At 58.6% G+C, this 57,671-nt stretch carries 47 protein-coding genes (2 of these 47 running past the window's edge); 21 read left to right on the top strand and 26 right to left on the bottom strand.

Annotated features, from left to right (window positions below):
• The 4 genes from BLQ12_RS19745 to BLQ12_RS19735 form a co-directional block, all read right to left on the bottom strand.
• On the bottom strand, window positions 1-627 hold the start of the coding sequence (locus BLQ12_RS19745) for an ATP-dependent helicase (RefSeq protein WP_092213302.1). The gene continues 1,233 nt to the left of window position 1, outside the view; 627 of the gene's 1,860 nt are visible here — the first part of the coding sequence; it begins with the start codon at window positions 625-627; its stop codon lies beyond the left edge, outside the window.
• A 317-nt stretch (window positions 628-944) separates the two neighbouring features.
• Window positions 945-1,070 (bottom strand): hypothetical protein, encoded by a 126-nt coding sequence (locus BLQ12_RS28225; RefSeq protein ID WP_264294127.1) that lies wholly within the window; start codon window positions 1,068-1,070, stop codon window positions 945-947.
• 177 nt (window positions 1,071-1,247) lie between these two features.
• Complete coding sequence (locus BLQ12_RS19740) at window positions 1,248-5,972, bottom strand: cache domain-containing protein (RefSeq protein ID WP_175469956.1); 4,725 nt, start codon at window positions 5,970-5,972, stop codon at window positions 1,248-1,250.
• A gap of 1,033 nt (window positions 5,973-7,005) precedes the next feature.
• Window positions 7,006-7,485, bottom strand: a complete 480-nt coding sequence (locus BLQ12_RS19735) for a hypothetical protein (RefSeq protein WP_092213298.1) — start codon at window positions 7,483-7,485, stop codon at window positions 7,006-7,008.
• Between the two features lie 656 nt (window positions 7,486-8,141).
• Between BLQ12_RS19735 and BLQ12_RS19730 the strand changes: the two genes are divergently transcribed.
• From BLQ12_RS19730 to BLQ12_RS19710, 5 genes are all read left to right on the top strand, one after another.
• The gene (locus BLQ12_RS19730) at window positions 8,142-8,588 is read left to right on the top strand and encodes a hypothetical protein (protein ID WP_092213297.1); all 447 of its coding nucleotides are present in this window, start codon (window positions 8,142-8,144) and stop codon (window positions 8,586-8,588) included.
• Between the two features lie 81 nt (window positions 8,589-8,669).
• Window positions 8,670-10,037 (top strand): TolC family protein, encoded by a 1,368-nt coding sequence (locus BLQ12_RS19725; RefSeq protein WP_175469955.1) that lies wholly within the window; start codon window positions 8,670-8,672, stop codon window positions 10,035-10,037.
• A 3-nt stretch (window positions 10,038-10,040) separates the two neighbouring features.
• The gene (locus BLQ12_RS19720) at window positions 10,041-11,504 is read left to right on the top strand and encodes an efflux RND transporter periplasmic adaptor subunit (protein WP_092213293.1); all 1,464 of its coding nucleotides are present in this window, start codon (window positions 10,041-10,043) and stop codon (window positions 11,502-11,504) included.
• A 161-nt stretch (window positions 11,505-11,665) separates the two neighbouring features.
• A complete protein-coding gene (locus tag BLQ12_RS19715; protein ID WP_092213291.1) occupies window positions 11,666-15,163 on the top strand; it encodes an efflux RND transporter permease subunit in 3,498 nt (1,165 codons plus the stop codon).
• 98 nt (window positions 15,164-15,261) lie between these two features.
• The gene (locus BLQ12_RS19710) at window positions 15,262-15,768 is read left to right on the top strand and encodes a hypothetical protein (RefSeq protein WP_092213289.1); all 507 of its coding nucleotides are present in this window, start codon (window positions 15,262-15,264) and stop codon (window positions 15,766-15,768) included.
• Window positions 15,769-16,040: 272 nt separating this feature from the next.
• Here BLQ12_RS19710 and BLQ12_RS19705 read toward each other — a convergent pair whose 3' ends face one another.
• From BLQ12_RS19705 to BLQ12_RS19660, 10 genes are all read right to left on the bottom strand, one after another.
• Entirely contained in the window at window positions 16,041-17,075 is a 1,035-nt protein-coding gene (locus tag BLQ12_RS19705) for a KamA family radical SAM protein (protein WP_092213287.1), read from the bottom strand.
• 202 nt (window positions 17,076-17,277) lie between these two features.
• Window positions 17,278-19,116 (bottom strand): UbiD family decarboxylase, encoded by a 1,839-nt coding sequence (locus BLQ12_RS19700; RefSeq protein WP_092213285.1) that lies wholly within the window; start codon window positions 19,114-19,116, stop codon window positions 17,278-17,280.
• A gap of 345 nt (window positions 19,117-19,461) precedes the next feature.
• Complete coding sequence (locus tag BLQ12_RS19695; RefSeq protein ID WP_175469954.1) at window positions 19,462-19,953, bottom strand: PNPOx family protein; 492 nt, start codon at window positions 19,951-19,953, stop codon at window positions 19,462-19,464.
• A 306-nt stretch (window positions 19,954-20,259) separates the two neighbouring features.
• On the bottom strand, window positions 20,260-20,844 hold the full coding sequence (locus tag BLQ12_RS19690; protein WP_092213281.1) for a UbiX family flavin prenyltransferase: 585 nt from the start codon (window positions 20,842-20,844) through the stop codon (window positions 20,260-20,262).
• A 1-nt stretch (window position 20,845) separates the two neighbouring features.
• Window positions 20,846-21,766, bottom strand: coding sequence for a UbiA-like polyprenyltransferase (locus BLQ12_RS19685; protein WP_226860065.1), 921 nt, complete (start codon window positions 21,764-21,766; stop codon window positions 20,846-20,848).
• Window positions 21,750-22,778: an AmmeMemoRadiSam system radical SAM enzyme gene (gene amrS / locus BLQ12_RS19680; protein WP_092213279.1), complete on the bottom strand. Its 1,029-nt coding sequence runs from the start codon at window positions 22,776-22,778 to the stop codon at window positions 21,750-21,752. Before amrS ends, BLQ12_RS19685 begins: the two co-directional genes overlap by 17 nt.
• Before the next feature lie 26 nt (window positions 22,779-22,804).
• Window positions 22,805-23,515 (bottom strand): class I SAM-dependent methyltransferase, encoded by a 711-nt coding sequence (locus BLQ12_RS19675; RefSeq protein WP_175469953.1) that lies wholly within the window; start codon window positions 23,513-23,515, stop codon window positions 22,805-22,807.
• Between the two features lie 139 nt (window positions 23,516-23,654).
• Window positions 23,655-24,089: an ATP-binding protein gene (locus BLQ12_RS19670; protein ID WP_092213275.1), complete on the bottom strand. Its 435-nt coding sequence runs from the start codon at window positions 24,087-24,089 to the stop codon at window positions 23,655-23,657.
• A gap of 5 nt (window positions 24,090-24,094) precedes the next feature.
• Window positions 24,095-25,210 (bottom strand): response regulator, encoded by a 1,116-nt coding sequence (locus tag BLQ12_RS19665; protein ID WP_092213273.1) that lies wholly within the window; start codon window positions 25,208-25,210, stop codon window positions 24,095-24,097.
• A 44-nt stretch (window positions 25,211-25,254) separates the two neighbouring features.
• A complete protein-coding gene (locus BLQ12_RS19660) occupies window positions 25,255-25,581 on the bottom strand; it encodes an Hpt domain-containing protein (protein ID WP_092213271.1) in 327 nt (108 codons plus the stop codon).
• Between the two features lie 294 nt (window positions 25,582-25,875).
• Here BLQ12_RS19660 and BLQ12_RS19655 point away from each other — a divergent pair, with 294 nt between their 5' ends.
• The 3 genes from BLQ12_RS19655 to ahcY are packed head-to-tail and all read left to right on the top strand — an operon-like array spanning window position 25,876 to window position 28,619.
• Window positions 25,876-26,823, top strand: a complete 948-nt coding sequence (locus BLQ12_RS19655; protein WP_092213270.1) for an ArsR/SmtB family transcription factor — start codon at window positions 25,876-25,878, stop codon at window positions 26,821-26,823.
• A gap of 35 nt (window positions 26,824-26,858) precedes the next feature.
• Window positions 26,859-27,182 carry a hypothetical protein gene (locus tag BLQ12_RS27105; RefSeq protein WP_139164046.1) on the top strand — a complete coding sequence of 108 codons (324 nt, stop codon included), beginning with the start codon at window positions 26,859-26,861 and terminating at the stop codon, window positions 27,180-27,182.
• 12 nt (window positions 27,183-27,194) lie between these two features.
• Window positions 27,195-28,619 carry an adenosylhomocysteinase gene (gene ahcY, locus BLQ12_RS19650; RefSeq protein WP_092213268.1) on the top strand — a complete coding sequence of 475 codons (1,425 nt, stop codon included), beginning with the start codon at window positions 27,195-27,197 and terminating at the stop codon, window positions 28,617-28,619.
• Between the two features lie 401 nt (window positions 28,620-29,020).
• On the opposite strand, the gene tkt is transcribed toward ahcY, so the two are convergent.
• A complete protein-coding gene (gene tkt / locus BLQ12_RS19645; RefSeq protein WP_092213266.1) occupies window positions 29,021-31,036 on the bottom strand; it encodes a transketolase in 2,016 nt (671 codons plus the stop codon).
• Between the two features lie 264 nt (window positions 31,037-31,300).
• On the bottom strand, window positions 31,301-32,173 hold the full coding sequence (locus BLQ12_RS19640; protein ID WP_092213264.1) for a radical SAM protein: 873 nt from the start codon (window positions 32,171-32,173) through the stop codon (window positions 31,301-31,303).
• A gap of 463 nt (window positions 32,174-32,636) precedes the next feature.
• On the opposite strand from BLQ12_RS19640, the gene htpG reads away from it, so the two are divergent.
• The 10 genes from htpG (at window position 32,637) to BLQ12_RS19590 (ending at window position 43,854) form a co-directional block, all read left to right on the top strand.
• Complete coding sequence (gene htpG, locus BLQ12_RS19635) at window positions 32,637-34,553, top strand: molecular chaperone HtpG (protein WP_092213262.1); 1,917 nt, start codon at window positions 32,637-32,639, stop codon at window positions 34,551-34,553.
• Between the two features lie 218 nt (window positions 34,554-34,771).
• A complete protein-coding gene (locus tag BLQ12_RS19630) occupies window positions 34,772-35,449 on the top strand; it encodes a transcriptional repressor (RefSeq protein WP_226860064.1) in 678 nt (225 codons plus the stop codon).
• An 89-nt stretch (window positions 35,450-35,538) separates the two neighbouring features.
• On the top strand, window positions 35,539-35,982 hold the full coding sequence (locus tag BLQ12_RS19625) for an SH3 domain-containing protein (RefSeq protein ID WP_092213258.1): 444 nt from the start codon (window positions 35,539-35,541) through the stop codon (window positions 35,980-35,982).
• A 66-nt stretch (window positions 35,983-36,048) separates the two neighbouring features.
• Window positions 36,049-37,047 (top strand): adenosine kinase, encoded by a 999-nt coding sequence (locus BLQ12_RS19620; protein ID WP_092213256.1) that lies wholly within the window; start codon window positions 36,049-36,051, stop codon window positions 37,045-37,047.
• A 45-nt stretch (window positions 37,048-37,092) separates the two neighbouring features.
• Entirely contained in the window at window positions 37,093-37,776 is a 684-nt protein-coding gene (locus BLQ12_RS19615) for a tetratricopeptide repeat protein (RefSeq protein ID WP_092213254.1), read from the top strand.
• Window positions 37,777-38,518: 742 nt separating this feature from the next.
• Complete coding sequence (gene pilM, locus BLQ12_RS19610; protein WP_092213252.1) at window positions 38,519-39,586, top strand: type IV pilus biogenesis protein PilM; 1,068 nt, start codon at window positions 38,519-38,521, stop codon at window positions 39,584-39,586.
• Between the two features lie 59 nt (window positions 39,587-39,645).
• On the top strand, window positions 39,646-40,170 hold the full coding sequence (locus BLQ12_RS19605; RefSeq protein WP_175469952.1) for a PilN domain-containing protein: 525 nt from the start codon (window positions 39,646-39,648) through the stop codon (window positions 40,168-40,170).
• Complete coding sequence (locus BLQ12_RS19600) at window positions 40,167-40,775, top strand: type IV pilus inner membrane component PilO (RefSeq protein WP_092213248.1); 609 nt, start codon at window positions 40,167-40,169, stop codon at window positions 40,773-40,775. The genes BLQ12_RS19605 and BLQ12_RS19600 overlap by 4 nt, the downstream gene beginning before the upstream one ends.
• A gap of 24 nt (window positions 40,776-40,799) precedes the next feature.
• The gene (locus BLQ12_RS19595; RefSeq protein WP_092213246.1) at window positions 40,800-41,483 is read left to right on the top strand and encodes a pilus assembly protein PilP; all 684 of its coding nucleotides are present in this window, start codon (window positions 40,800-40,802) and stop codon (window positions 41,481-41,483) included.
• Between the two features lies 1 nt (window position 41,484).
• A complete protein-coding gene (locus BLQ12_RS19590) occupies window positions 41,485-43,854 on the top strand; it encodes a type IV pilus secretin PilQ (RefSeq protein ID WP_092213244.1) in 2,370 nt (789 codons plus the stop codon).
• Window positions 43,855-44,413: 559 nt separating this feature from the next.
• On the opposite strand, the gene BLQ12_RS19585 is transcribed toward BLQ12_RS19590, so the two are convergent.
• From BLQ12_RS19585 to serS, 4 genes are all read right to left on the bottom strand, one after another.
• On the bottom strand, window positions 44,414-45,169 hold the full coding sequence (locus BLQ12_RS19585) for a tetratricopeptide repeat protein (RefSeq protein ID WP_175469951.1): 756 nt from the start codon (window positions 45,167-45,169) through the stop codon (window positions 44,414-44,416).
• A gap of 210 nt (window positions 45,170-45,379) precedes the next feature.
• Window positions 45,380-47,131: a LysM peptidoglycan-binding domain-containing protein gene (locus BLQ12_RS19580; RefSeq protein WP_092213240.1), complete on the bottom strand. Its 1,752-nt coding sequence runs from the start codon at window positions 47,129-47,131 to the stop codon at window positions 45,380-45,382.
• Window positions 47,132-47,256: 125 nt separating this feature from the next.
• A complete protein-coding gene (gene thrC, locus BLQ12_RS19575; protein ID WP_092213238.1) occupies window positions 47,257-48,762 on the bottom strand; it encodes a threonine synthase in 1,506 nt (501 codons plus the stop codon).
• Window positions 48,759-50,033 (bottom strand): serine--tRNA ligase, encoded by a 1,275-nt coding sequence (gene serS, locus BLQ12_RS19570; protein ID WP_092213236.1) that lies wholly within the window; start codon window positions 50,031-50,033, stop codon window positions 48,759-48,761. The genes thrC and serS overlap by 4 nt, the downstream gene beginning before the upstream one ends.
• Window positions 50,034-50,342: 309 nt before the next feature.
• Here serS and BLQ12_RS19565 point away from each other — a divergent pair, with 309 nt between their 5' ends.
• Window positions 50,343-50,930: a 5-formyltetrahydrofolate cyclo-ligase gene (locus BLQ12_RS19565; protein WP_092213234.1), complete on the top strand. Its 588-nt coding sequence runs from the start codon at window positions 50,343-50,345 to the stop codon at window positions 50,928-50,930.
• A 27-nt stretch (window positions 50,931-50,957) separates the two neighbouring features.
• On the opposite strand, the gene BLQ12_RS19560 is transcribed toward BLQ12_RS19565, so the two are convergent.
• The gene (locus BLQ12_RS19560; protein WP_092213355.1) at window positions 50,958-51,917 is read right to left on the bottom strand and encodes a potassium channel family protein; all 960 of its coding nucleotides are present in this window, start codon (window positions 51,915-51,917) and stop codon (window positions 50,958-50,960) included.
• Between the two features lie 335 nt (window positions 51,918-52,252).
• On the opposite strand from BLQ12_RS19560, the gene BLQ12_RS19555 reads away from it, so the two are divergent.
• The gene (locus tag BLQ12_RS19555; RefSeq protein ID WP_404825989.1) at window positions 52,253-52,915 is read left to right on the top strand and encodes a protein-L-isoaspartate(D-aspartate) O-methyltransferase; all 663 of its coding nucleotides are present in this window, start codon (window positions 52,253-52,255) and stop codon (window positions 52,913-52,915) included.
• Between the two features lie 6 nt (window positions 52,916-52,921).
• Entirely contained in the window at window positions 52,922-53,509 is a 588-nt protein-coding gene (locus BLQ12_RS19550; RefSeq protein ID WP_092213232.1) for a YqaA family protein, read from the top strand.
• Between the two features lie 416 nt (window positions 53,510-53,925).
• Here the strand turns inward: BLQ12_RS19550 and BLQ12_RS19545 are convergent, their stop codons facing one another.
• The 5 genes from BLQ12_RS19545 to BLQ12_RS19525 all read right to left on the bottom strand — a co-directional run.
• A complete protein-coding gene (locus BLQ12_RS19545; protein WP_092213230.1) occupies window positions 53,926-54,816 on the bottom strand; it encodes a selenium metabolism-associated LysR family transcriptional regulator in 891 nt (296 codons plus the stop codon).
• 5 nt (window positions 54,817-54,821) lie between these two features.
• Window positions 54,822-55,319, bottom strand: a complete 498-nt coding sequence (gene coaD / locus BLQ12_RS19540) for a pantetheine-phosphate adenylyltransferase (protein WP_092213228.1) — start codon at window positions 55,317-55,319, stop codon at window positions 54,822-54,824.
• Window positions 55,320-55,584: 265 nt separating this feature from the next.
• Window positions 55,585-56,133: a 16S rRNA (guanine(966)-N(2))-methyltransferase RsmD gene (gene rsmD, locus BLQ12_RS19535; RefSeq protein ID WP_092213226.1), complete on the bottom strand. Its 549-nt coding sequence runs from the start codon at window positions 56,131-56,133 to the stop codon at window positions 55,585-55,587.
• 19 nt (window positions 56,134-56,152) lie between these two features.
• Window positions 56,153-57,502, bottom strand: coding sequence for a sigma-54-dependent transcriptional regulator (locus BLQ12_RS19530; protein WP_092213224.1), 1,350 nt, complete (start codon window positions 57,500-57,502; stop codon window positions 56,153-56,155).
• Between the two features lie 45 nt (window positions 57,503-57,547).
• Window positions 57,548-57,671, bottom strand: partial view of an ATP-binding protein gene (locus BLQ12_RS19525; RefSeq protein WP_226860062.1) — the end only. The gene runs 2,183 nt beyond the window's last position; only the last 124 of its 2,307 coding nucleotides appear in the window; its start codon lies beyond the right edge, outside the window; it ends in the stop codon at window positions 57,548-57,550.

Here is a 57,671-nt window from a genome sequence, read left to right as displayed (position 1 = left end):
CAGGATGTGCTGGAACTTTTCCCGGTATTCGGCCTGGACCTCGGGGTGGTCCCGCAGGAGGTCCCGTGTGAGGCAGAGGATGTTGTCGAAGTCCAGGGCATTTTTCTCTTTCAGGATGCGCTCGTATTCCCGGTAGATCCCCTCGGTGCGGCTTCGGGTGATCAGGGGCAGGGCATCCAGGTACTTATTTACGTTGCCCGAGTTCTTGGCACGTGAAATCTCCGACAGGATGGCCGGGGCGTGTTTTTTGTCGATGTTCTGGGCCAGGGCGATCTCCTTGATGGTCTTCTGCTGGTGGTAGCTGCTGAAGATCTCAAGGGGCATGCGGTAGCCCAGTTTGGTGCAGTGCTTTTTTAATATGGTGTAGCAGGCGCTGTGGTAGGTGCGCACCCAGGGAAAGTCGGTGTCCAGGCAACCGGTCATCTGCATGAGACGGGTCTTCATCTCCCCTGCGGCTTTGTTGGTGAAGGTGATGGCCAGGATGCGCCGGGAGTCCACGTTCCGCTCCATGAGCCGCGCAAACCGCGCCGTGAGGGTTCGTGTTTTTCCCGAGCCGGCACCGGCCACAACCAGGGCGGGGGAGCCGAGGTGTTCCACGGCGGCCGCCTGTTGCTGAGATAATTTCATGTATATGCACTCCGTGAGAACGGTTGAAGGGGATTTCAAGGCAGCGAAAGAGAGCCGTGGGGCATGGGAAGTCCCCTGTACCTTCTCACGCCCAAGGTAACAGGCCGATGTGACATGTCATCGCCGGGGTGGCCGCGCCTTGCGTCTGTACACGCTGATTTTACCGAGTCCCTCAGGGCTCCGGCGGCCCAAGACAGAACCGGCCCCTTTGGAATTCAAGGGGCCGGCTAAGGTGCCAAGACGATACGACAATGCGCCTGGGGGATCAACCCCAAAATGGGGCCGGGGGGCCGAAAGGGGGGCGTGACAACGCGTCTTCAGGGGATCAGGCGGCAGCCCCTGCTTTTGGCTCGGCGGTTTCGCTTCATGCGTCGGGCATGGGGTTGGGCGTGGATGGCCAGGATAATCCCGACAAGGGCGGTTGATGTGATGACAAAAACCATGGGGCTGCGTTCCGATGCGTGGGCGTCCATGGTTCATGGGGGGGACGAGGAGCCGGGGACGCACACGGTGAGGTTGTTGGGGGTGAACGGCGTGTTTTATTGATAGTCGCTGTTTCGGCAGGATGTCAAGACATAATTATTTTCAGGATGTTAAAGCATGTGGGCGGCGGGCGGTGGTCAGGTGCCATTCCCCCGGTCGGGGAGCCAGTCATCAAGGACGCGGGAGAGCTCGTCCTTGCGGATGGGTTTGCTGAGGTAGTCGTTCATGCCGGCATCCAGGCAGGCTTGCCGGTCTCCTTTCATGGCAAAGGCGGTCATGGCGATGACGGGGATGGACCGGTTCAACACGGTGGACCCTTCGGCCCGGATGGTCCGCGTGGCCTCGTATCCGTCCATCTCTGGCATCTGAACATCCATGAGGACGAGGTCGTAGGGGATTTTGGAGAGGGCCTGGATCGCTTCTTTTCCGTTGGCCACGGCATCGGCGTGGATGCCCATTTTCTGCAGCAGGAGCACGGCGAGTTTCTGGTTGGTGGGGTTGTCTTCGGCCAGCAGGACGTGGCCGTTCCGGCGCTGGTTTTCCTTGACCAGGCGGCGGGTGATGATGGCGGGACTCCCGCTGTCGGCACCGCCCTTGCCCGCCACAACGGCCAGGGTGTCGTAGAGCTCCTTTTGCTTGACGGGTTTGATGAGGTAACCGGAAAATCCGATCTTCTCCATGCGCCCGGCATCGCTTCTCTGCCCCATGGAGGTCATCATGACCAGCAGGGTTCCCTGATGGTCCGGGTTGGCACGGATGGCGCGCCCCAGGGCCTCGCCGTCCATTTCAGGCATCTGCATGTCGAGGATGGCCAGGTGGTAGGGGGCGCCCTCTTCCCTGGCCCGGGCGAGGCTCTTCAGGGCGTCGGGCCCACTGGAAACGGCCTGGGCCTGGACGCCCCAGGCGGAGAGCTGGGTGGTGAGGAGGCGTCGGTTGGTGTGGTTGTCGTCCACCACCAGCATGCGCAGGCCGTCGATTTCGGCGAGTCGCAGGGGCTTGGGCTGGGTCTTTTGTTTGGCCAGGCGCACGGTGAACCAGAAATTGGACCCTTCGCCCTCCCGGCTGGCCACGCCGATTTCTCCGTCCATGAGCTCCACCAGCTGCTTGGAGATGGTCAGGCCGAGGCCTGTTCCCCCGAACTGGCGAGTGGTGGACGGGTCCACCTGCTGGAAACTCTGGAAGATCATGGGCTGTTTCCGGGGAGAAATACCGATGCCCGTGTCCTTGACGGAGAACTTGAGGAGCACCTTCTGCCCGGTATCTTCCAAAAGGTCCACATGGACGGACACTTCGCCTTTTTCCGTGAATTTTACCGCGTTGCCCGTGAGGTTGATGAGGATCTGCTTGAGGCGTCCGGGGTCCCCTTTGAGGAAGGGGGGAACCTCCGGGGCCGGGGCGCAGATGAGTTCCAGCCTTTTCTCTTCGGCCTTGACGGCCATGAGGCCGGTGAAGTCATCGAGCATGGCACGCAGGTCGAAGTCCAGAAGGTCCAGGTTGAGCTTGCCCGCCTCGATCTTGGAGAAATCCAGGATGTCGTTGAGCAGGGCCAGCAGGGACTCCCCGGAGGCCTGGACCGTTTCCGCGTACTGCCGCTGTTCGTCGGTGAGCCGGGTGTCCAGGAGAAGCCCGATCATGCCGATGACCCCGTTCATGGGGGTGCGGATCTCGTGGCTCATGTTGGCCAGGAAGGTGCTCTTGGCATGGCTGGCCTCCTTGGCCTGCCCCAGAGCGTCCCGGAGCTGCTGCTCCATCTCCTTGCGTTCGGTGATGTCCCGAAGGACACAGTGCAGCACCTGTCGGTTCTGAAAGGCGATGGGGGTGAGGCTGACGTCCGTCCAGAAGGCCTCGCCGTCGGCCCGCCGGTGCATCCACTCAAAGGAGGTGGGCCCCTGGTCAAGGGCCCGGGCCAGGAGGGCGTCCATGGCCGGGGCGGTGGGGGTGCCGTCGGGTTGCTGGGTGGGGGCGAACCGTGAGGGGTGGGCCCCGAGCACCTCATCGGTGGATGGCATGCGCAGCAGGTGCAGGGCGGCCTCGTTGCAGTCGATGAATCGGTTGCTCTCAATGAGAAACACCGGGTCGGCCGTGTCCCGGAAGAGCCGCCGGAACCGCTCTTCGCTTTGCTGCAGCTCTTCCTGGGCCAGGCGGACGTTGGTGATGTCCCTTGCCGAACACAGGACCCCGGTGATTTTGCCGGTGCCCTCCAGCACAGCGGTTTTGGAGATGAGCAGGCTCTTGAGGGCACCCTCCTTTGCAAAGGTCCACTCATCGGTGACGGGCTCTCCCAGTTTCAACACCTCCCGGTCCCCCTTGGAGAAGAGCTCGGCCTGGTCCTTGGCGAAAAGCTCCCAGTCCGTGCGTCCCTCAATGGCTTTGCGCTCTTTTTCCATGAAGGCGGTGCAGGCATCGTTGACCATGCGATACACCCCGCCTTTGTCTTTCAGCATCAGAAGATCCCTGGTGGAGGCGAAGATGGCTTCCAAAAGGGATTGCTGTTTGGTCAGTACCGTGGAGACACGTTGCCGCTCTTCCAGAACCTCGTTGATCCCCACGGCCAGGTCCCGGAATTCTGCGTGGCCGTAGACCGTGATGTCCAGGGAATTGCCCTCGGAGGTGGTAAAATCCTCCTGAAAGGTCTGGAACTGAGTGGCCAGCCGGGTGGAATATCGGCGGCCCAGCCAGGTGCAGAACAGCCCCAGGGCTCCCATGGCAGCCAGCATCAGGCCGAGGCGGGCCGAAAAGTTCGTGACCATCTTCTGCCTGGCCAGGGTCACGGCGTCATCGAGCTTGTCCAGGCTGAGACAGGAGCCCACGGCCCACTGCCAGTCGTCCACGCCGCGGATGTATGCGATTTTTTTCATGACGGTGTGCTCCGAGGGGGATCGGGCAGCATGGGTGACGAACCCTCCGTCGGGGTGCTTGGCCGCGGCGATGAACTCCTGCACGATTTTCATGCCGTGGGGGTCGGTCTCTTCCCACTGGTTTTTTCCGATGAGATCGGGTTGGGTGCGGTTGACCAGCAGTGTGCCGTCGTAGTCCGTCACGAAGATATACCCTTCGCCTCCGGCGTAGGAGATGCCTTTCAACTGTTGCCGTGCCAGGGCCTGGGTATCTCCCTGGATATCATCGAGGTATTCACCGGTGCTGATGATGAGCCCCAGGGGCTTGAACAGGCGGTGGTGGGAGAGCTTCGGGCTTTGAAACGTTGCGTCCGGCGTTTTGAACCATTTGTACCGGGTAAACCCCTCCCCGTTGTCCTTTACGGCGGCGATGATGTTTTGATTCAGGAGGACCCCGTCTTCATCGGTGAGACCGATCATGTTTCGTCCTTCGAGGTCCGGCAGCAGGGGGTGGACAACCATGCGTCCCGTCAGGTCCAGGACAAAGTAGTAGCCACGCCTGTCGTTCCACCTTAAGGCGTAAAGGGCCTCGTAGATGCGCTTATGAATCTCTTTGTCCGGCCGGTCCCGATGGGTGTTGTAGAGGTGTTCGGTGATGCCCAGGGCCTCTTCGGTACGGGATTTCAGGTCCTTGTTCAGGCGGTTCCGCTCAGCCTTTCTCTGGAAGGCGATGTCCTCCATGGCACGGCCCACCTGGTAGGCAATGGTTCGGCGCATCTCCTCCATGAGCTTCAGGCGCAGGCTTCGACTGTTGTCCCGGAATTGAAGGTAGTCCTGGCCTGCCCAGAGGAGGGTGGCCAGGAACAGGACCATGGCGGGAACGGCGATGACGACCTGGGAAATCTGGGATGAGAATTGGGGAAGGGGGCCTTTTTTCCGAAGGAGCCGGATTGAAAGCAGGAGGATGTAGAGGATGGCCACGGCAACAAGAAAGAGGACGACGGTGTTGATGTAAAAGAAAGGACGGGGCAGCTCCCCTTGCGTCCCCCCTTTTACGAAGCTGCCCAGGGGCAGGTCTTTGGTGCGGATGCCGAATTTTTTCAGGACGGCGCCGTCGAACATGAAGAGATTGGGGCTTGAATCGATGACATGGAGCTGGCTTGCCTCTTTTCCCTTGAGGATTCGAAGGGCCAGGGCCGCCGCGCTCTGGCCCTGGTCGTTTGCGCTGGCCATGCGACCGCCCACCACGCCGGAACCCAGGTAGAAATCCCAGAGACCGAAGACCGGTACCCGCGACGCCCTGGCGATGAACCTGGCGCTCTCCTCGTAGGAGAAGTACTCTCCGGCGCCGTCCCGGTTGTAGAGGAGGAGAAGGACCACATCTCCCTTGGTGAGCCGCTTCAACCTCCGGGAGAGATCGTCCTGGGCGAGCCCGTCCCACCACTGGGTCTCCACCTTGCCCTTCAGGTTTTCCAAGGCCATGCGAGCCTGTTGGTTTATCGTCCTGCCCGTGGGGGTGATCCCGGTGACGACGATGAGGCGCCTGGTTTTTGGAAACAGAGAGAGGGCCAGCCTGGAGGTGCTCAAGGGATCGGGTTTTTCCACCACACCGGTGATGTTTCCGCCGAAGCCCTTGAGCATGGCGGGCTCAAATCCGTTGATGCCGCAGAAAACCACGGGGACGCCGGGAAAGATGTCGGAGCGATATTGCCTGAGGAAGTCCAGGGCGTTGTTGTCCGAACAGACAAGGACATGGGGCTGCTGGGATGCGTACTTTTTGGCGAGAAACTCCCTGACCGGTCCGGCCACCTCGGCCACGGGCCGTCGCTTGCTGTCCAGGTATTCTACCTGCAGCTCGATGTTTTTGCCTTCAAAGGCCCGGCTGATCGACCTGGTGATGCCGTCGGTCCATGAGTATCCCTGGTGGTAAGAGTTCAGCAGCACGACCCGCCTGGGAAGGCTTGAGCCGGTCACCTCGCATGGCGCGGCAAGAAGGCTCCCCCAAAGCAGCAGCCATAGAGCCATAAATTTATATGTGCGGTGTGCCGGAGACGCCATGGGAGCTCCTGGACCCCTTGAACCCGTGGGTTCAGTTTCTGGGAAATGGTGCAGAGAGGATAAGGATGCCCCGGATAGGGGCTCTATGGGGCCGGGAAAAACGCATGGTCCGGGGGCAGGTCGGTACCATGACCTGGACCGGTGCCGCCGGAGCCTATGCCTTCGCCGTGCCGGTTTTCCGGCGCCTTCTATGACGACTCAGGATTCAGGTGTGGGGATCGGGTTGGGTGCCGCAAAGGGACCATCGTATCATGCCGTGGCCTGCCTTGCTGTGGGCTGGCGGCGTCCACCTGTTGTGTGAATGATGCCGGGCGGCACAAAAGATTGATTATATGGGCGTATTCGGCCGGCGACGGCTGAGGGGCATCACGTAAAAAGGATACGGTATCGCTCCTGCTGTGTCAAGGCGCGCCCTTTCCGGCACAGGGCACCTGGTTTGGGGCCTTGCCTCGGCCGGATGACGGAAGGAAGGAGTAAATCAACGGCCTGAAGGTTGTTCCTAACCCGTCTGAATTTTGATAAAAACAGGGTTATGTGCAAAAAGTTAAAAAAATGAATGTTCATTTAAAAAGAAGGTTTCACCAGTCCTCCGGGAGAGGCGTCTACCCGGGGGATGAGGGGGACTGCACGGGTTTTTTCCGGTGGGACGATGTGTGATCCTTTGTTGTGGCCATTTTGGGAGGAGAGGGATTGCCGGGTGAAGCAGTAAAGGGGCCGTGGTTTTTCGGTTTGTGGGCCAACCCCTTGTTATGGAAAGGAAATGAGTTGTTGACAAGTTTATTGATGAATAAATGATCGTTTATTACAGAGGGCCGGTCTTTCCCCGGGGCCTGCATCGGCCAAAGGGAAAAAGGGGAAACGCCATGGCGGTTTTTGATCCCGGCAGGGGGCCCGAAGGAATGCTTCAGGCCCCTTGCAGGGCTGCGTCCCCAGGGGAGCCCAGGGGACGGTGAAGGGGTCAGCCAGGTGGTCTTTTTGAATGCCCACCGATTTCAATACATCAGTTGTCGCTCTGGTGGTTGCGCCGGAGTTCGGTCTCCACCATCACACCGTACTTATACGCTTTGGCACCTTCACTTTGGGGCAGTACAGCGTAGCCTCCCACCCAGGGTTGCTGATCGGCCAGCTCTGCCAGGCTATTGCGGATGCGTTCGGCCTTCAGGGTCTGGTCATGGGTTTTGGCCACGTAGTTTTTGGGGATGTAGACCCGGCGCTGGGAAACACGCAGGTCCCCGTTGGGCATCTCTTTGGCTCTGACTTCAATGATGCGTCCCTCACCGTTGGTGAAGTAACTGATACCCCCCAGCCCGGTGTTCAAGGCCTGGGTGCCCAGGGCGTGAAGGTCGGTGTCCGGCTGGGCCACCCGGCCTTGGGTGAAGTCAAAGAATCCGGCAGATGCAGGGCCGGCGGTCACGGTCAGGGCGAGCAGCATGAGGGCCGCTGCAAAAAGGTGTTTGGTATAAGAGGTAACGTGTTTCATGATTAAAATCTCCACTCTTGTGTTGTATTTGGATGCCCCCCAACCTGGGAGGGGCGATCCGTTAAAACGTTAAGACAGCATTGATGTTTATTTGGCTGTTTATGGATATATTCATAAAGCGTGCCATAATCTGATTCTAATTGTTTTGGCTTTAAAGTTAACGGGTTGATGGTGTATCCTGACCTCTAATCAACGTGGCGACATATCGAAAACAGAAAGGGGGTGAAGAGATGTCTTCAACACAACGGGGACAATTCTCGGAAAGACGCCTCCGAAGCCGGGGAAAGGTCACGATCATTTGATCGAATCGTTTTTTCCGGCTTTCTCACCTCATAAGACCTCTCACCTGTCATTACAGGTGGTTCTTCACCTTTTATAAGGCCGGGTTGAGTTCGTGATGAATACTCTTCATCGGCATGAAGAATAGACTTCAACCCCATTGCCCCGACAGGGCGGAACTCTACCGGTCGCGGGGATATCCTGCCTGAACTACAGACTATTTTTTTCTCGATCCAAGTTGGCATATATCCTGCTATTCACCAGGTGCAGTTCATGGGACAGCCCATGGCTGCCAGTGGCACCCGTGTGGTTTCAAAATCGGGGGCCGCCTGTAATTATTGGTTTTTTTAAGCAACAGCGAATCAGGACGTAAAAACATGAAGAAAATTATTATCGGAACATTGGCCATTCTTTTTTTGGCGTCAGCAACAGGCATTGCCTCCATGGGAGGAGGCGGAATGGGATCCGGATCTGGCGGGGGGCATGGTTCCTCGATGATGGGTGGTTCCCACAGCAACGGAGGCGCGAATCACCAGTCAATGCATGGGGGCTCCTCAGGGGAGACCATGGTGCATCACGGCCCGATGATGCGGAGTATGGGAAAGACCATGGTCACCATGGGAACGATGGTTCAGGGGATGCCGGAAAACATGACCCGCTTACAGAGGCAGGACATGACGGAGATGATGAAAGGTCTGTCCCGGCATTTTGATGCGATGGCAGGGGAGATGTCGTCGGAAACCGTCGACAAGGCACGTATCGAGAAGATGAACCGGCAAATGATTGACCAGGTGCAAGGCATGATGAACCAGATGGACAGGTAAAGGGAAAAGGGCCGGAGAGAGTTGCTCTGATGGGTGGAAGCACGCCAAAAAACCACCATCGTTTGTGCACCCGATATGTTCATGACGGAATGTAAAACCATGATGATGAAAACAGCGATTACAGCCATGTGCCTCCTGATTTGGGCCATCACCCCTGCCATGGGGTGGGAGGGGGAAGAGTCTTTGGCCGAACTGGTTTTGGAGGCGATGGAAAATAACGCCGAGATTCGTGCCGACCGCGAGGTGGTGCAGGGGCTTCTGGACGCCTCCGAGTATGCAGGGGCCCTGCCCAATCCCAAAATCGGCGTCGGGCTTCTCAACGTGCCCACGGGAAGTTTTGACCTGGACCAGGAGGCCATGACCCAGAAACAGATCTCCGTGACCCAGCGCCTCCCCTGGCCCGGAAAAAGGGGCTTGGCCGCAGAATCCCGGCTCCTCGCCGCCCGTCGGGCCGAGGCCGGGCTCAAGGCCAAGGCCTTGGCCCTTCAGAGGGAAGTGGCCGGGGCCTACTATGAACTCTGGTTTGTGACCGAGAGCCTTCATCTTAACGGAGAGCTTTACGATCTAGTGAATCAGCTGATTCATGCCTCGGCGTCGCGGTACGGCGCTGGCCGGGAAGTCCAGCAGGCTGTGCTCACCGGAGAACTGGAGTTGAGCGGCCTGACCAACGAGCGGCTGGCCCTGGACGGGAAGCGCCGTGGGCTGGAAATTCGGATCAACCGCTTGCTCCAGCGGGACGCTCATCTTCCGGTGAGCCCGGAGACCGGTCTGGCCCTGCCCCAGCTTCGGCTGTCCACGTCCTGGATGGCACAGGCAGAAAAGGGCAACCCCCGCCTGGAGGTGTTGAAGCACGACGTGGCCCTGAGTCGGGTTTCCCTTTCGCTGGCGGAAAAAGAATCCATGCCCGATGTGGACGTCAAGCTGGCTTACGGGCAGCGGGAGGACGATCCCATGGGCAACAACAGGGATGATTTTGTCTCCCTCTCGGCCTCCTTTCCGGTTCCTGTCTGGAAGTCCCGGCGAGAAGACCGGCTTGTGGCCTCCCGAAGGGCGACCGAGAGAGCGGCCCTGCTCAACTATGAGGGCTACCGCCTGGAGTTGCCCCATCTCATCGACGGGGTGGCAACGCAGATGGCCACGGCCGTGGAGCGTCACGAGTTTTATAACAGGGACCTCGTGCCAAGGGCGCGCCAGCTTTCCCAGGCCCTGGTCTCCCGTTATGAGGTGGGGGGGAGTTCCTACACCGATATGATCGAGGCGGCCATGGCCGCCATGCGGGCAGAGCTTACGGCAAGGCAGTACTTGAGGGATGCCCTGCTGGCCGAAGTGAAGCTCATGGAGCTGGCTGGGGGAACCTTTCCCGGCGTTGCGCCGCTGATGCACGCCGGTGCTGAGAACGTTCCATCCGATTCAGACCCCACACGGACCAAATCGAATCAAGGAGAGTGACACATGACACGGAAACGACATGTACCCAAGTGGGCCTGGGGCGCTGGAATCCTGATGATCCTCGCCGTGTTGGGGGTGGGGATGGCGCTGATTCTGCATCGGGCGGGGCCGGCGGACACCGGAACCACCGGCGTGGCCCATGGCGATCATACCCACGAGACCGAAGCCGAGCTGTGGACCTGCAGCATGCATCCCTTCATTGTGCTGGATGAGCCCGGGGACTGCCCGGTGTGCGGCATGGCCCTGATCCCGAAGGCGGTGGAGACCCCTGCCGCGACTCAGGACAAAGAGAGGGGGGTGGCCTACTGGCGGGCCCCCATGAACCCTGCCGAGATTTATGATGCCCCCGGCAAGAGCGCCATGGGTATGGACCTGGTTCCCGTGTACGAGGATGAACTCGTGGGCGGGGTGGAGATTCGTATCGATCCGGTGGTGGAACAGAACATGGGGGTGCGCATCCAGGCAGCGGAGCGCGCCCGACTGGCCCGCAGCGTTCATACCTGGGGCCATGTCACCTGGGATGAGACCCGCACCTACGACATCAGCCCCCGTTTTTCCGGCTGGATACAGACCCTCCACGCCAATTTTGAAGGGCAGGATGTGAAAAAGGGCGATCCGTTGTTCACGGTCTACTCCCCGGAGCTCATCGCCGCCCAGGAAGAGTATCTTCACGCCCGGCAGCGGCTGGGTGGGCCGGGAAGCGGTTACAACGAGAGGCTCCTGGCTTCGGCGAAACGAAAGCTGCTGAACTATGCCATGGCTCCGTCCGAGATTCGTCGGGCGGAGAAGCGGGGGCGGGCCCTGGACACCGTGACAATCACCTCTCCCTATAGCGGGGTGGTGGTGGACAAACGGGCCGTGGAAGGGGGGTATTTCGGGGCGGGCACCACCTTGTTCACCGTTTCGGACCTCTCCCGGGTCTGGGTGGAGGCCCATGTTTACGAGTACGAAGTGGCGCGTGTGAGGGCCGGCCAGCAGGCCTCCATGGTGCTTCCCTTCAGCCCCGGTGAGAGCCGAACGGGCAAGGTGGCCTTTGTCTACCCCTTTATGGAGGGCAAGACCCGCGACATTACCGTGCGCATGGAATTTGATAACGGCGACGCCTTTTTAAAGCCCGACATGTATGCCAACGTGACCATCGAAACAGGTACCGGAGATTCCGGGGTGGTGATTCCCGCCGAGTCCGTCCTGCGCTCCGGCAGCAAAGAGACGGTGTTTGTGCGTACCGGAAAGGGGCGCTACACCCCCCGGGAGGTGCTCACCGGCGTGACCCTGGATGACGGGCGCCTGCACGTCCTGCAAGGGGTCGCCCCCGGGGACCAGGTGGTGGTCTCCGGCCAGTTTCTCCTGGACTCGGAATCCCAGCTCAAAGAAGCCGTGGCCAAAATGATGGAGGCCTCCAACCCGCCGCCGCCCGAGGCCAGGCCGACAGAGGTAAAAGACGACGATTTTTTTGAGGATATGTAAGATCCCATGCCTCCGGCGGCAAGGTGGGGGCACCCTGAAACCCTATGGCGAATGCATGACGGTCGTCTTGGTTCCAACGCAACCTGCTTTCGAGGTGGCCCACCTCGCCGCCGGAGGCGTTTTTATTAGGCGATTATTTTCTCTGTCAAAGGCGAAAAAAGATGATTGAAAAGCTGATTATATGGTCTGTGCGGAACCGGTTCCTGGTGATTCTTGCCACCTTGTTTGTTGTGGCGGTGGGGCTCCTTGCCATGTCGCGGATGCCCCTTGATGCCATTCCCGACCTGTCGGATGTCCAGGTCATCGTCTACACGGACGTGCCCGGCCAGGCCCCCCAGGTGGTGGAGGATCAGGTGACCTATCCCCTGACCACGGCCATGCTGAGCGTGCCCTATGCCAAGTCGGTGCGGGGGTACTCCTTTTTCGGGCTCTCCTTTGTCTACATCATTTTTGAAGACGGCACAGACATCTACTGGGCCCGCTCCCGGGTGCTGGAGTATCTCAACGTGGTGGCCGGGCGCCTCCCCGACGGGGTGACCCCTGGCCTGGGGCCGGATGCCACGGGCGTGGGGTGGGTGTACGAGTACGTGCTCAAGGATGCTTCGGGAACCCTGGACAACCAGCAGCTCCGCAGCATCCAGGACTGGTACCTTCGCTACGAGCTCACGGCGGTGCCCGGCGTCTCCGAGGTGGCCAGCATCGGCGGGTTTGTGAAGCAGTACCAGGTGGAGGTGGACCCTTCGCGCCTCAATGCCTACAACCTGACCATCGGCCAAATTCGAAAGGCCATCGAGCGGTCCAACACCGATGTGGGGGGCCGCCTGGTGGAGATGGCCGAGACCGAGTTCATGGTGCGGGGCCTGGGCTACCTCTCTTCGGTGGAGGACCTGGAGAAGATCTCCCTGGGCGTGGATGAAAAAGGCACGCCGATCCTGTTGAAGCACGTGGCCCGGGTAAAGATCGGCCCGGAGCTGCGGCGCGGGGTTCTGGAGTGGAACGGCGAAGGCGAGGTGGTGGGGGGCATCGTGGTGATGCGCTACGGTGAGAACGCCTTGACCACCATCGAGCGGGTGAAGACCCGCCTGAAAGAGCTGGAGGCGGGCCTGCCCGAGGGGGTGACCATTGAGATGGGCTACGACCGCTCGGGCCTTATTGAACGGGCCGTCTCCACCCTCCGGGTGAAGCTGGTGGAGGAGATGGCGGTGGTGGCCCTGATCTGCGTGATTTTTCTCCTGCACTTCCGGTCCGCCTTTGTGGCCATCTTCACCCTGCCCGTGGGGATCCTCATCTCTTTTACCGTCATGTACGCCCTGGGCATCAACGCCAACATCATGAGCTTAGGGGGCATCGCCATTGCCATCGGGGTGATGGTGGACGCCTCGGTGGTGCTGGTGGAGAACGCCCACAAGCACATGGAACGGAGCGGGGGGACCCGCTCCCATCGGCAGATCATCATCGACGCCTCCCGGGAGGTGGGCCCGGCCCTGTTCTACAGCCTTTTGATCATTACCGTCTCTTTTCTGCCGGTCTTTACCCTGGAAGAGCAGTCGGGGCGCATGTTTCGTCCCCTGGCATATACGAAAACCTTTGCCATGGCCGCTTCCTCGGTCCTTGCGGTGACGGTGATCCCCGTGCTCATGACCTTTTTTGTGAGGGAAAAAGGGATGGCCGATGATCAACCCAAAGGGCGCCGCCGCCTTATTTACAGCCTGGCAGGCGTGCTGCCACCTGTCGGGGTGCTGGCCGCCCGCTCCTTTGGTGTGGAGATGCCCTCCTGGAGCTTCTGGGTCGCCCTGGTGGCGGGCATTCTCGTTGTCATGGTGGCGCTGCCCCAGAAGATCCTCAGCGAGGAAGAGAACCCCTTGAGCCGCGTTCTTATCCGGCTCTATCGGCCGGTGATTCACGGGGTGCTTGCCCATCGAAAGCTGACCATTATTATTGCCACCCTTGTGATTGCAGCCACCTATGTGCCTGCCTCCCGGCTGGGCAGTGAGTTCATGCCTCCCTTGAATGAGGGGGACCTGCTCTACATGCCCACGACCCTGCCGGGCATTTCGGTGACCAAGGCCCGGGAACTTCTGCAGCAGACCGACAAGATCATCCAGCGCTTTCCCGAGGTGCGCCACACCCTGGGAAAGGTGGGCCGTGCCGAGACCTCCACGGATCCGGCTCCCTTGTCCATGATCGAGACCACCATCGTGCTGCGGCCAAAGGTGGAGTACGAGACCCTGGTGGTGGACCGGTTTTACGACGGCTGGCCGGGGTGGCTGGCTCGTCCCCTTTCCCTGGTGTTTCCCAAGGAGAAACGGGGAAAAATCCTCCATGAGTGGCGCAAGCGGCCTGTGCCCCGGTTCTTTTCGGGCTGGCCCGGCTTTTTGAAAAAGCCCCTGGGGTGGGTTCTGCCCGAAGAGCGCTACCTGACCATGGAGGAGCTGTCCGATGAGCTCAACCAAGCCGTGAATTTTCCGGGGCTCACCAACGCCTGGACCATGCCCATTAAAACCCGCATCGATATGCTCTCCACAGGCATCAAGACCCCGGTGGGGGTCAAGATCATGGGGACGGACCTGGAGATTCTCTCAGAGCTGGGAGCCCAGGTGGAGGCCGTCCTTGGACCCCTTGAAGGGACCCTGTCCGTCTACTCCGAGCGGGTGACAGGGGGCAAATACCTGGACATCGACATCAACCGGGACCACATCGTTCGCTACGGCCTCTCCGTGGACGACGTGCAGGAAGTGATCATGACCGCCATCGGCGGGCTGAACATCACCTGGACCGTGGAGGGGCTGGAACGCTACCCCGTGAACCTGCGCTACAGCCGTGAGTACCGCAGCGATCTGGAGAGCCTGGGACGGGTCCTGGTGCCCACCCCGTCCGGCGCCCACGTGCCCCTGGCACAGCTGGCCACCCTCTCCTTTAAAGACGGTCCGGCCGGCATCAAGAGTGAAAACGCGCGGCGAACCGCCTGGGTCTACGTGGACCTGAAGGGCATGGACGTGGGCACCTATGTGAGGAAGGCAAAGGACGTGGTGAGCAGCCACGTGACCCTGCCTCCTGGGTACTCCATGGTCTGGTCCGGTCAGTTCGAGTACATGGAAAAGGCCAGGGCCTCCCTGATGCTTATCGTGCCTGCCACCCTGGTGATCATTTTTGTGCTCCTCTTCCTCCATTTCGGAAGCCTCACCGAGGCGGCCGTGGTCATGGCAAGCCTCCCCTTTGCCCTCACCGGGGGGATCTGGCTCATCTATCTTCTGGGCTACAACCTTTCCGTTGCCGTGGTGGTGGGCTTTATCGCCCTGGCCGGTCTGGCCGCGGAAACCGGGGTGGTGATGCTTGTCTATTTAAATGAGGTTTACACAAGGCGCCTGGGCGAAGGGCAGATGAACGCCCCGGCCGATCTCTACGGGGCCGTCATCGAAGGGGCCGTGGAGAGGGTCCGGCCCAAGCTCATGACCGTTGCCACGACCCTCATTGGCCTGCTGCCCGTCATGTGGGGCAGCGCCACAGGTGCTCAGATTATGAAGCGCATCGCAGCCCCCATGGTGGGCGGGCTCATCTCCTCCACCGTGCTGACCCTGATCATTATCCCGGCCATCTATTACGGGATCAAGGCCAGGGAGATACAGGTTCGCAAAAGCTCCGAGGCTTCGCCCGTGTAAAGTGGGCGGCGTCCGGGTAATTTGAAGGGTCGGGTTCGGGCAAAGGTGCCACGGGGCCGACAGGTAACAACCAACACAGATAGAAGGAAACGTAATTCATGAAACGACACGCATTGATCTTGAGCCTGCTGGCTCTGTTGACCCTGGGACTTTTTTCCCTTGCATCGGCTGAACACAAGGAGCACGGCTCCTCAAATCATGGCAAAGAGATGAGCATGGACCATGGAAAAGAAATGAAGGGCCATGGAATGGGGGAGGTCATCCGCACCCATACCGTTGACGACCTGACCCTCACCTACCGCCTCATCGATATGCATCAGCGCATGAAGGATATGGATGGCATGGAGTCCATGTCCGGTAAGATGGCTTCCCACCACCTGATGCTGGATGTGAAAGGGAAAAACGGGGCCATGGTCCATGATGCCAAGGTCGGATTCGTCATCACCGATCCTGACGGCAAAGAGGTCAAAACCATGGCCATGGCCATGGGCGGCGGCCACGGAGCGGACGTGGAGATGAAACAGAAAGGAACCTACACCTTGAAAGTGAAGGTCAAGGCCGGTGACAAGGTGGTGAAGGACTCGTTTACGCACATGACAAAGTAACGGGCAAAGGAGGCGAAGGGATAAGATTCAATTTGCCTCCGGCGGGTCGTTTTTTTGAAAAAAAGCTCCGCAAAAAACTGTTAGAATGCACCCGCGCTTCGTTTGATCGCCCTTCGAGGCAATTAAAACGAAGCGCGGGTGCGACATTATTTTGGTGAAGTCTTGGAAGTCATAGTCAACACGGGCGAAGCCCGTCAGGGAATGTGATGAGCCTGAGGAACGAAGGCGAAAGAGCATTCCCGAACCTGGGGTGCAGGGGCTGTAGCCCCTGCTTATAGTGGGTAGGTGTAGGTCTTGCCGTCGTAGCCTTTGACGGTGAGGCTTTTGGCGTCCTGGTCCAGGATGGACTCGGGGAGCAGGGGCACCTTGCCCCCGCCGCCGGGCAGGTCGATGACGTAGGCGGGCACGCAGAGGCCGGAGAGGTGGCCGCGTAGGCCGTTGACCACGGCAAGGCCGGTTTCGATGGAGGTGCGGAAGTGACCGGTGCCTTTGACGGCGTCTCCGTGGTGGATGTAGTAGGGCCTCACCCGGTTTTTGGTGAGCTTGCGCATGAGCTCGGCCATGACGGCCGGGGAGTCGTTGACGCCTTTTAAAAGCACGGTCTGGCACCCCAGGGGCGCTCCGGTTCGGTTCAAGAGCCTGAGCGCCTTTTCTGCTTCGGGGGTGAATTCCGCCGGGTGGTTGAAGTGGGTGTTGAGCCAGAGCTTTTCGCAGCGTGAAAGCACCGCACAGAGTTCAGCCGTGATGCGCATGGGAAGGGTTGCGGGAACCCGGGTGTGGATGCGGATCATCTCCACGTGGGGGATGGCCGAGAGCCTTTTTAATATGAACTCAATTTTGTCATCATCGACGAGCAGAGGGTCTCCCCCGGTGACGATGACATCCCGTACCGCAGGGGTCTGCTCAATGTAGGCAAGGCCTGCTTCAATGGTGGCATCTGTCACCGCTCCGGCGTGTTTTCCCACCTTTCGCTTTCGCATGCAGTGGCGACAGTAGAGGGCGCATCGGTTGGAGACGAGAAAAATAACCCGGTCCGGGTAGCGGTGGGTGAGGCCAAAGACGGGGGAATCCTTCTCTTCACAGAGGGGGTCTTCCAGAAGGGGGGAGTCCGTGAGCTCGTCCGCGCAGGGCACCGCTTGTCGCCACAACGGAGCCCCGGCCTTTTTCATCAGCTTCAGCCAGTAGGGATTGATGCGCATGGGATAGACCCCTGCCACGCGTGAGATTTCTTCAACCTCTGCCCCCGGAATCCCGGTAAGCCCTTCTGCCGATACCACCGATTTGTCCAGTATCTCTTTCCAGTTCATAGGGGCCTTGTATCACAGTTGCAGGCGAAGGCAAAGGCAGTGCCGGCCATGGTGAACCTCATCTGGAAAGGCATGATCGATAGAAAGAAGCGAGCGCCATACGAATAAATTACAATCACGCTTAAAACCTGTTTGTCAAACTTTTCAAAAGTTTGGCCCCCGGCAGGGCCGCCGGAGGCATGCTTTTGGGGTTTTCAGGTGCTTAAAGTATCCCGTCCAGCGGACCGCCTTTTTGGCAAAGGGCATCCACGCGTTTTGAGACCTCGGGGTCTTCGATGAGGGGGGGCGCGTGGTGGGGCTTGAGGCGCGCGTCGATGATAAGGGGGCCGATGCATCCCCAGTGCTTGTGGGTGAGGGTGGCGCCGACGCCGTGGATGTCGTGGCTGGGGTTGGACCGGGTGAAGGTGGTCCAGAGAAAGTTGTTCAGGGTTGCCGAGGCAAAACCGGCGTCTTCGGTGAGGACGATGAGGGCAAGGCCGGTGGTGTCGACCTGGGATAGGTGGTCGGCCAGGGTCTGGGCCGTGGCGTTGCCTTGGGCAGCATCGGTGAAGGGGGGCGCTTCCACCATGACAACGCCGGGCAGGGCAAGTCGGGGGGTGGCAAAGCCGTCGGGCAGGGAAAAATCGCGGGGAAGGGTGGTGGCGAGGTTTCGTTTTTTGTCCCCTGCGGCGGCAAAGACAACCTTGGACCCTTCGTTTAAGCCTTCAGCGGAGTAGTCGAGGGTGTCCATGGTGGCCCGGGTCTGGAAATGGAGGTCGCGGGTAAAGTCCATGCGCTCGAAAAGATGGATGAGAAAGGCCCGTTCGTCATGGATATCAAGGTGGGGATTATCCCCTTCGTCCACGATAAAGAGATACTTGGCAAGGGAGCACTGGCCGAACCCCAGGATGGCGTTGGAGAGGGTCAGAAGCTCCATGGGTTTTTTTGCGTCCCCTTTGGCGTAGGGCACGTAGGTCTCTTTGCCTATGGCAAGGAGCAGGGGGTGGACCCCTGCGGCGTCCACGGCGTGTACGGCCGACACGCCGGGGATGGAATCCGGGACGGCGGGACCGGTGAGCTCGTGGATAAGGGCACCGAAGCTGGTGTCTTCGGCCGGAGGACGCCCCACCACGGTGAAGGGCCAGATGGCGTCTTTGCGGTGGTAGATTTTCTCCACGTTCAAAAAGGGAAAAGGGTGGGTGAGGCTGTAGTAGCCGATGTGGTCCCCGAAGGGGCCTTCGGGCTTAACGGCCGTGGGGTCCACGGTGCCGATGATGCAGAAGTCGGCCTCGGCCGAGAGGGTGTGCCCGCCTTTTTTTGCGTAGCGGAAGCGCCGTCCGGCAAGGGCCCCTGCAAAGGCCACCTCGGGCAGGTTTTCGGGCAGGGGCATCACCGCTGCAAAGGTGTGGGCAGGAGGCCCGCCCACAAAGACGGAGACCTTCAGGGGCTCGCCCTTTTCAATGGCGTGGGCATGGTGGCGGCCGATATCCCGCTTGATCTGGTAGTGCAGGCCCACCTCCCGGTCCTTGACGTAGTCGTTTCCCGCCATCTGAATACGGTACATGCCCATGTTGGAGACCAGGATGCCCGGTTTTTTCGGGTCCTCGGAGTAGACCTGGGGCAGGAGGACAAAGGGGCCGCCGTCGTCGGGCCAGCAGGTGATCTGGGGAAGGCTGGACAGGTCGGTGGTGCAGGCCATCACCGGGGCTTCTTTCACCTTTTTGGGCAGGGCGCAGGCCGCGGCAACGGGCAGCATGAGGTTTTTCAACGGGTGCTTTAAAAGGGAGGCCGGATCTGACTTGGCCGCCACCAGCCTGGAGACACGGTCCAAGGTGTGCCGAAAGATAAACCGTGAGCGCTCAAGGGTCCCGAACAGATTGGATACCGCAGGAAAGGGAGAGCCCTTTACCTTCTCAAAGAACAGGGCCGGCCCCCCCGCCGCATACACCCGGCGATGGATCTCCGCCATCTCCAGGTACGGGTCCACCTCTTCCTTGATTCGAACCAGGTGGCCGTTGGCCTCCAGGTCCTCCACACACTCTCTCATACTGGCATAAGTCATCTTTCTGCTTGCCTCCGGCGGCCAGGGGGTGAACCCCTTAGACCCCAAGTTCGCCAATGCTCCCGACCTTCGCTTTCCAGGTCGATGCCATTGGCTGACGGGCTTCGCCCGCGGATATGTTAAGATCAGAGGTAACTATTCAGCTCAAAAAAACAGCCTCCGGCGGCAAGGCGTGCCACCTTGAAAGCAGGTTGCGGATGCGTTTGCCCCTTGTTCCTCGGGTCAAATCACATCCGCCTTTAACGCAAAATTTATTCAAGAAAATTTTTAAAATCTGTTTGTTAAACCCGTCGTTATAAGATCAGGCAAACGTTTAGCCCCCGGCAGGGCTGCCGGAGGCTTTTTTTATTCCTCTTGAGGAAAAAGTGCTTCCGGGTTTACTTCCACACGGTGTCCGAAACCCTTGCTGTTGTCAAGGTAGAGGACCGTCTCCGGGGTAAATCGGTACCATTTGGGTTTGCCCGCGGCAAGGAATCCCGCCAGGCTCCCCAGGTGCTCTCGCGAGAAGAGGTCCTTTAAAAAAGGGAACCGCTTCACATACCGGGAAAAGGCTCCCATGGCCCGTGGCGTCAGCCCCGCTTTGGTGATCACCCCTTCCATCTGAAGCCCTTCGATTTGCCCAAAATGAAACGGGTTTTCATGGACCGTGGCAGCGGCCGCCTCCCCTTTCCCTTCCAGGATGTGCCGGGCATCCGGGCTCGAAAAAAAGTAGAGGTTCCCCTTGTACGCCACATAATAGACAGCCGCCGCCCAAGGCTTTCCGTCACAGGCCGTGGCCAGGGTCATGATGTGTGCGCGGTGCAGAAGTCCGGCTGCATTTTCTGATGTTTTGTCCAAGGGGATGCCTTCTATGGTCAAAGTCGGTTCAAAAAGCATGCCTCCGGCGGCAAGGTGTGCCACCTTGAAAGCAGGTAACGGATGCGTTTTGCCCCTCGTTCCTCGGGTCAAATCACATCCGCATTTTAAGTGGAATTTATTCAAGAAGAATTTTTAAAATCTGTTTGTTAAATCCGTCTTTATAAAATCAGGCGTAATTATTCAGCTTGCCTCCGGCGGGTCGCTTTTTGAAAAAAAGCTCCGCAAAAAACTTTTCTAATGTGAAAAAGTGGAAATTATTTCGGCGAAGCCTGGAAAGGCTTGCTTTTAGCTTTTCCACCGTTTGACCAAGTCGGCGGCCGGGGTGACACCGATGTGGTCGAGGATGCGGGCCACCACGGTATCGGCCAGGGCTTCCAGGGTATCGGGCCTGGAGTAGAAGGCCGGGGAGGCAGGCAGGATGGTGGCGCCTGCTGTGGCTGCGACGGTCATGTTGTTGAGGTGGATGAGGCTGTAGGGCATCTCCCGGGGGACGAGGACCAGGGGGCGCTTTTCCTTGAGGGTGACGTCGGCGGCCCGGTGGATGAGGTTGGAGCCGTTTCCTGTGGCAATGGCGGCCAGGGTGGCCATGGTGCAGGGGGCCACCACCATGGCGTGGACCGGGCAGGAGCCGCTGGCAGGTGCTGCGGTGAAGTCATTCACCTCGTGGACCTGGAGGCTGGCCTGGCCGAAGCCGCGCAGGGTCTCCAGGAAGGCCTCTTTGGAGAGGCCCAGCTCCTCCTTGGCCACGAGAAAGGCGGCGTCTGAGGCGATGAGGTCGATCTGCGCACCGGCCTCGGCCAGGGCTTTCACCAGCCGGAGGCCGTAGAGGGCGCCCGAGGCGCCGGTGAGGGCGGTGACGATGCGTTTCATCTTAGATGCCTCCTGTGAGGTGGCCTGCCAGGATTCCTGCAAAGAGAACCATGGAGATGATGCTGTTCATGTGGAAGAAGGCAATGTTGACGTGGGTGAGGTCTTTGGGGTTCACCAGTTTGTGTTCCACCACGAGAAGGGCGCCGATGAGGGCCACGGCCAGGCCGTAGGGCCAGCCCAGGCTGAACACGGGCCAGAGCAGGAGCATGAACCCGAAGGTGGCGGCGTGGATTCCGGTGGAGATCTGCATCGCTTTTTTGATGCCCATGGTGGCCGGGATGGAGTGCAGGCCCTTTTCGCGATCGAAGTCGCTGTCCTGGCAGGCGTAGAGGATGTCAAAGCCCGCGATGTAGGTGAGAAGGGCCAGGCTCAGGGTGAGGATGCCCCAGGAGAATCCTCCGGTGACCGCGATCCAGGCGCCCAGGGGGGCCATGGAGATGGCGAAGCCCAGGTAGATATGGCAGAGCCAGGTAAAGCGCTTGGTAAAGGAGTAGGCCCCCAAAAGCAGCAGCACGGGAAAGGAGAGCTTGAAGCACAAGGGGCTGAGCATGGCAGCGGCGAAGATAAAGACCAGGGAGGACCCGGCCACAACGAGCCAGGCCTCTTTTTTGCCGATCTCTCCTTTGGGGATCTCCCGCATGGCCGTGCGGGGGTTTCGGCTGTCGATGTCCGCGTCCACGATGCGGTTCACCCCCATGGCGGCGGTTCGGGCGCCCACCATGGCAACAAGGATCCAGAAGAGTTTCAAGATGGTGAGGGGCGCTTCGGCGGATGCCAGCACCACGGCGGAGAGGGCAAAGGGGAGGGCGAAGATGGTGTGGCTGAACTTGATCATGCGCCCGTAAACGACGAGGGTCTCTTTGACTTTTGCGGCAGAAGGGGAGGTGAGGGCCGCTGTGATCCGATTACGAAGTCTGTCCATCAATATCAATACCGTCAATGTAGGTGCCGCAGAAGCTGCAGCGGTTGTCCTTGATATCCACGGCCATAAGCCGGTACCCCGATCGCTGGATCACCGCTTTGCCGCAGCCGTAACAGAAGGTGTTTTCTCCCGTATTGTGCGGGAGATTGCCCGTGTAAACATAGCGCAATCCGGCTTCGATTCCAATATCCCGTGCCATGAGGATGGTTTCCATGGGGGTGGGGGGGTGATCGGTCATGCGGTATGTGGGGTAGAACCGGCTCAGGTGCCAGGGGGTGTCGACCCCGGGACCGCCTGCGATGAACCGGGCGATCTCTTTGATCTCACCCGCGCCGTCGTTGAGCCCGGGGATGAGCAGGGTGGTGATTTCAAGGGCCACCCCTTTTTGTTTGAGATAGAGGATGGCGTCTTTCACCGGCTCCAGGGAGGCCCGGCAATGGCGGGTGTAGAATCCTTCGGTGAAGGCTTTTAAGTCCACGTTGGCGCTTGTGAGGTACGGGGAAAGCAGGTCGATGGCCTCAAAGGTGAGGTAGCCGTTGGTGACCAGGATGGTGAAGAGCCCTTTTTCCCGGGCCAGGCGGGCCGTATCCAGGACGAACTCAAAGGCCACGGTGGGCTCGGTGTAGGTAAAGGCGATGCTTCGCGCACCGGCGGCAAGGGCTTCGGCCACGGTCTCTTCGGGGGTGGTGGCCAAGCCTGTCTGGCCGTTTTCATCCGGTGCCAGCTGGGAGATTTCGGCGTTCTGGCAGAAGCTGCAGCTGAAGTTGCACCCCACGGAGGCCACGGAGTAGGAGAGGCTGCCCGGGGCCAGGTGCCAGATCGGTTTTTTCTCCACCGGGTCCGAGGCGGTGGCCACCAGCCGTCCGTAGACCAGGGAGGTGAGGGTGCCGCCCCTGTTTTCCCGCACGCTGCATCGGCCCCGTTGTCCCTCTTTGATGGTACAGCGATGGCTGCAGAGGTTGCAACGCACCGCATTTTTTTCCAGTCGCTCGTACAACAGGGCTTCGACCATGATGGGCTCCTTGGCCATAACAGGTTTTACCGGAGATCGGGTTTGAAGTACTGCTCCCCGATGCTCATGCTTTGGGGGCGGGGCTTGTCGGCAAACAGTGCCAGGGGACGGGTGGTGAAACGGGGAACAAGGCTGACGGACAGGCCGGTGTACGCCCCATAGGGAAGTCGGTGAAAGAGGCGGCCCAGGAGCCTGCCGCCCGTGGGCGGGTGGTAGGTGATGGTCCGGGAGGTGAGGGGCACCTTGCCCAGGAGGCCTCGAATGATCTGCCGAATCTCCCAGGTGGAGAGGAATCGTGCTTTGGAGAACACGGCGTTGCCGTGGAGTCCCTTGCCCAGGGAGGGGACGGCCCCTAAAGAGAGGCGGTTGAAAAAACCGATGTAGAGGCGGTCCTTGGCGACGCGGGCGGCTTCGGCGATCACTTTTTCCGGAGACTCCACGAACTCCAGGGTGAGGTTGACCACGGCAAAATTGAAGGCATTGTCTTCAAAGGGCAGGGCTTCGGCGGTTCCCTTGAACAGGTCGGCACGGTTGTTCAGCTTTTCTCCGGCGATATCCAGCATGTAGGTGGAGGCATCCAGGCCGGTGAGGTCCAGGCCCGGCTTGATCTGGTCCAGGCAGGCAAGGGTGACCCCGGTTCCGCAGCCGATATCCAGGAGCCGATCCCCGTAGGCCGGCTTGATGAGCTTTACCATCAGCTGGCTCTGGCGTTCGGCCGCGTCTCGGTGCCGATCCATTTCAAGCCATTGGGCATATTGCCCGGCTTCCTGAAAGTTGAATACGTGTCCCATGGATGTAAAGGTAGAAAATTGTGAGTGTTTTATCAATCTTTATTGATGGCCCCGCGAAAAAATCAAGCCCCCGGGCCGCCCTTTTTCAATCGAGGTCTTCACCGGAAATACGGATGCTGAGGTGAAGACGGCAGCCACGCTTGCTGTAGGCCATGTTGTGACAATATTTTCTCATGATTTCAATGCCGCGTCCCCCTTCCGAATCGCTGGCGGCCTGGGTGTCGATCATGGTCTGCCAGTCAAACCCCGGTCCCTTGTCTTCAAATTCCATGTGAATGGTGTCGTCGGTCAGGAAGATGGAGAATCGGACCGGGGAGTCCGGAGAGAGGGATGCCCCATGGCGGACGGCGTTGGTGAGCCCCTCACGCATGGTGATGACGATGGCAAAAAGAGAGCGGGAGATGCCGCGTTCCCTGCAGAACACCGTGACCTCATCCACGGCGCGGTCCACCAGGGCGAGGGAGGCCTGCATGTTGATTTCGAGACCGTCGTTTTTTTTCGTCACGGCAAAATGTGTCATAGGGCTCAGATCTCCAAGGCGAGGATGACCATGTCGTCTTCCTGGGATTCCCGGTTGGGGCAGAGGTGCTCGGACACGACACGTGGAGCCCTGCCGATGGATGCTGGCCTTGCCCGGTCGCAGGCTTCGAGCATCTTTGCGGTCTCGCTGTGCCAGATTTTCTTGCTGGAAGGGGATTCCACCAGGCCGTCTGTATAGATGTACACCCGATCGCCCTTGGAGACGGTGAGGGTGGTGAGGCCGAACAGAGCGCTCTGGAACATGCCCATGGGGTCTCCGTCCGCGCCCACGAGACGGGGAGGGCCTTTTTGCGGCACATAGCAGACCGGCGGGTGCCCTGAAAAGACGATGTCCATGAGCCCTTTGCGGCGGTTGAGGCGGGCGTAGCAGGCGGTGAGGTACTTTTCCGCCGGAAGGATCTCCACCAGGACCCCGTTGATGAGGTTCATACTCTCCATGGGGGTGTAGATCTGGGTGCAGTTCTGTTTGAGGAGGCCCTTGACCGAGGAGGTCAGGTAGCCGGTGCTGATGTCGTGGCCGGAGAAGTCCGCGATGAAGTAGCCGTAGATGTCATCGGAGATGTGCAGGACATCGTAGAAATCTCCCCCGGCCTCGTGGAGGGCCAGGTAATGGACGCCGAAACGGGCGCCGGGTTCCTGCTCGGGGGTGATGAGAAAAGAGGCCTGGGCTTCGGTGAGCTGGCGCAGCTTTTCTGCCTGGCTGTTGATAAGCGAGTTGGTGGCGATGGAGAGTTTCAGGTGGAGGCTGACCCGTGCGGAGACCTCCTTGGGGTGAAAGGGCTTGGTGATGTAGTCCACGGCCCCCAGGCTGAATCCTTCGATTTTGGATTTTACATCGGTGACCGCTGTAAGGAAGATCACGGGAATTGCCGCGGTGCGGGCATCGGATTTGAAGTGCTTGATCACGTCAAAGCCGCTCTCTCCGGGCATGCGGATGTCCAGGAGGATGAGGTCGGGGGGCTCGGTATCGGCGAGGTGTCTGGCCTCTTTGCCGGAATTGGCCGTGACGATCCGGTACCCCTCTTTCCGGAGCGTCGTGGCCATCAGCGCAAGGTTTACGGGGTTGTCGTCGGCGACCAGGATGGTGAAGCTGGGGGACATGGCTCACCTCAATCGGGTATGGAATACCTGCCGCGGGCCTGGGGTCAGGCTGTTTTGGCGTTGAGGGCGTCTTGTATATCGCCTTTCAGCGCATCGATGGATTCGAGGACGGGGCCAAGGCGATCCAGGGTGTTCTCGCGGGCCGCGGTTTCGATGTCTTTGGACAGACGATAGATCTCGGTAAACCCTAAGTTCCCGGCGGACCCTTTGAGGGAGTGGGCCGCTTCGGTGAGGGTCTGCATGTCACCGCGTGCGATGGCCTCTTTCAGGCGTGTGATGTCTGTTTCAGCCGTTTCCAGGAAGAGCTCCACGATTTCAAGGAATTCGCTTTCTTCCAGGCCGAGATCCTCTCCAATTGCTTTTAAGTCCATGGGTGTCAGTCCTTCGGTCGCCCGTCATGGATACTGGCCGGGCAAAACATCATCATTTCAGTTTAACGACAGGGGCCTTTTTTCTCTGAATAAAAAGCATGCGAGGGGCCGGAACAGGGCCTTTGGACGGGGTTCCGTAACGATCGCATCGCTAATTATAGCTGTGGCATCATCGGGGTGCAAGGTCATTTTCAGACGCAGGAGGCGGGCAACCACTTGACAGGAGACGGGAAAATCTATATATCAATAAATCTTGATATATGGATATTTGAACCGGCGGGGGAGCATTCGGGTATGAAAAGTCTGATCTATTTCAAAGCGATGGCGGACAGCACGCGCATTCGCCTCTACCATATCCTGCTTCACCATGAAATGAGCGTCAACGAGATCGTTACCCTCATGGGCATGGGGCAGTCCCGCATTTCCAGGCACCTCAAGATCCTTACGGATTGCGGGCTTCTCTCCTGCCGCCGCGACGGGGTGTGGGCCTTTTATTCGGCGGAAAAGGAAGGGGCCGGGGCCCTGGTGGCTACCCTGGTGGAGTCCCTGTCCGAGGGGGAGGCCCTGATCCAGGAGGACCTCACGCGGGCCGAGGCCATTGTCTTCGAGCGGAGGCTCCGCCGTCAGCAGTTCTTTGATGACATTGCCCCCCGCTGGGAACACCTGAAGGTGGATCTCATCGGTGATTTCGACCTCAACGAGGCCCTGATGGCGGCCATCCGTCCCTGCCGCATGGCCGTGGACCTCGGCTGCGGGACCGGGGCGCTTATGACCCGGCTTGCCGAACGCGTTGAGCAGGTGGTGGGGGTGGACAGCTCCTCCAACATGCTCAAAGAGGCGGAGAAGAGGCTCAAGGCCATGGGGGGCGACTTTGACCTGCGCCTGGGGGAACTCGAACACCTTCCCATGGGGGACGGTGAGGTGGACCTGGCGGTCATCTCCCTGGCCCTGCACCATCTGGACAACCCGCGGCTCGCCTTGAACGAGTCGGGCCGGGTGGTGGCCGAAGGAGGGCGCCTGCTTGTGGCCGAGTTCGGCCAGCACGCCGACGAATCCCTGAGGGACCGGTTCGGGGACCGCTGGCTCGGTTTTTCCGAGGATGAGCTCATGGGCTGGATCCATGATGCGGGGTTTGCCGTGGAGAGTACCCGGCATTTTTCACCCTCCCGGGGGCCTGCGGTGATGATCTGTCAGGCGGTGAAGGCAGGGGCTGGAACTCCGGTCTCCCCGTCTTCAACCTGATTTTTGTCTGCCGACGGGCCGGGCCCGCGGCACGTATGTTTTGTACGCAAGATCTTGCTGGGGGTGACCCAGGGCCACCGCATTTAGATTTTGCCTCCGGCGGCCCTGTCGGGGGCCAAGCTTTTGAAAAGTTTGACAAACAGGTATTGAGTGCGGTTTTGGTCCATTCAAATGTGCTCGTATTTCGATTGATTTCGCTTAAAGTGCAGGCAACAGAAACGTTTTGCGGAGCTTTTTTCAAAAAGCGACCCGCCGGAGGCAACTCACAGTTAAATGCGTTTGCCCTGGGGGGTGACCGCAGCAAAGCCGATAAGAACACCAAAGACATCAAAACAGTTATTGATCATAGACATCCTTAAGGAGGACGCAACATGGCGTTTCAGGAACTCGATTTGACCCTTACGAACAAGGTGGCCGATATCACAATGGCGGAGTGGGGCAACAAGGACATGCAGCTCTCCGAGCTGGAGATGCCCGGCCTCATGGCTTCCCGTGAAAAATACGGCCCTGAAAAGCCCCTTTCGGGCCTCAAGGTCACCGGCAGCCTTCACATGACCATCCAGACGGCCATGCTCATTGAGACCCTCAAAGAGCTGGGCGCGGACATCCGCTGGGCGTCATGCAACATCTTTTCCACCCAGGACCATGCGGCGGCGGCCATTGCGGCCAACGAATCCGCCAAGGTCTTTGCCTGGAAGGGCGAGACCCTTGAAGAGTACTGGTGGTGCACCGAGATGGCCCTCACCTGGCCTGACGGCAGCGGCCCCGATCTGATTGTGGACGACGGCGGCGACGCCACCCTTCTTATCCATGAAGGGGTGAAGGCGGAGAAAGACCCTTCCCTTCTCGACCGCGAGCCCGGCAACGCCGAAGAAAAATGCCTCCTGGATCGCCTCAAGGCCGCTTACAAAGTGGACCCCCAGAAATGGACCAAGATGGCCGCCAAGATCAAGGGCGTCTCCGAAGAGACCACCACGGGCGTACACCGCCTCTATCAGTTGGAAGAAGCCGGTGAGCTGCTCTTCCCCGCCATCAACGTCAACGACTCCGTCACCAAGAGCAAGTTCGACAACCTCTACGGTTGCCAGGAGTCCCTGGCCGACGGCATCAAGCGTGCCACCGACATCATGCTGGCCGGCAAGGTTGTCGTGGTCTTCGGCTACGGCGACGTAGGCAAAGGCTGCGCCCGCTCCATGCGTGGTTACGGTGCCCGCGTCATGGTCACCGAGATCGACCCCATCTGCGCCCTTCAGGCGGCCATGGAAGGCTTTGAGGTTCTCACCATGGAAGATGCCGTGGACAAGGGCGACATCTTTGTCACCTGCACCGGCAACTACCACGTGATCACCGGCGCCGACATGGAGAAGATGAAAGACGAAGCCATCGTCTGCAACATCGGCCACTTCGACAACGAGATCGACATGGCGTACCTTGAGGCCAACGACGGATGCACCTGCCTCAACATCAAGCCCCAGGTGGACAAGTGGACCCTGAACTCCGGCCGCTCCATCATCGTCCTGGCCGAAGGCCGCCTGGTGAACCTCGGTTGCGCCACGGGTCACCCCAGCTTTGTCATGAGCAACAGCTTTACCAACCAGACCCTGGCCCAGATCGAGCTGGCCACAGGCAACTACGATGTGAAGGTCTACACCCTCTCCAAGAAGATGGACGAGGAAGTGGCCCGCCTCCACCTGGATCGCCTGAACGTCAAGCTCAGCACCCTGACCGAGCAGCAGGCCGGCTACATCAACGTGCCCGTTGAAGGTCCCTACAAGGCGGATCACTACAGGTACTAATAGCTCAGGCCAAAAGCCAGCCTCCGGCGGCCAGGGGATAAATCCCCTGGACCCCAGGTTGCGAATGCTCTGAGCCCTCGTTCCTCGGGCTCAGAGCATTCGCCTACGGGCTACGCCCGTAAAAAACAAAAAAAGCCCGACACCATGCTTGATGGTGTCGGGCTTTTTTATTGTAACTATTCCGTTTTTTTTAAATAGTCCTCGGCAGGGCCGCCGGGGCTATCACTGAATAGTTCTTCGTGGCGGTTGAATTGCGCGGCCCCATGAAAGAGGGGTGTTACGGGCGAAGCCCGTAAGCAAATGCGCAGGGGCGAGCCCCCCTACGGCCTTGCAATGTTTCACTGCTCGCTGAATGCCACCTGGCCGGGGCGCGACAAGCGAGCCCCGGAGCATTTGCGAACCTACGCCTTGTTTTTCTCGATGAGTGCCAGGGTCTTTTCGACGATGTTGTCGGCGGTGAACCCGAACTCTTTGAGGAGGGTGCCGCCGGGGGCGGATGCGCCGAAGCCGTCCATGGCGATGACGGTGCCTTTGTCGCCGACGTATTTGTCCCAGCCCATGGAGATGCCGGCCTCGACGGCCACGCGGGTTTTCACCTCGGGCAGGAGGACCCAGTCCTTGTAGTTCTGCTGGTTCATCTCGAAGAGTTCCCAGCTGGGCATGCTCACCACCCGGGCGTTAACCCCTTGTGCGGCCAGTTTTTCGGCCGCTTCCACGGTGATGTGGACCTCGGAGCCGGAGGCCATGAGGATGGCGTCGGGGGTGCCCTCGGTGTCCTTGAGGATGTAGGCACCGCTGGGGACCGAGCCTTCGGCCTTGCTGCGGTCGGAGACGGGCAGGCCCTGGCGGGAGAGGATGATGGCCGTGGGGCCGTCGGTGATCTTAAGGGCCAGGCGCCAGGCGTCGGCGGTCTCGGAGGCGCATCCCGGGCGCAGGACGGTGAGGCCGGGGATGGCCCTTAAGGCGGCCACATGCTCCACGGGCTGGTGGGTGGGTCCGTCTTCGCCCACTGCGATGCTGTCGTGGGTGAAGACATAGATGATGGGCAGCTTCATGAGGCTGGCCACGCGGATGGCCGGGCGCATGTAGTCTGCAAAGACGAGGAAGGTGCCGCCGAAGGGGCGGACACCGCCGTGGACGAACATGCCGTTCATCACCGCACCCATGGCGTGCTCACGGACACCGAAGCGGATGTTCCGGCCGTCGTAGGAACCATTTTGGAACACGCCGCAGCCGTTCATGAAGGTGTTGTTTGACGGGGCCAGGTCGGCGGAGCCGCCGATGAGGCCCGGCAGGTTGGGGGCAATGGCGTTTAACACCTTGCCGGAAGCCGAGCGGGTGGCAATTTTGCCGTCTTCGGGGGTGAAGGCGGGGATCTCTTTGTCCCAGCCGAAGGTCAGAAAGCCGCTGACGCCGTCCACCCACTGGTTGGTGCGCTTGGGGTGGGCCTTGGCGTAGGCGTTGAAGCGCTCCTGCCACAGGTTCTCGGCCTTTTCCCCTTTGTCCATGCAGGCGGAAAAAACGGCTTTGGCCTCTTCGGGCACGAAGAAGGGCTCGGTGGAGGGCCAGCCGAGGGCCTTTTTGGTGAGAAGGATCTCTTCGTCGCCCAGGGGGGAACCGTGAGCTCCCGATGTGCCGCCTTTGTTGGGGCTGCCGTAAGCGATGGTGGTGCGCATGAGGATGACGGTGGGCTTCTCGTCCTGGGCCTTGGCTTCGGTTAAGGCCGCGTCGATGGCTTCGTGGTTGTTGCCGTCTTCAACGCGGATGGTGATCCAGCCGCAGGCTTCGAAACGGGCCGCCACGTCTTCGGTGAAGGCGATGTCGGTGCCGCCTTCGATGGTGATCTCGTTGTCGTCGTACAGGCAGGTCAGTTTGCCCAGGCCCAGGTGGCCGGCCATGGAGATGGCCTCCAGGGCCACGCCTTCCATGAGGTCGCCGTCTCCGCACATCACGTAGGTGCGGTGGTCCACGATGGTGTGCTCATCGGTGTTGTAGGTGGCTGCCAGGTGGCGTTCGGCCATGGCCATGCCCACGGCGTTGGCGATGCCCTGGCCCAGGGGGCCGGTGGTCACTTCCACGCCGTTGGTGTGCCCGTATTCGGGGTGGCCGGGGGTCTTGCTCTCCCACTGACGAAAGGCCTTGAGGTCGTCGATGCTGAGGCCGTAACCGGTTAAGTGGAGCAGGCTGTAGAGCAGGGCCGAGCCGTGGCCGCCGGAGAGGACAAACCGGTCACGATCGGGCCATGCGGAGTTTTTCGGGTTGTGGTTGAGGTGTTTGGTCCAGAGCACATAGGCGGCCGGTGCCAGTCCCATGGGGGCACCCGGGTGGCCGGAGTTGGCCTTTTGAACCGCATCCATGGCCAGGGTGCGCAGTGTGTTGATGCAAAGATCGTCAAGGGTGAGCTGGCTGTCGCTCATGGCGTACTGTCTCCTTACTGGTTATTACAAACTAAAATAGGGTGTGGCATACCGTTTGGGAAAACCGGTGCCCGCCCTCACTGGAAACGGGGGCGGGAGGCAACGTCCTTGGAACACACGCAGAAACGCTGATCAAAAGCCCCTCCCCGAGGGAGGTGCCCTTTCAGGGACACCGTTTTTCCGGCAGGCCCGGTTCGCCCGGATTATCTGTTGAGCCACAGGTTTTACAGCGGGTTTCCGCCTTTGTCAAACCAAATCAATGGATTAGAGGGCCCGCAAATGCTCCGGCTTCAGGGCCACTTTTCCCTCAAGGGCCCGATTGATAAGGGCAAGGGTCTTCTCCTTCTCTGCGGGCATTTTTGCCCTGATGGGAAGGTAGTTGGAGGCGTGGTTGGAGTGAAAGAGGCCGTCGGTCATATGGGTGGCCGCGATCATGGCACCCAGCTCACGGAGCAGCTCATCGGGTTCCAGCACCGGAAAGTTTCCTGCCAGGTGATCCTCATAAAGGGGGGTGCCCGGGGTGAGCATGAGGCTCAAGGCCCCCACGTACTCGGGATCGATGGCCGACAGGACCCGGCCGGTTTCCTGGGCGTGGACCATGGAACGCTCCCGTCCTGCGATGCCCAGCAGCACGGTGACGGAGAGCTTGATGCCGGCCGAGCGGATTTTTTTGCCCATGTCGATCATGCGGGCAGCGTCCGCCCCTTTTTTGATGGCGGAAAGGGTCTGGTCGTCACCGGTCTCAAGGCCCATGTATGCGATGGAAAGCCCTAAGGCTTTCAGCTCTTTGAGCTCTTCCACGCTTTTTTTTGCGATGCTCTTGGTGTTGGCGTAGGTGCCCACCCGTTCCACCCAGGGGAGTTGCCGCTTGACCTCCTTGAGGATGTGCACCAGGCGCTTCTGGGGCAGGATGAGGGCATCGCCGTCACAAAGGAAGAGGCGCCGGATATGGCGGTGGTGCTTCGCCGCAAAGGCGAGGTCCTTCATGATCTGCTCATCGCTTTTGATTTTGAAGATTCTCTTTTCTTTGTACATCTCGCAGAAGGTGCACTTGTTGTGGGAACAGCCCACCGTCACCTGGAGCAGGATGCTGTAAGCCTCCGAAGGGGGCCTGAAAATCATGCCTTCGTAATCCATGCCGTACTCATTCATAGCGTGTGTCCGATTGTGTGTGGAAGCGCGCTCTTCGAAAAAAGGGCGCGGCTTCGGTCGTCGTGAGGAACCCGGTGCCGTGCAAGGGCCAGGGAGCAGGCCGGGGGATGCCCGGTGGTGCCCTGACGCCTTTTTTTGAACCCCCAACAAAATCAACGGGCTTGGGCCCTTTGATCCCGTGCGGAGGCCGCCGGGTTGAATGATTACGCCACATTATCTTAGATTCATGGCGGGGTGCAAGTTCTTTCAAGGCCGGGGCGGCCCTGGCATTTTTTTTGGCCGGGGTGCTTGACATCACCCGATTCTGCATAAAATTTTATGTGGTTTACATCCCTGCCGGATGCAGGGAAAACATATTCGGGCCAGTGCGGGGCTCCTGCCGGGAACAGGTCGGGGCCCATGCGGCACCACGGAACAACCATGAACACACATGATGTGAGGAGAGACCATGAGCAAAGAGACGCGTCAGTTTGAAACGGAAGTTCAGCAACTGATGAACCTGATCGTTAACTCCCTTTATTCCAACGAGGAGATTTTTCTCCGGGAGCTGATTTCCAACGCGTCGGATGCCATCGACAAGCTTCGCTTCGAGGCCCAGACCCACACGGAGCTTCTGGAAGGAGAGGGCGAGCTTCATATCCGCATCGCTCCGGACAGTGAAACCAAGACCCTTGTCATCTCGGACAACGGCATCGGCATGACCCGGGATGAGGTGGTGGAGAACCTGGGCACCATCGCAAAGAGCGGCACGGCGGCTTTCATGAAGGCCATGGAAGAGTCCAAGAAGGGCGATGCCATTGCCCCTGAGCTCATCGGCCAGTTCGGCGTGGGCTTTTACAGCGCCTTTATCGTGGCCGACAAGGTGACGGTTGAGACCCGCAAGGCGGGCGAGGGCGAGGCGGTGCGCTGGGAGTCCGACGGCCTCGGGTCCTATACCCTTGAGACCTGCGCCAAAAAAGAGCACGGCACCACCATCACCCTGCAGCTGAAAGCCGAAGGCCTGGAAGAGGACTTCACCGAGGAGTGGGCCATCAAGCGCGTGGTCAAGCAGCACTCCGATTTCGTGGCCTATCCGGTGATCATGAACGTGGAGAAGACCGAGCCCCTCCCCGACGAAGAGATCATCAAGGACGCCGACGGCAAGCCCATCGGAGAGACCACAAAAAAGGTCCGGGCCGACGAGACCCTGAACTCCATGAAGGCCATCTGGGCCACGCCCAAGAGCGAGGTGACCGACGAGGAGTACGACGAGTTCTACCGGCACATCAGCCACGACTGGAACTCCCCCCTGGACAAGATCCACATGAAGTTCGAAGGGACCACCGAGTACGATGCCCTTCTCTATGTGCCCTCCAAGGCGCCCATGGACATGTACTACAGCGAAAAGAAAACCGGCATCCACCTCTACTGCAAGCGTGTCTTCATCATGGACGACTGCACCGAGCTGATGCCCGAGTACCTGGGCTTCATCAAAGGGGTGGTGGACGCCTCCGACCTGAACCTGAACGTCAGCCGTGAGATCCTCCAGCAGAACCGCCTGGTGCGCAACATTCGCAAGAACCTCGTCAAGAAGGTCCTCGAGCTCTTCTCCAAGATGGAGAAAGAGACCTATGCGGGCTTCTTTGACGAGTTCGGCCCGGCCATCAAGTCCGGCATTCCCATGGACCATGACAACCGGGACAAGCTCGCCAAGCTGATCCGGTACAAGACCACCAAGTCCGACGGGGCCTATGTCTCCCTTGAGGAGTACGTGGCGGGCATGAAAGAGGACCAGGAGTTCATCTACTACATCACCGGTGAAGACCTGGTCTCCCTGGCCGGAAGCCCCCACCTGGAGGCCCTGAAGGCCAAGGATTACGAGGTCCTTCTCATGAGCGATCCCGTGGACGAGTGGGTGGTTCAGTCCCTGCCCGAGTTCGACGGCAAGAAGCTCAAGAGTGCGGAGATGGGCGATCTGGACCTCACCGAGGTGGATGACGACACCAAGGAGGCCTTCAAGAATTTCATGGAGTACCTCCAGAAGCAGCTGGACGAGGAGATCAAAGAGGTGAAGCTTTCCAGCCGCCTCAAGGATTCCGTCTCCTGCCTCTCCGGGGACGCCCTGGGCATGAGCGCCTACATGGAAAAAATCATGAAGGCCTCCGGCCAGGAGATGCCCAAGCAGAAAAGGGTCCTGGAACTCAACGGAGACCATCCCCTGGTTGTTGCCGTGAAAAGCCTGTTTGAAAAGGACGCGGGCAACCCCGTGCTGCCTGATCATGCACAGCTTCTCTACGACCTGGCCATCATCAGCGAGGGCGGCCGCGTCGAAGACCCGGCCCTTTTCTCCAAGCGCGTGGGCGAGCTAATGGCCAAGGCGCTGTAGCCCAGGTGGCGGAAAGGGACGTTTGGTTTCAGGCGCACCATTGAACAGACACGAAAAGGCCCGCCTTTCCCGTTAGGGGGAGGCGGGCCTTTTTTATATGCTGACCGGCCCATCGGTACCCTGGGGGAGGCGGTTGAAAACAGGGCGGATCACCTGTTTCGGTCGGTTGACATCTTATAGACGCTGTACTATCCTCCGTGGCGGAGGCATATATGACAATGATGCAGATTCATGACCTTGAAAAACAGCAGTTTATCACCCTCTTCAAGGAAGAGGGGATTGATAATATTGATGAACGCTTCACCATTTTGGAAACTTTTCTGAAAACAGAAAAGCACATCACCGCCGACGATCTCTCCCGGCTCCTTGCCGATGAAGGGCACACGGTGGAGACCGATTTTCTCCGGGAGACCCTTGAGCTGATGTGCCACTACGGGTTTGCCCAGGAAAATCGATTCGACAACGGGCGCGTCCTCTACGAACACCGGCACCTGGGTGACCACCACGATCACATGATCTGCACCCGGTGCGGCGAGATCACCGAGTTTGCCGATACCCAGCTGGAACGGCTTCAGGAGGCCATCGCGGCCCGCCATGGTTTCCATATGCTGCAGCATCGCATGGATATCTACGGCATCTGTTCGTCTTGCCTGAAAAAGAGGGTCCCCCTGATGCCCCTTATGCTGGCAAAACCCGGAGAAAAGCTGATTATCCGAGAGTACCTGTGCGGTGAAAACCTTGAGGCCCGCCTGCTCTCCATGGGCCTGAGGCGAGGGGATGTCATTGAGGTGATCACCAGCCAGGGCCGGGGACAGTTTGTCATCGCCGTGGAAAACAAACGCTACATCCTCGGCCGGGGCATGGCCCAGAAAATCATGGTGGAACCCATCCGGTAAGGAAGGCGGGCCCCTGCCGTGGGCGCCTGAGGCGCCGGGCAGATCCTTTTTTTAGTGAACACATCAAACATCAGAAGACGGAGTGAAGCATGCGAATCCGTAGGGTTGTTCCTGTCGTGCTGGCGGCGCTGCTGGCTGTGCCCGTGTTGGGTCTTGCAGCACAGCGTGTCAGCGTCAGCGTTGAGTCTGCCAATGTCCGAACCGGACCCGGCACCGAGCATGAAATTGTCTGGAAGGGGGTCGAGAAATACTACCCGCTTCTGGTTCTGGACCAGGCCGGCTCCTGGTATTACGTCAAGGATTTTGAGAACGACACCGGTTGGATTTACAAAAAACTGGTCACCAAGACCCCGACGGTCATCACCACAAAAGAGAGGTGCAATGTCCGGAAAGGGCCGGGAGCCAAGAAGCCCCTGGCGTTTGTGGTGGACAGCGGGGTGCCGTTTCATGTGCTGAGCCGAAAGGGCAACTGGATCAAGGTCCAGCATGCTGACGGTGACAAGGGATGGATACACAAATCGCTGGTGTGGTAGGTCGCACTGATATTTTATACATAGGGCCCCTTCATACCAGGGGCGGGTACGCGGGAGTGGTTGAATATGTACGACAAGTTGAACGGTGAAAAACGCGGCATCGTCGGGGTGGGCTCTGCGTTGATGGATCTCCTGGTGTTTGAAGACGATGCTTTTTTGAAAGGCATCAGCGAGATCAAGGGGGGCATGACCCTCGTGGACGGGGCGTTTGCCGATGGGGTCCTTGAAAAGGTGACCTCCGAGGTGACGGTGGTGCCCGGCGGTGCCGCCTGCAACACCATCATCGGCGTGGGACGCCTCAGCGGCACGGCGACCTTTGTGGGAAAGCGGGGCCGGGACAGCTACGGGGACATCTTTGAAAAGGACCTGAAGCAAAACGGGGTGACCCCGAATCTTGTGACCTCGGATACACCCACAGGGCGAGTTCTGTCCATAATCACTCCGGATGCCCAGCGGTCCATGTTTACCTACCTGGGGGCTGCTTCCGAGCTGGCTCCGGCAGAGATTTCCCCGGAGAAGTTCAAGGATGCAGCCATTGTCCTTATTGAAGGGTACCTTGTGTTCAACCAGGACCTGATGACCCGGACCCTTGAGGCCGCCAAAGAAGCCGGTGCGCTGGTGGCCATGGACCTGGCAAGCTTCACGGTGGTGGAAGAGGCCCTCTCCTTTATCAAAGAGACGGTGATTCCCTCCGTTGACATCCTCATTGCCAACGAAGACGAGGCCCGGGCGTTTACCGGCCTGTCCGACGAGGCCGAGGCCCTGGCAGAGATGAGCCGGTGCGCTGATGTCGCGGTGCTTAAGCTCGGGGCACGCGGGAGCCGCATTGCCGTCGGCGGTACGGTGACCGAGGTGGCGCCCGTGGCTGGCGGAGACATCGTGGACACCACCGGCGCGGGAGACCTCTGGGCCGCTGGTTTTCTTTACGGCATGGTCATGGGATACCCTGCGGAAACCTGCGGCGATATTGCCTCGGCGTGCGGTTATGAGGTGTGCCGCGTGACGGGGGCGGATATTCCTGCGGCGGGATGGGACCGAATTAAAAACACGCTGCCTGCATCCTAAGGGGTGCGGGTGGTCCACGACGACAGAACGTAAGGATGGTGCGACATGCAGAAAGAGAACCCCCAGGCAGTGCCCGAACAGGATCGGTTCCTTGCATTTGTTGAGAAAACCCTGACAACTGCCCGGGAAAACAAGACCCAGGTGACCTTAGGGGTTGCCGGTGTGGTCCTTTTTCTGGCCATTGTTACCGGGGTGGGGCTGTATCGACAGAACGCCGTGAGGAGCGCCTCCCTGGCGTTTCAGTCCCTGAAATCGGACTTTCAGGCCCTTGAGGCCCGTGAGGGCAGGGAGATTGCCCTGCAGCGGTGGTTGGGCGACGCCCCGGCCGCCCTTAACGGCATGAAAGGCGGGGCGGCCACCTACGACGCGGCCCTGCTCTGGTACGGGGGGCTGGCCTTCGAAAACGGTGATTTTGAATCGGCCTCCGCCTGGTATGGTGCTGCAGCCAACGGGTTTGACTCCGGCAGTTCCCTTCGCAGCATCGCGTGGTGCGGTCAGGGCCAGGCCCTGGAGCAGGTGGGGAAAACGGACGAGGCCGCCGCGGCATACGAAAAGATACGGTCCGCAGGGGTTGCTGTGAAGCGCGAAGAAGCGACCTTTCTCCTGGCCCGCATCAAGGAGACCCGTGGCGATTCAGAAGGGGCCGAAGCCCTTTACCGCGAAATCCTGGAGAACCCATCACCTTCTGTCTATAAAAACCTGGCGTCGGAAAAGGTGCCGGGATTGTAATTCCCCTGATTTACGGGCATGTGGCCGGTGTTGAACTCAACACGGGGCCATGTGCCCGCTGCATGCTTTCTCAAGGGGATGGGGCGCCTCTGAGGGCGCCTTTTTTATTGAGCGTTACCCGGTTTATTCAAGCCCGGCCGAGTTGCTTTCCAACCCCATTCTTTTCATTCGTCACGCATTGGAAAATCCTTGACAGAATCATGTGTGAATGGATAATCGTAAAGAAATAGTATTGATTTTATTCCAAGTGCAGGCCTTATCATTCCCCCCAAGATTGAGGTAAACGGTCGGGCTGTGAGGCTCTCCAAACCTTCCGGAAGGGGCTCCGTTCATCTCCCTTGTCTTGCTCTCTGTATCCAAGGACAAGGCGTACTCACCTCTCTCATTGTTGCCTTTATCGGGTATTGTTAAATTTTGAAAAAAAGAAAAAACAGCGAGCTATGAATACAATATCTTGATTTATTTCATGAGGCCGCACAAGATATGTTAGTCATCCGGGTGAGTTATAGTTTTCTCTTGACTTCATTGTAGCAATCCTTGAAAATATGTATCTGAAAATTAACAAAACAATAAACAGGTTTTCGCATGACGGACGCTTGTCCGTTCCGGCCTTTTTGCGAAAAGCTGTGAATGAGACCTCTTGTATCGCAGACGCGGCGTGGTGTCCTCATGGAATCAGGTGTGCCCTTTGGGGGGCATGCCCATGACGTCCATAAATTCCATTCCTGTATAGGGTGTACTTATGACATTTGGCAAAAAAGATCAGCTGATTGGTCTTGATATCGGATCCAGTGCCATCAAGGTGGCTGAAGTGGCTGATACGAAAAACGGGTATGCATTGAAGCGCTTCGGCCTCTACGACATGCCCAGCGGCGCCATTGAAGAAGGGGTTATTCGCGATCCCGAAGAGGTTGCCGAGACCATTCGCGAAGCCCTTCGAGCCTATAATATCAAAACCCCCAACGCCGCCATCTCCATCGGCGGGTACTCCGTCGTCGTCAAGAAAATCAACGTCCAGGCCATGACGGAAGAGGCCCTTCAGTCCACCATCCACTTTGAAGCCGAACAGTACATTCCCTTTGATATCAGCGATGTGAACCTCGACTTCCAGATCATGGGCGAGAGCGAGCACAACCCCAACCAGATGAGCGTGCTCCTTGTGGCGGCCAAAAAAGAGATGATCGCCGATTACGTCAACGTCCTGGAGATGGCTGGCCTGGCCTCGTGTATCGTGGATGTGGACGCCTTTGCCCTGCAGAATATCTATGAACTCGGGTACATGGGGCCCGACGCCACGGGTGAGGAATTTGTGGCCCTCATCGACGTCGGTGCCAGCAAGACCTCCCTGAACATCCTTAAAGGCCGTTCCTCGCTGTTTATGCGGGACGTGTCCCTGGGGTGCGGGCAGACAAACCTGAAAATCTCCTCCCTGCTCGACTGTTCCCCGGACGAGGCCGAGGAGATCAAGCTGAACAACAACGGCGAGCGTATCTCAAACGAAGAGTTGAAAGATATTGAGTCGGCTGTCATCGCGGACTGGTGTACGGAGATCAGCCGCGCCCTGGACTTTTTCTATTCCACCTACCCCGAAGAGAGGATCCAGAAGATTCTGATCAGCGGCGGTGGCGGAAACATCACCGATTTCAAAAAGATGCTGGCATTGAGGACCTCCACGGAGGTCGAGACCATTGATCCCTTCAAGTCTGTGGACTTGGGGGAGGGTCGCATTGACGATGACTATCTCAAGCAGATGGCACCTCAAGCCGCCATCTGCATGGGGCTTGCGATAAGGAAAGTGAACGACAAATGATACGAATCAACTTACTCCCTTTTCGAGATGCTCGAACGAAAGAGAATGTCCGACGCCAGGTGTCGATTTTTGTTCTGCTGGTCATTCTGATTGGCGTGGGGATGGGCGGCTACTCCCTGAGTGTGAGTGCGGCGGTTGATAAGTACGAGGGGGAGGTCAGCGATACCCAGGCCGAACTGAACAAGTTCAAGAAAAAGGCCCGGGAGGTGGACACCATCAACAAGAAAAACAAAATGCTGCAGAAGAAGATTGATATCATCGAATCCCTCCAGGTGGTTCGCAAGGCCCCTGTCAAGGTACTGGGCGCCATGACGGAGCTGGTGATCCCTGACCGCATGTGGATCCAGAGTTACGACGAGGTGGGAAAAAATGTGACCCTCAAGGGGGCGGCCCTGGATGAGATCACCGTGGCGGATTTTACGCGGAGACTCGAGTCATCGGAGTATTTTTCCAGCGCCAGCCTGAGGATCTTGAAGCTGGGTGCCTCCAAGAAGAGCGTGGCCATGAAGCATTTTGAAATCGTGTGCACCCGGGCCAAGTTGAAACAAAAACCCTCCAATGCAACCGGTATGAAGGTAAAATGATGAACAAGTCCTCAGCGTTTCAGTCGTTGGACCCCCTGTTCAAAAGGGTTGAAGAGCTTGACAAGATCCAGAGGATAGCCATCTGTGCGATCACATGCATCGTGTTGATCGGATCGATCTTCTACTTCTCCATCCTGCCCAAATACGAAGTGATCAAACAGCAAAAGCAGACCTTGCAGTCCCTTGGGACCCAACTCGAGGTTGCCCGCAAGAAAGCCGCCCGCCTGGCTTCCCTCAAACGGGAGTGGAAGATGAAAGAGGCGGAGTTTCGGAAGGTGATGCGGGCCCTGCCTGAAAAAAAGGAGATCCCTTCGCTTTTGACGAGCATCTCTCAATCCGGACAGGATACGGGTCTGGAGTTTCTTTTGTTCCAGCCCCAGAAAGAGGTGAACAAGGAGTTTTATGGTGAAATTCCCGTAAGCCTCCATATCAAAGGAAATTTTCATAATACGGTGATGTTCATGGACAAGGTGACCGGTTTGAACCGTATCGTCAACATCAGGGACATCAAGATCAGTGGGTACAAAGAGGGCAAGATCTCAACCAAGTGTACGGCTGTGACGTATAAATTCATCGAGAAAAAAGAGCCTGCAAAGAAGAAATAATCCATCAAACAAAGATCGTGAGCCATGCCAAAAAAGATCATTACATCGATAGTGACGGCTGCCTTTCTTGTCGGGCCTCTCTTTTCAGGGTGTGACAGGGCGGATGACGCAGCGCAGTCCCAGGACACCGTCAAGACTTTCAAGGTGTCCAAAAAAGAGACGGTGCCCATTGAGGCCAAGAAGAAGCCTACACCTGAGCCGGAAGCGGCGGATGCTGCATCGATTCCGGCGGTGGGTGGGGTGCCCCCCGCAGAGAGTGCTGCGGCACAGCCGGCCGTGCTCTCCGAAAAGGCCTCGGATGAGATGCTTTACGGAAAAAGCAGCTACGACCCGGCAGGGCGCGTGGACCCCTTTGAACCCGTGTTTGCCCGGGGCAGCAGCGGCACCCAGGCTGTGGAGGGAGAGTCACGGCCTACGGTTCGTCAGACCAGGATCTCCCGGCTGACCCCCTTGGAAAAACTGGACATCGGCCAACTCAAGCTTGTGGGGATCGTCAGCATGCCCGGGCGGAGCATGGCCATGGTGGAAGAGACCGGCGGCAAAGGCTATGTGGTCCGTAAAGGGACCTATATGGGCGTCAACTCGGGACAGGTTGTGGAGATCGCCAGGGACCGGGTGGTTATTGAAGAAGAAGTGGAAAATTTCCTCGGGAAAATAGTGGTTCGGACACGGGAACTTAAACTTCAGAAACCTCTTGGAGAAGACTAATATGTTTGACAAGACCTCAATGTTGCGCAGGCAGGCAGCTGCAGTCGTGCTCTTTGTTTTTCTCGCGGCGTTGACGGCAGGCGGCTGTGCATCCGACAAGGGAGCGGTCACACCTGTCGTTGAAACGCCATCCGTCATGGCTGAGCGGGTCATTACCGGTGTGGACACCCGTGTGGCGTCCGGCGAGGTGGTGGTATCCATCCAGGGCAGCGCCATGCTGACCTACGCTTCGATTCCACAGTCCCTCCCCCCGGGGGTGGTGCTGCATTTTCCGGACGCGGATGTGGCCGATGGAGCCGTCCAGTCACCGGTTGATAACGCAGTGGTGGAGACCATCGAAGCATCCCGGCAGGGCAACGCGACACAGCTCAAGATCCTTCTTAAGGACGAGTCTGAGTACGAGGTGGTGCGCAGCGGAAACGGATTGAATGTGGTCTTCACCTCTGTTGAAGCACAGATGCCTGAGGTGGCTGTTGCAGCCGAAGCCGATGATGAGGTCCCGGCGGAAGCCTCTGTTGCCGAAATGACGGTGGAAGCCGAAGAGATCGCTGTACAGGAGCCGGCGGCTGTTCAGGCTCCGGCCGTTCAGCCCGTTTCGGTGGGACCGGCCACGGTAAGCCAGATTGACTTTACCAGCACCCAGAGCGGGGCCTCCACCATCCTCATCGGGACCACCGGGCCGGTAGGGTACAAGGTGAGCAAAAAGGACGAGAAAACCCTGTATCTCAAGCTTTCCGACACCACCCTTCCCGATTCACGGAAACGCCCCATCATCACCACTCGGTTCAACAGCGCGGTGAACCGGATCCTGCCGGTGCAGACTGAGCAGATGGAAGGGGATGCTCTTTTTATCATTGAACTCCGGGATGCCGTGCCGTACCTGGTGAGCCAGAGCGGCGACCAGATTGAGGTGAGTATCGATCCCTCAAGCGTTCCTCCCCAGAAAGAGGACGACGCCAAGCTTCCTAGTTGGAAAAAGGCCATCACCGAGGCGGACGTGATGGCTGTTCCTGATGCGGCAGGTTCTGACATGGCTGCATTTCCGGATGGTGCTACCAGCGCCGCTCCGGTCCAACCCGAGGTGATGGAATCCATGGAACCTGAAATTTCCGTGGGCAAGTCCAAGTCCTATTCCGGCGAAAAGATTGCCGTGGACTTTTTTGAGACCGACATCAAAAACGTGTTCCGCATTATCCGTGCGGTCAGCGGCCAGAACTTTGCCATCGACAAGGATGTTACCGGCCAGGTCACCATGACCCTTCAGAACCCGGTTCCCTGGGATCAGATCCTGGATTTGGTACTCAAGATGAACATGCTGGGCTCGGTGAAAGAAAACGGCATCACCCGCATCGCCACCCTGAAAACCTTGAAGGAAGAGGAGGCTGCGCGGCTTCAATACATTGCCTCCCAGCAGTTCTCCAAAGAGATACAGAAGGCAATGGCCCCCATGAGCACGGAGTACATCCTGATCAGCTACTCCAACGCAGAAACGGACATCAAGCCCCACCTGGAGCGTATCCTGACCTCGGAGCGTGGGAGCGTGAGTGTGGATACCCGTACCAACCAGTTGATCATCACCGACACCGCGGAAAAGATCGCCCAGGCCCGTGCAATCGTCAAACAGATTGACCGCATTACGCCCCAGGTGATCATCGAAGCCCGGATTGTGGAGGCCTCATCCAATTTCACCAGGGCCTTTGGTGTGACCTGGAACGCGCAGACCGAGGGGTATCCCACCGTCGGGCAGGGCAATGACAGCAGCACCCTTGGAGGTGTTTACGGCTACGGTGTGGCCATGGACTACGGGGTGGAAACCGATAACAGCATCGGCATCAACTTTTCACGGCTCACCGGCAACACCCTGATCCTGGATGCCAAGCTCACGGCCCTTGAGACCAAGGGTACCGGCAAGATCGTTTCGTCTCCGAAGGTCCTCACCCTGGACAACAAGAAGGCCACCATCAAGCAGGGGGTTGAAATTCCCTACCAGACCGTTGAAGACGGCGACGTGGACATTGAATTTAAAGAGGTGGAGCTGAGGCTTGAGGTGACCCCCCATGTGACGGCCGATGACCGGATCTCCCTTCAGGTGCTCATCGACAAGAACGACGTGGGTAGCATCACCAACGGGATCCCGGGCCTCAACACCAAGGGCGTGGAGACCGAGCTCATCATGAACGATGGGGAGACCATCGTTATCGGTGGTATCATCAAGTCAAACAAAACCTTTGCCGAATCGGCCTTTCCGGTGCTTTCACAGATTCCGGTCCTGGGCTGGCTCTTCAAGAACCGCACGCGTACGGAAGAGAAGCAGGAACTGCTGGTCTTCCTCACCCCCCGTGTGGTGAAAATGGATGAATTGAAGATTTAGGGCATACACAGGGCGTTGGGCAACCGGCCCCGTGCAGAGCGTTGCATAAAAAAGCATGTTGAACGAAAGGGAGCAGGTGTGATCACACCTTGCTCCCTTTTTTTGTGGGATGGCGTCGCGACACCGGGGGGGGCTTCAAGGGAGGGAGGGCCGCAGAGGCCCTTTGGCTTATATCCGGGGGTAAACGTTTAAAAAAACGAAAGAAACAGGTCTTGAAAAAAGTTTGCCACAACTCAGCTCAAATGCCTCCGGCGGCCCTGCCGGGGGCCAAACTTTTAAAAAGTTTGACAAACAGGTCGTAAGCACGCTTTTCCAGGCTCCGCCGAAATAATGTCGATTTTTTCACAATAGGAAGGTTTTTCGCGGAATTTTTTTCAAAAAAGCGACCCACCGGAGGTAAGCTGAATAGTTGCACAAGTTGTTGAGTAACTCCTTATTTTTTGGAGCGGATGTGATTTGACCCGAGGAACGAGGGGCAAAGCGCATCCGCAACCTGATTTCAAGGTGGCACACCTTGCCGCCGGAGGCCTGTTTTTTAGCCCATTTTGACCATAGAAGGCTAAATGGACAGGGCCTTGAGATCTCGTTCTGCTTTGGCGGCGATGGGGGTCTGGTCGTCGATGGCGATGGTATCGCTCAGGGTTGATTTGGCTTTTTCATAGGCCCCGGAGCGCAGGTAGATCCCTGCAAGTTCGTAGTGGAGCTGCTGAAATTTGGGGGCGGTTTTGACCGCCTTTTCAAACCAGTGCGTGGCATCGGCGAGTCGCCCTTCTGCCATGTGACACATGGCGATCCCTCGCATGGGAAGGACAAATTCCGGCTGAATATCAAGGGCCTTGTTGTAATAGGAGATGGCCGTTGTGTACATCTTTTTATTGTAGTAGGCCCAGCCCAGGTTGTAGACGGGGTAGTGGGGGGTGGCATAAAGGATGTTGTCGGATACCTGGTTGAGGACCTCTATGGCTTCGTCCCATCGTTTCATCAACAGCAGGACCGAGCCCATGTTGTTCTTGGCCGGCCCGTAGTCGGGCTGGAGGTCGATGGAACGCTGGAAGTGGATAAGGGCTGTCTCGTACCGCTCTTTGGCGGTGTAGGCCTTGCCCAGATCGTCTTGCAGGAGGTAGTCGTCCGGGTAAAGGCTTTCGGCTTCAAGGAGCTCTTTGAGGGCTGCGGTGTAATTGCCCTGGCTCAGGTAGGCTTCCCCCAGGTCGCGCTGGGCTTGAGACTGTTTTTTGAGCATGGGTGTTTTGCTGGCACAACCGGCCAACAGGGCTGCGGCCAGAAGAACAAATAGAATGCGTGTGGAACGTTTCATGGTGCCCCCGGAATATGAACGTGTGTGGGATTGTCTGGGGCGGTGTGACCACCGCCGCGTATGGGTCATGGTCAAGCGTCCCCGGTAAGGAGACGTTTTTGTGAGGAAACGCACAGTTTGCGCCTCTCTCCGCAACCTGCCATGAATCCCGTATTATTGCAATCGCCAGTTCCAGAAAAGCACGCCGCGATGGGGTCATACGCTTACGGATCAACGGATCTGGATGATACCGAGTCCCTGTTCTTCAAGGAGGGCGATGATGTCATCGGGCAACGTGGATGCCACGATCAGTTTTTTTACCAGGGGTGCAGGTTTCACAAGGATACCGTCCACGGAGAGGGCACACGCCAGGGGTTCCCCGTCTGCCCCGAAGTCAAAGCGCGGGTTTTTTTCAAAGGGGATGCCCAGTTTGGTGAGGAGCCTGAGGGTGGCGTTGAAGAGATAGTCGCCTTTTCGGATGGAGACCACCTTGAGGCCAGAGCTTTCGATGGCAAAGGCGGCATCGCCGTAGAGGTCCCCAAAGTCCACCAGGGCACCGGCACCCCGCGGATCCCGGATCATGTTTGAGGTGGTTTCAAGCTGGGTACCGGCATAGGAAAATGAGATGGAGATATTGGGGTCGTAAAGAAGCCCCAGGGCCTCGGCGAGTTTTTCCACGTAGATCTTTCGGGTATAGGGGACAATCCGCTTTACGGTGGTGCTTTTCTCCGTGGCAAAATAGACGGGCGGAAGGGCTTCGCCCTGAAGGGACTCCCGCAGAACCAGTCCGTGCTTGCGAAAGTAGGCGGCAAGGGGCACAGGGAATCGCCGGGACGGATCTGCAAGGTCGGAGACGATGATGCCCCGGAAAGCCTCCTTGGATTTGGACCGGTCGTATTTGAATGCCCAGCGCGCTTTAAGGGAGAGGTTCATGCCCTCTTCGGAGAAGGAGAGGGGCATGGGCAGGCGCATCTTGGGGTACGCAAGCTGGACTGCGTCAAGGAGCAGGGGCAGGGTGGGCTCCAGGGAGGTATCGGTGAAACGCAGGTTTTTAAAATGGGTGGCCATGATGTGCCGCCTTCCTGTGGAAAGGGAGAGGCCGTTGTGGACAAAGAGGATTCGCCTGCCTTCAGGCAGCTGGAGGATGGGCGTTTCAGACAGGTTCACAGAGAAGTCATTGCCCTTGTCATCGGGAAAGTAGTATCGCCCGCGATTCAACAGGACCCCACCCAGAAGTTTGGCAAGGGCATCGAAGGGGTCTTTTTTTCCTGTCTTTTCGTCGTTTTCGTACTGGGTAACACCTGCCTCTTCGGCGGGTGAGGGGTCGGTCTCGGTTGCCTGCAGAACCACTTCGCCGTCCGCTTCAAAGACAGAGCTGTACCAGTCTTCATCAAGCACCGAGGCATCGGGGACTTTGAGTTTCTGACCGATGTAAATCCGGTTGAGGTCTTTGACGGTGGGATTTACCAGGCGGAACAGTTTGACGCCTTCACGGTAGGTGCGGCTTCCCGTGGGGCCGAACTGGTTGGAGATGATGCGGGAGACGGAGTCCCCGGGTGCCACCTTGTGGGTTGTGGCGCCCTGGGCGAGGAGCTGTTTGACCGGCGCGGCCGTGATAAAGGGAAGGTCCACGATGCCTCGACGCTGGCCCGGAAGGGCGTCGGGTTCGAGCCATTTCAAGGGGACAAAGATCCGCTGACCGGGATGGATGCGGTTGATGTCTGGGATGTGGTGGTTGATCAGCTTGAAAATATTGAGGAACAGGGGGAAGTTGGTGTGGGAGATCTCCCCTTTCTGTTTCAGGATTTTGATGACGTAGTCGTTGGGGCGAACCACGTAGGGTTCACTGAGAACATCCCGCCCGTTGACATTGTGGACATAGTAACGCTTGTAGAGTACCTCGGCGCGGCCTTTAGGGGGCGTGCAGGTACCGATGATAAGAAGAACCAACAGGGGCAACAGCAGTTTGTTCCAACAACCCATAGCCTCCGGGGCCTCCATGGTGGGCGCCCGTCCCATTCATGGTTCGTCATGAACCCAAAGGGGGCCGGGCTGATCGACAGGGCACAGGGCCTTTTCCAAGGAAAAGGCCCCGTGTTTCGTGGTGTTTATTTTTGACGGGCAAGTTCCAGGCGGGTGGCAATGGCATCGGCCGTCAGTCGGACAAACCGCTCAAAGGACTCGCCGGTGAGGGGGGCTCCGGAGGCAGGGAACTCGGTGAGTCCTTCCGCCTTGACATCTTCGGGGGCATTGACCAGCTCGGGGTTCGGCGTGATGCCGAACTCCTCGGGGAAGGTGCCGGAGAAGTAGGTCTCCTGAAATCCGGAAAACTTCAGGGCGTGGGCGGTGGAGTCAATGACGGCGGTTTCTCCGTCGGCGACAAGGCCCTGCTTGACGGCTTCCATGAGGCCTGCCAGGGTTTCCCCGCCCTGGGTGCAGGCAATGTGGCCGTTTCGGTTGGCCATGAGCTCACAGTCCATGATGGCCTGTTCCGTCACCTCCATAAAGAAGACGTTCTTTCCTTCAGAGAGTCGGTTGTAGGTCTCCACCACGTTGATGACGCGGGGCATGGAGACGGGGTTTCCGATCATGGCTGCCTGGGCGACGCTGGACTTGACGGTGACGGGTTTGAACTCGCGTTTCGCCGTGTCCGGCTCCAGGTAGTACCTGTAGACGGGGTTGGCGTGGTGCGACTGGACCCCGATGATTTTGGGAAGGGTCTCAATGATGCCGGCTTCAAAGAATTTCAGGAAACCGTTCATCACCGCCGTGATGTTCCCGGCGTTGCCGATGGGAACCACCACCACCATGTTCTCCATGGCATAGTCGAAGTCCTGGGCGATTTCAAAGGAGTAGGACTCCTGCCCCAGGATGCGCCAGGCGTTCTTGGAGTTCAAAAGGGCCACGTCGTATCGGGAGGAGAGGTTCTCCACGACCTTCATGCAGTCGTCAAAGACGCCTGGGATTTCGAAAACCTTTGCCCCGCTGCCCAGGGGCTGTGAGAGCTGCTGTGGGGTGACCTTCCCCTGGGGAAGGAGCACGGCGGATTTGATGCCGTCTGTGAGATACGAGGCATACAGGGCCGCCGCCGCCGAGGTGTCCCCGGTGGAGGCGCACACGGCAAGGATCTCTTTCATGCTCCCTTTTTTGATCAGGGAGTTGATGTAGGAGAGGGCGCTGGCCATGCCCCGGTCCTTGAAGGACGCGCTGGGGTTCTGGCCGTCGTTTTTGAAAAAAAAGCGGGCACCGGTGAGCTCCTGAAGGCGGGTGTTGGCCTCCACCACCGGGGTATGGCCTTCACCCAGGTAGAGGACAGCATCCAGGGGAACCACAGGCCCTAAGAATTCGTGGTACCGGTAGATCCCCTTCAAGGCGGGGATGTTGAGCATGCGCCGGTAGTCCAGGACCTTTCGCCAGGTGGGGCCGTCGGCCTTTCTGGTCGCCAGGCTGGAGGTCTCGTGGAGCATCATGACGCTGCCGCAGTCCGGGCAGACGTAGAGCAGCTCATCAATGCCGTGTTCACTCCCGCAGCCTAAGCAACGGTATATCATTTCCCCTGCGTGTGCAGGAAGGATGAGGTCCTTGATGTCTGATGGAAAATCCGATGGCTTCATTTGGCGATTACCTCCTTGCCGCCCATGTAGGGCACAAGCACCTCAGGAATTTTGACAGAGCCGTCCGCCTGCTGGAAGTTTTCCATGATGGCGGCCACGGTTCGTCCCACAGCCAGGCCTGAGCCGTTGAGGGTGTGAACCAGGCGGGGTTTCTTCTCGCCTTCGGGGCGGAAACGGATTCCCATGCGACGGGCCTGGAAGTCCTCGAAGTTGCTGCAGGAGGAGATCTCCCGGTAGGTGTCCTGGGCGGGCATCCACACCTCGATGTCGTAGGTCTTGGCCGCAGAAAATCCGAGATCGCCGCTGCAGAGGGTGACCACCCGATAGGGAAGGTTCAGGAGCTGAAGGACTTTTTCGGCGTTCTGGGTCAGGATCTCCAGCTCGTCGTAAGAGGTTGCGGGATCCACCACCTTGACCAGCTCGACCTTGTTGAACTGGTGCTGGCGGATGAGGCCTCGGGTGTCTTTGCCGTAGGAGCCGGCCTCGGACCGGAAACAGGGGGTGTAGGCCGTGTACCGGATGGGCAGGTCTTTTTCGGTTAAGATCTCGCCTGCGTGGATGTTGGTCACCGGGACCTCTGCCGTGGGGATCAGGTAGTACTCCTGGCCTTCCAGCTTGAAGAGGTCCTCTTCAAATTTGGGGAGCTGGCCCGTGCCCTTGAGGCTGTTGCGGTTCACGATAAAAGGCGGCAGCACCTCGGAGAACCCGTGTTCTTCGGTATGCAGGTTGAGCATGAAGTTGATGAGGGCCCGCTCCAGGCGCGCTCCGGCCCCGAAGTAGAGGGGAAAGCGGGCGCCGGTGATGCGTGAGGCCCTGCCGAAGTCGAGAATGCCCAGGTCTTCGCCGATATCCCAGTGCGCCTTGGGCTCGAAGGCAAAGGAGGTCGGGGTGCCCACGGTGCGCAGCAGGATGTTGTCCTCATCGGTCTTGCCTTCGGGGACCGACGGGTGGGGGATGTTGGGGATCCCCATGAGGATCTCCTGGAGCGTGGCTTCGGCTTCGTTCACCTCTTTTTCCAGGGCCTTGATGCGGGTGGAGACCGACTTCATGGTATCAATCTGGGGCTGAGCGTTTTCCCCTGATTTTTTCATGGCGGCGATTTCATCGGAGACGGTGTTTCTCTGGTAGCGGAGGGACTCGAGCTCTCCGATGAGTTCACGGCGTTTGGCTTCGCAGGTGGCGAAGGTGGCGAGATCGGCTTTGCCGCCTCTTTTTTTTAAGGCATCCTCCACGGTCTGGAGGTTGTCTCTGACGTACTTGAGTTCGAGCATAATATTAACCTGTTCTGGCAACGTGGGATGGTGGACGCTTGGCAGCCCGGCCTTACAGAGCCTCGGCAGGACACACAACCACGATTTTGTGTCAGAGCTGTCGATTCCCATATCGTATTGTGTTATGGTATGGACCGAGGACCGGGCTGAGCCACGGATAAAATGCCGTTACGTGGTTTGGCCGACATTGATTTTTTGTTTTTTAAAACTTAAAATTACTATCACGGTCCATGGTGGCAGTCAATAGCTTTGAAAATTACCAATCATTACTGATTTTATGTGTTTAGCGAAAACGACTGGAGATTATATATGGAAGATGCCGGAGAGAAAAAAAAGGAAATAATCGGTGAGGTGGAGGCGGTCCTGGATGCTCTTCCGCCCGAGGAGAAGTCTCGAAAGCAGAAGACCATCGAGGAGCGGCTTTTTGGCTTTGCCAATTTTATGGAAGCCAAGGTGGTTTTGCTTTATCTTGCCAAGCAGGGCGAGGTGGAGACCCTTGATATTATCAAGCGTGCCCTGGAAGGGGGGAAGATGGTGGTGCTGCCCGTTTTCAACCGCGAGTCCAGCAAGACCACCCTTTATAAGGTAGAGAACAGCCCGGAGGATCTCATTGACGGCCCCGACGGCTGCCTGACCCCCGACCCCAGCCGGTGTAAGACCGTTCCCATCAATCACATCGACATCGCCATCGTGCCTGGCCAGGCCTTTGATGAAAAGGGCGGGCGCATTGGCATCGGGGACAAATTTTACGACAAGTTTGTCCAGAAACTCCCCATCACCACCCGTAAGGTGGCCATCGCCTTTGAAGAGCAGGTGATCTCCCAGGTGCCCACCGATTCAAGAAACAAGCACATCGACATCATCGTAACGGATTCCCGGACCATCTACAAAATCTGATCGGAAAATCTGTTTGCATACCGTCCCTCAGGGCTGGAGCGCCGCCTGCAGGCCCGTAAGGCTTGTGCCTTTGCCCACGGCAATGACCGTGTCTCCGGGCTTGAGGACGGTTTCAAAGGAGGGGTTGAAGAGCATGGTGCCCTCCCGGGTTTTGATGGCGATGATGATAAGGTCAAACCGCTGTCGGATGCCGGAGTCCCGGAGCATCACGTTGACCAGCTCCGAGTCGTCGTGGATGACGATCTCCTCCATCTGGATGTCCTTGTTCCGGTCCTGGAGCGCCAGCTCCAGGAAATTGGTGACCGTGGGGCGGATCAGCTTCAGGGCCATGTTGGCGGCGCCCATGTCGTAGGGGGATTCCACCATGTTGGCCCCTGCCGTGATAAGCTTGGACCTGGACTCCTTGTAGCAGCAGCGGGCCATGATGAAGATCTCCGGGTTGAGCTGCCGGGCCGTCAGCACGAGGAAGACGTTGTCCGTGTCCGTGGCCAGGGCGGCCACCAGGCAGGAGGCTTTTTTGATGCCCGCGCGGATGAGGTTCTCCTCTAAGGCGGCATCTCCCGAGATGTAAAGGGCGCCGTCGGCTTCCATGTGGGGCACCAGCTCCGGTGATTTTTCAATGACCACAATGTCCATGGGGTTGGTTGCCATCAGCTGGTGGTACAGGACGCGGCCGATGCGCCCGTAGCCGCAGATGATGTGATGGTCTCTCAGGCGGGTGATCTTCTTGTCCAATTTACGCCTCCCCATGAGGGTTTGTATCTGGCCCTCCACCATGAATTGAACCACGGAACCGCCCACGTAGATGAAAAAGCTGGTCCCGAGGACGATGATGACCATGGTGAAGTGCCGACCGACGGGGGAGAGGGGGTGGATTTCCCCGAATCCCACGGTTGTGATGGTAATAAGGGTCATGTAGGCGGCATCGGTGATGCCCCACCCTTCGATGGTCATAAACCCGCCGATGCCGACCGTGATGATGAGCATCAGGAGAATGACCGAAATAACGACCTGCTTGAGCCCTTCCAATGGATCCGTCCCTGTCGTCGGCAGTCAGGCGTGCGGTATTGCAACATCCTGTGTTTAAAGGTGTTTCACCTTCGGCGCGGTGCCGTATGCGGGTGAAAAGAATCCCCATTTTACAGAAAAAAAAGCAGTATTTCCAATACTATTCGCTAATAAGTTGTGGTATACACTGCCCAGGCGAAATTTCTAGTATACATGGAGAGGTCGTAAAAAGGTCCGGGGCCCTGGTGCCCAAGACCCCGTTGCCGCCTGAGTTCGGCATGTTGCGACGCTATTTTTGAAAAGGGTGTGTGAGGATGGGCATGGATGTGTTGGAGAGAAAATACGCACGCCAGCGGGAGGAGATGGTCAGGCGTCAGATCGCCGGGCGCGGTATCACCGATCCCCGTGTGCTGAAGGTCATGGGGGAGGTCCCCCGCCACCTGTTCGTCAGCGAGGCACTGATGGATCGTGCCTACGGAGATTTTCCGCTTCCCATCGGGGAGAGGCAGACCATTTCGCAGCCTTTTATCGTCTCGGAGATGACCCAGGCCCTTGCCCTGTCCAAGGAGGATCGGGTCCTGGAGCTGGGCACCGGCTCAGGCTACCAGGCGGCGGTATTGTCCCGCCTGGTTTACCGCGTCTACACCATCGAGCGCATTCACACCCTTTATATGAGAGCGCGGAAGGTGTTTGACGCCTTGCGCTATTTCAATATCGTGCCCCGTTTTTCAGACGGCACCACGGGCTGGCCCGAAGAGGCCCCCTTTGACGCCATCATCGTGACGGCGGGAGCTCCAGAGATCCCAACCCACCTCACCGACCAGCTGGCAGACGGCGGTCGCCTGGTGATGCCTGTGGGGGGCGCCGATACCCAGGACCTGCTTCGCATCACGCGGGTGGGGGATGAGCTGGTGCATGAAAACATGGGCAAGTGCCGATTTGTTCCCCTCATCGGGGAATACGGCTGGAAGGAGTAAAAACCGATGAAGATCATGCGACGTCTCTACGACTGGGTGTTGAGCTGGTCGGATTCGCCTTACGGGAGCTGGGCCCTTTTTGCCATCGCCTTTGCCGAATCCTCGTTTTTCCCCATTCCGCCGGATGTGCTGCTCGTGGCCCTGGCCGTGGGCGCCCACAAGAAGGCCTTTCGTTTTGCCCTGATCTGTACCGCAGGTTCGGTGCTGGGCGGCATGCTCGGGTACCTCATCGGCTGGCAGTTCATGGCCCTTATCGGAGACCGCATCGTTGCCCTCTTCGGCTTTGCCGACAAGTTTGTCCGGGTGGAGCAGCTTTACAACACCTGGGACGCCTGGGTGGTCTTCATCGCCGGGTTTACCCCCATCCCCTACAAGGTGTTCACCATCGCAGCGGGTCTTTTCACCATCAATTTCCCCATCTTTGTCCTTGCCTCAGCCCTGGGCCGGGCCGGACGCTTCTGTCTGGTGGCCGGCTTGATCTATCTCTTCGGGCCCACCATCAAAGCCTTTATCGACCGCTATTTCAATCTGGTCGTCACCGCCTTCACCGTCCTTCTCATCGGCGGCTTTGTTCTCATCGCCCACGTCATGTAGACAAGGTGAGCCACCTTGAAAGCTAAGTTGCGAATGCGATCAGGCTACCGTATTTCTTAGCGCTTCGCGTCCGCATTCGCGCGAAGTGCGTGGGGATGCCATGGCTGTCAGTCGCCCATAAGCTGCGGGCGGGGGGCGTTTCCTCCCCTCTTTGTGCCTCGGGTCAAATGAAATCCGCATTCAGCGTGGTTTACAAACAAAACTGTTTGGCAACCTTTTTTGTACCTATTCAGCTTATGCCTCCGGCGCCCCTGCCGGGGACTAAACTTTTAGAACGTTTAACAAATAGGTTTTTAAAAGACATATTCAGTCCAGCCTTGGTCAAAGGCGGATGTGATTTTCCCCGAGGAACGAGGGGAAAAACGCATCCGCAACCAGCTATCAAGGTGGCACACCTTGCCGCCGGAGGCTTTTTTTTAATTGGCTTTTCTGAGAAAGTCGGCAAAGGCGTCTGCCAGCGGGGAGGGCGTGCGTTTTTTGTGGCGGGTAAGGTAAAAGGAGCGCTTGAGGTCGACCCCTTCAATGGCGATGGCGGCCAGAAGGCCTGCCTGGATGTCCCGTTCCACGGCGCGGGTGGAGAGGATGGAGACCCCCACACCACACTTTACCGCTTCGCAGACGGAGACGGTGTTGCCCATGCGGGCAGCGATTTTAAGGCATGAGGGGTTGAACCCGGCGTCGGTGAGGCTCTGATCCAGGGATTTTAAAGTGCCGGAGCCTTTTTCCCGGGTCACGAAGGGCTCGGCTTTCAGCATCTCCATGGGGATGCTTTTTCGTTTTGCCCAGGGGTGACCGGCGGGGACAATGAGGCGCATGTCGTCTTCGAAGAGGGGCTCCTGGAAGATGGCCGGGTCCGATAAGGGCGCCCCGGTAACGGCAAGCTCCACGTCTCCGTTTAAAATGCCGTCGGCAATTTCCCGGGTGTCCCGGATGGTCAGCGAAATCTGCACCTCGGGGTGGGCCTTGGCAAAGCGTCCGATGATGGACGGGAGGATGTACCCGCCGGGGATGGTGCTTCCGCCCAAGTTCAAGGTGCCCTTGGTGATGCCCCGGAACTGGGAGAGGGCGGTTTCTGTTTCATCGCGCAGGGCGAGCAGGCGCTTGGCGTAGCTGAAGAGCAGCTCCCCTGCCTTGGTGGGCAGCACCTCTTTGCCCAGGCGGTCGAGGAGGCGAAATCCGCAGTGCTCCTCCAGGTCCTTGATGTGGCTGCTCACCGTGGGCTGGGAGAGGTAGATCGCTTCGGCGGCCCGTGAAAAGCTTTTAAACTCCACTACCTTGCAGAATATGGTCAGTTGCCAGAAATCCATGCCCGTTAACCCTTGCTGTATGCCTTATGAAATTTTTCTTTGAGTTTCTTCTCGATGGAGGGGGGCACCATGCCGGAGACGTCTCCGCCAAAGCTGGCCACTTCCTTGATGCCGGATGAGCTGGTGAAGATCCAGCGCATACCGGTCATGAGAAACACCGTCTGGACATCTCGGTTGAGGCGCCTGTTGAACATGGCCATCTGAAATTCATTTTCAAAGTCGGAGACCGCCCGCATGCCCCGGAGGATGGCGTTGGCGTTTCGTTTCCGTGCGTAATCCACCACCAGGCCGTCAAAGGCATCCACCTCCACCGAATCCATTCCCTTAAAACAGTCCCGGATCATGGCCAGGCGCTCTTCCACGGCAAAGAGGGGCTTTTTTGCCCTGTTGTTGAGGGTCACAATGACCACCTTGTCGAAAATTTTCAGTCCACGTTCCACAAGGTCGATGTGGCCATTGGTGAGGGGGTCGAAGGAACCGGGGTAAACGGCAATTGTTTCCATGGTGTCAGATCCTTTTTCGCTGAATGAACAGTGGGCCCAATATCAGAGAAGCTCTAACACAAAACACTGAGAGCGAACACCCTTTTTTACCGAAAATTGCATATGTTAGGGGTCTGGGAAGGGGCGTTGTATGCCGGGTACAGGCACAGGTCACGCCCCCCCGGGTGGGTAGGCATGTCGGGAACCCCATGAATTATGGGGGGTTGCCCCGGAAAGGGCGGATGACGCGTGTTTCCGGGGTCACCAGGGTGGCCGTAGGGCTTTTTCAGGGCGGGGAGAGAAAGGAGAGGGCCGTGGTGCCGTATTGCCGGGTCTCGGTAAGGATCACTCCCTCCGGAGGGACCGGAGCATCCCCGGCCGCGTGTTCCACCACCACCAGTCCCTCGGGAGCCAGGGCACCCGCCTGGATGAGGTGGGACAGGGCCAGGTCGGCCAGGCCCTTGCTGTACGGGGGGTCCATGAATACCAGGTCCAAAGGCGTGCGGTAGCGGGCGAGGCAGCCTAAGTTGCGGGCGATGTCCCACTGGATGACGGTGCTTTTCTCCTCAAAACGGCAGGCGGCGATGTTTTTCCGGCAGGTCTCAAGGGCCTGCTTCTGGTTGTCCACAAAGAGGCAGCGGTCGGCTCCCCTGCTGAGGGCCTCAAGGCCCAGGGCGCCGGTGCCTGAAAAGAGATCCAGCACAAAGGCTCCCCTGACGCGGGCCTGGATGATGTTGAAGAGGGTCTCTTTCACCCGGTCCGTGGTGGGCCGGGTGGCCAGGCCGGGAACGGCCAGGAGCTTTTTTTTACGTCGTTCTCCACCAATAATGCGCATGGATGATGCCTGATACCCCTTACGGTTTAAGGATTCTGGTGATGTGGCCCTTGCTGACCCCTAAGCTCTTGGCCGCCGCCGCCGTGTCGTTGCCGCACTCGGCAAGTCGCCGTTTGATGTACTCCCGCTCAAAGGCTTCCTTGGCCTGTTTGAAGTCGGAGATGTCGGCCAGGTCCGAGAGTCCTCCTGCCGCCTCTTTGGGCTCTGAGGCGCGGTAGGGGGTGGGCAGATCGGTGAGGGAGATGGTCTCTTTGTTGACGGTGATGAGCAGGCGCTCCACCAGGTTTTTCAGCTCCCGCACGTTGCCCGGCCAGCTGTGATCGGCAAGGGCTTCCATGGCATCCTGCCCGAAGGCTTTCGGCTCGGACTCGGTGGTTTTGCACCACGCCTGGGTAAAACGCTCCACAAGCAGGGGAAGGTCCTCCAGCCGGTTCCTCAAAGGGGGCATGTCCAGGGGCACCCCGTTGAGGCGGAAGTAGAGGTCTTCCCGGAAGCGGCCCTCTTCGATCTCTTTTCTCAGGTCTTTGTTGGTGGCGGCGATGATGCGCACGTTGACGTCGATGACCCGGCTGCCCCCCAAGCGGCAGAAGCGTTTCTCTTCGATGACCTGGAGCAGCTTGCCCTGGTTGGCCAGGTTCATGTCCCCGATCTCGTTGAAGAAGAGGGTTCCCCCGTCGGCCAGCTCAAAGCGACCGATGTGTTTTGCCTTGGCGCCTTCAAAGGCGCCTTTTTCGTGGCCCAGGAGCTCGCTTTCAAAAAGGGCCTCCGGGATGGCGGCGCAGTTGACGGTGATTAAAGGGCTCTCCGAGTGGGTGCTGAACTGGTGGATGGTGCGCGCGGCCAGCTCTTTTCCGGTGCCGTTTTCGCCGGTGATCAAGATGGGGGCTTCCGTGGGAGCCGCCGCGATGATCTGCTGTTTTAAGGCGAGGATGGGGGGGCTGGAGCCGTCGATGGCATTTTTGGCGATCATGCGGGTGCGCAGGAAGCGGTTCTCTTCCTCCAGCTTGCGAAAGTTCAGGGCGTTGTTGATGGCCACGATGACTTTGTCGATGCTGATGGGCTTTTCGATAAAGCTGAAGGCCCCGTATTTGGTGGCAGTTACCGCCGTGTCGATGGTGCCGTGGCCGGAGATCATGATAACGGGAATATCCGGGTGGGATTTTTTGATCTCGCGCAGGGTCTCGATGCCGTCTAAGCCCGGCATCCAGATGTCCAGAAGTACCAGGTCGGGGTGCTCGGCGTCGATGGTTTTCAGGCATTCATAGCCGTTGGGAGCGGTCAGGACGTTAAATCCCTCGTCGGAGAGCAGCCCCTCCAGGGAGTGGAGGATGGGCTGCTCGTCATCCACAATAAGCAGGGTTGGAAACATAAGGTCTTCTCCTTGGCGGGCTCACCGGGTGAGCCGAAGCCGGGCTCAGGCCGGGGCCTGTACCGGGAATTCAATGACGAAGCGGGTACCGCTGGGATCGTTGTCCAGCACCCGGATTTCGGCGTTATGATCAGATACAATGGAGTTGACGATGGCAAGGCCCAGGCCG

It is taken from the genome of Desulfoluna spongiiphila (genome assembly GCF_900101345.1).
Lineage (GTDB): Bacteria > Desulfobacterota > Desulfobacteria > Desulfobacterales > Desulfolunaceae > Desulfoluna > Desulfoluna spongiiphila.
The sequence above is the reverse complement of the archived record's forward strand: the minus strand, read 5'-3'. Positions and strand labels throughout refer to the sequence as shown.

Coding starts and splice junctions, on each gene's coding strand:
- BLQ12_RS28225 (WP_264294127.1), bottom strand. CDS start 1,070: ATGGTTTTTGTCATCACATCAACCGCCCTTGTCGGGATTATCCTGGCC.
- BLQ12_RS19740 (WP_175469956.1), bottom strand. CDS start 5,972: ATGGCTCTATGGCTGCTGCTTTGGGGGAGCCTTCTTGCCGCGCCATGC.
- BLQ12_RS19735 (WP_092213298.1), bottom strand. CDS start 7,485: ATGAAACACGTTACCTCTTATACCAAACACCTTTTTGCAGCGGCCCTC.
- BLQ12_RS19730 (WP_092213297.1), top strand. CDS start 8,142: ATGAAGAAAATTATTATCGGAACATTGGCCATTCTTTTTTTGGCGTCA.
- BLQ12_RS19725 (WP_175469955.1), top strand. CDS start 8,670: ATGACGGAATGTAAAACCATGATGATGAAAACAGCGATTACAGCCATG.
- BLQ12_RS19720 (WP_092213293.1), top strand. CDS start 10,041: ATGACACGGAAACGACATGTACCCAAGTGGGCCTGGGGCGCTGGAATC.
- BLQ12_RS19715 (WP_092213291.1), top strand. CDS start 11,666: ATGATTGAAAAGCTGATTATATGGTCTGTGCGGAACCGGTTCCTGGTG.
- BLQ12_RS19710 (WP_092213289.1), top strand. CDS start 15,262: ATGAAACGACACGCATTGATCTTGAGCCTGCTGGCTCTGTTGACCCTG.
- BLQ12_RS19705 (WP_092213287.1), bottom strand. CDS start 17,075: ATGAACTGGAAAGAGATACTGGACAAATCGGTGGTATCGGCAGAAGGG.
- BLQ12_RS19700 (WP_092213285.1), bottom strand. CDS start 19,116: ATGACTTATGCCAGTATGAGAGAGTGTGTGGAGGACCTGGAGGCCAAC.
- BLQ12_RS19690 (WP_092213281.1), bottom strand. CDS start 20,844: ATGAAACGCATCGTCACCGCCCTCACCGGCGCCTCGGGCGCCCTCTAC.
- BLQ12_RS19685 (WP_226860065.1), bottom strand. CDS start 21,766: ATGGACAGACTTCGTAATCGGATCACAGCGGCCCTCACCTCCCCTTCT.
- amrS (WP_092213279.1), bottom strand. CDS start 22,778: ATGGTCGAAGCCCTGTTGTACGAGCGACTGGAAAAAAATGCGGTGCGT.
- BLQ12_RS19675 (WP_175469953.1), bottom strand. CDS start 23,515: ATGGATCGGCACCGAGACGCGGCCGAACGCCAGAGCCAGCTGATGGTA.
- BLQ12_RS19670 (WP_092213275.1), bottom strand. CDS start 24,089: ATGACACATTTTGCCGTGACGAAAAAAAACGACGGTCTCGAAATCAAC.
- BLQ12_RS19665 (WP_092213273.1), bottom strand. CDS start 25,210: ATGTCCCCCAGCTTCACCATCCTGGTCGCCGACGACAACCCCGTAAAC.
- BLQ12_RS19660 (WP_092213271.1), bottom strand. CDS start 25,581: ATGGACTTAAAAGCAATTGGAGAGGATCTCGGCCTGGAAGAAAGCGAA.
- BLQ12_RS19655 (WP_092213270.1), top strand. CDS start 25,876: ATGAAAAGTCTGATCTATTTCAAAGCGATGGCGGACAGCACGCGCATT.
- BLQ12_RS27105 (WP_139164046.1), top strand. CDS start 26,859: ATGTTTTGTACGCAAGATCTTGCTGGGGGTGACCCAGGGCCACCGCAT.
- ahcY (WP_092213268.1), top strand. CDS start 27,195: ATGGCGTTTCAGGAACTCGATTTGACCCTTACGAACAAGGTGGCCGAT.
- tkt (WP_092213266.1), bottom strand. CDS start 31,036: ATGAGCGACAGCCAGCTCACCCTTGACGATCTTTGCATCAACACACTG.
- BLQ12_RS19640 (WP_092213264.1), bottom strand. CDS start 32,173: ATGGATTACGAAGGCATGATTTTCAGGCCCCCTTCGGAGGCTTACAGC.
- htpG (WP_092213262.1), top strand. CDS start 32,637: ATGAGCAAAGAGACGCGTCAGTTTGAAACGGAAGTTCAGCAACTGATG.
- BLQ12_RS19630 (WP_226860064.1), top strand. CDS start 34,772: ATGATGCAGATTCATGACCTTGAAAAACAGCAGTTTATCACCCTCTTC.
- BLQ12_RS19625 (WP_092213258.1), top strand. CDS start 35,539: ATGCGAATCCGTAGGGTTGTTCCTGTCGTGCTGGCGGCGCTGCTGGCT.
- BLQ12_RS19620 (WP_092213256.1), top strand. CDS start 36,049: ATGTACGACAAGTTGAACGGTGAAAAACGCGGCATCGTCGGGGTGGGC.
- BLQ12_RS19615 (WP_092213254.1), top strand. CDS start 37,093: ATGCAGAAAGAGAACCCCCAGGCAGTGCCCGAACAGGATCGGTTCCTT.
- pilM (WP_092213252.1), top strand. CDS start 38,519: ATGACATTTGGCAAAAAAGATCAGCTGATTGGTCTTGATATCGGATCC.
- BLQ12_RS19600 (WP_092213248.1), top strand. CDS start 40,167: ATGATGAACAAGTCCTCAGCGTTTCAGTCGTTGGACCCCCTGTTCAAA.
- BLQ12_RS19595 (WP_092213246.1), top strand. CDS start 40,800: ATGCCAAAAAAGATCATTACATCGATAGTGACGGCTGCCTTTCTTGTC.
- BLQ12_RS19590 (WP_092213244.1), top strand. CDS start 41,485: ATGTTTGACAAGACCTCAATGTTGCGCAGGCAGGCAGCTGCAGTCGTG.
- BLQ12_RS19585 (WP_175469951.1), bottom strand. CDS start 45,169: ATGAAACGTTCCACACGCATTCTATTTGTTCTTCTGGCCGCAGCCCTG.
- BLQ12_RS19580 (WP_092213240.1), bottom strand. CDS start 47,131: ATGGGTTGTTGGAACAAACTGCTGTTGCCCCTGTTGGTTCTTCTTATC.
- thrC (WP_092213238.1), bottom strand. CDS start 48,762: ATGAAGCCATCGGATTTTCCATCAGACATCAAGGACCTCATCCTTCCT.
- serS (WP_092213236.1), bottom strand. CDS start 50,033: ATGCTCGAACTCAAGTACGTCAGAGACAACCTCCAGACCGTGGAGGAT.
- BLQ12_RS19565 (WP_092213234.1), top strand. CDS start 50,343: ATGGAAGATGCCGGAGAGAAAAAAAAGGAAATAATCGGTGAGGTGGAG.
- BLQ12_RS19560 (WP_092213355.1), bottom strand. CDS start 51,917: ATGCTCATCATCACGGTCGGCATCGGCGGGTTTATGACCATCGAAGGG.
- BLQ12_RS19555 (WP_404825989.1), top strand. CDS start 52,253: ATGGGCATGGATGTGTTGGAGAGAAAATACGCACGCCAGCGGGAGGAG.
- BLQ12_RS19550 (WP_092213232.1), top strand. CDS start 52,922: ATGAAGATCATGCGACGTCTCTACGACTGGGTGTTGAGCTGGTCGGAT.
- BLQ12_RS19545 (WP_092213230.1), bottom strand. CDS start 54,816: ATGGATTTCTGGCAACTGACCATATTCTGCAAGGTAGTGGAGTTTAAA.
- coaD (WP_092213228.1), bottom strand. CDS start 55,319: ATGGAAACAATTGCCGTTTACCCCGGTTCCTTCGACCCCCTCACCAAT.
- rsmD (WP_092213226.1), bottom strand. CDS start 56,133: ATGCGCATTATTGGTGGAGAACGACGTAAAAAAAAGCTCCTGGCCGTT.
- BLQ12_RS19530 (WP_092213224.1), bottom strand. CDS start 57,502: ATGTTTCCAACCCTGCTTATTGTGGATGACGAGCAGCCCATCCTCCAC.